This window comes from Halorubrum persicum (assembly GCF_002727125.1).
Taxonomy (GTDB): Archaea; Halobacteriota; Halobacteria; order Halobacteriales; family Haloferacaceae; genus Halorubrum; species Halorubrum persicum.
This window is the reverse complement of record NZ_NHOA01000020.1, coordinates 1-57108: the sequence shown is the minus strand read 5'-3', so window position 1 is coordinate 57108 and position 57108 is coordinate 1. Positions and strand designations below refer to the sequence as shown.

Here is a 57108-nt window from a genome sequence, read left to right as displayed (position 1 = left end):
CGGCGGCACCGGCGTCGCGCCGTTCTGTTGGAAGTACTCCGCGATCACCGACGCCGTCGCGCCGTAGTCGGTCCGCACGTCGGTGAACGCGTCGCCGGCGCCGTCGCCGGGATGGTGGTCGACGACGGCGAACGGGAGCACACCGTCGGCGCCGGCGAACCCCCGCGGCTCGTTGTGATCGACCAACACGACCGACTCGGCGGCGAGGTCGCTCACGTGCTCGATCGGCTTCAAGTCCAGATCGAGCACCGTGCGGAACGCCCGGTTCTCTTGGTGACGAATCTGTCCGGGGTACTGGACCGTCGCGTCGACGTCGAGCTGCTCCGCGAGCGACGCGACGCCGAGCGCCGCCGACATCGCGTCCGGGTCCGGGTTCGGGTGCATCAGCACCGCGACCTCGTCGCGATCGGCCAACAGCCGGCGGAACCTGACGCCGGGCGTCCTGCGAGCGCGGAACAGCACGTACGCACCGACGAGCGCGACGAGCGCGACGACCGCGGCGACGACGACGAGCTCCGGGTTCTCCCGCGCCAGCACTTCCGCCTGCGAGAGCCGGTCGTCGATCCCGCTCAGAGACCACATACGTGCCGGTCGACTCGCTCACGATACATCAAGGTTCGTTACCGTTTCGACCCACCGACAACGACGCGATGACCGGGGCGAAGCCGGCCGCGCCGGTCGGACGGATCACTCGTCCGCCGTTCGGAACGCCCGCACCGCGTCGCAGTACCCCTCTCTGAAGGTCGGATAGGCCAACTCGTAACCGAGCGCCCGCAGGCGGTCGTTCGAGCAGCGCTTGCTCGTCCGGATCCGCCGTTCGGCCGCTTCGGAGAGTTCCCCGGCGGCGATCCGTTCGCTCTTCGATCGCTTTTCGGGCCGCGCGACGCCGCACGCGTCGGCCAGCCAGTCGGCGAACGCGTGTTTGTCGGCCGGCTCGTCGTCGACGACCAGAACCGCGTCACCGCGTGCGCGGTCGGTTTCGAGGAGGTATCGGACCGCCCCGGCGGCGTCGTCGCGGTGGACCATGTTGAGGTAGCCGGCCGTGACCGGGCCGTCGAGGTAGCGGTCGAGCCGGTAGCGGTCGGGTCCGTACAGCCCCGCGAAGCGCGCGACCGTCCCGTCGATCCCGAACTCGGCCGCCGTCTCCAGCGCGGTCCGCTCCGCCTCGGCGAGGACGCGGGTCTTCTCGGTCGTGGGTTCGATCGGTGTCTCCTCGTCGACCCACGCGCCGCCGTGGTCGCCGTACACGCCCGTCGACGACGTGTAGACGAGTCTGTCCGGAGCAGACCCGCGCGAGCCGTACGCCTCGATCACGTTTCGGAGGCCGTCGACGTACACCTCGCGGGCGGCCGCGGCGCCACGCCCGCCGGAGCTGGCCGCGAACACGACCGCGTCGGCGTCGGGCAGCGCGTCGAGCGACGCCGCGTCCGTCGCGTCCGCGCGGACGGCGTCCACCCGCCCCTCGCCTTCCGCGTCCCCCTCGCCGTCTATGCGCTCCCCGACCGATCCGATCGCGTCTATCCCGGCGTCGGATCGCCGAACCCCCGTCACGGCGTGTCCCCGCTCCGCGAGCTGTCGGGCGAGTTCGAGGCCGACGTAGCCGCAGCCGACGACGACGACTCTCATGGCTTCCGCTGTTCGATGACCGCCATGATCTCCGCCAGCTGGCCGAGCGTCATCGCGGCGCGCCCCTCGAGCGCCTGCTGGACCTCCTGTCCCGTGAGATCCGCGTCGATCGCGGCGGCGATCGAGTCGACGTCGAGCACCGCGGTCGCCATCCCCATCAGCAGGTGGTCGCGGACCTCGGCGACGACTGCGTCGCCGTCGCGATCGGTCGGAAGGGCGACGATCGCGGCCGCGTCTTCGAACCGGATCTCCGCCACGTCACCGCCGAGGGCGGCGTCGAGGGTCGGTTCGTCGAGTCCCGTCTCCTCGGCGAGCGCTTCTCGTTCGGCCTCCGCGGCCGCCTCGCTCACCAGCGTCTCGAACGACGCGAGCAGGGCTGCCGCGGTCACCTCGTCCGCGCCGCTCTCGGCTCCCGTCGTGCCGTCGACGACGACCTCGTGAAACATGGTCGCACTCGGTCGTCGCGTCTCAAAACGGCTGCGGTCGGGTCACGGCTCCGCACAGCTCCCGCCCCCGTCGCCTTTCGGTGACGGCTCCCCCATCGCGCCGGGGCACGGCCACCCCTTGGATCGCTCGTCGCGAGTTCCGTCAACGTCGCCGACGCCGGGCGGACCGGCCGGGACCGCGACGGCCACCACCGTTTCGGTCTCGAACGCGACCGGGTCCGTCTCGCCGAGCTGCACAGTTTCGCCGCCGACCTCGACGGTCACGTCGCCCTCGCTCCGGACGTACGCGAAGCGCTCGCCGGGCGTTCCCACGTCGGCACGGAGCGCGAAGCGCGGATACTCTCCGCGGACCTGCACCCGCCAGGCGTTCACGGTCGTCACCCAGTACCCCGGAACGGGCGCGACCGGAAGCCCCGCGCCGACGGTCCGCGCAGGCTTCAGCGACCACTCCTCGCCCAGCTCCTCGACCGCCTTCTCGCTCACCGTTCCGGCCGCCGCCTCGCCCGCTCGCGCCGCCTCTCGCTCGATCGCCTTCTCCAGCCGGTCTCTGAGTAGCACTCGCGCGCCGCTCGTCGTGTCGTCGACGAACCGGGTCGGGACCCGAACCGCGTCTCTCCCGGCTGCGGTCCGAGTCGCGACGCGGAGGTTCGCGGCGAGCGCCTCCTCGGCCGCCGGCGACAGCGACCCGACGCTCGCGGCCTCGGCGGCGACCCGTTCCGGGTACGAGCCGTTGCCGACGGCGACGGCGCGTTCGCCCGTCGTCCCGTAGCTCGCTGCGGCCTCGTCGAGCGCCCTGCGCCGCTCGTCGCGCGACAGCGAGGTCCGGACCCGGATCGCCGCTTCGAGCTCCCTGTCCACCTCGGCCAGCGATCCGTCTATCTGTCGGGCGAGCGCGTCCCGATCCGCCCGCAGATCGGGGTCGTCGCCGACCGCCAGCGCCTCGTTCGCCAGGCGGAGCGACCGACCGGCGGTCCCGACCCGCACCGTGTTCTCGGTGCCGAGAATCCGGTCGACGACGCCGCTCGACACCTCCCCGTACGGCACCGTGACGTAGTTCACGTTGCGAACCGCGAGCGGACGCGTCGTCGTTCCGTTCACGCCGCTGACCGACTCTCCGTCGACCGTCGTCCGCGGAAGGTATCCCGGCGACCCGCGCGGCGCGAACGTCACTTCCCCACCCGGACCGTCCGCGCCGACTGCGTACGTTCCGGGGTCGCGGGCGGCCTCGCGGCTGGCGAGCGCGTCGCCCACGTCGGGGCCGTCGAACGCGCCGTTCACGCGGTCGAGAAACCCGTTCGTCGCGCGTTCGCGGTCGTCGGCAGCGTCCTCGAGCTCGTCGATCACGGCGTCGAGGTACGCGGCGCGGGCGGCGGTCCCCGCCCGATCAACGGCGCCGTCGTACGTCGCCGGCGCGTCGACGAGAGCACTGCGTCGGTCGCGGAGCGCGCGAGCGAGGTCGGCGTACGGCTCCGCCTCACCGAACGCCGCGTTCTCCATCGACGCCTCGGTCTCGATGTCGCGAACGTCGCTCGCGAGCGCGGCCACCTCGGCCGCGACGGCGTCCCGATCGCCGGCCGATCGGGAGCCGACGACGGTCGTCGAATCGCGGACCGCCCCGCGGCTGACCGCCTCTTCGGCGATCCGGTCGACGCCGCCGTCGGTGTCGACACCGAGATCGGCACGGGCGGCCGACGGCGCGTCGCGCAGGTCCGGTCCGTCGGTGGTGTCGCCCGCGCCGAACGTCGCGGCGGCCCGGTCGGGCGCCCCGTCGGTCGGAGCGTGTTCCCCCGACACCGACACTCGCACCCGGTAGCGGTCGGTCACCGCGTCGCGCGTGGTCGTCCGGTGGACCTGCTCGTCGACGACGGTTCCGTTTGGCCCACGCTGGATCGTCACACGCTCCCATTCAGCGATCGCGACGCGCTCGACGGTCGCCTCGCGGGTCGCGACGCCGAACGAGACGCGCTCGCCGGGGTCGACCGTCCCCGACGGAACGCCCTCCGGCACGCCGCTCCCGGAGACGACCGGCGACCGTTCCGTCCGTGTCAGGTCGACGCGGTCCCAGCCGCCGGTCGTCGTGGACTCCGGTGCAGCGGGTGACGGTGGCGTCGGACGCCCGCCGTCGACGACCAGCGCCGTCGACGTTTCGACGCTCGCTTCGACCCGGTAGGCGTCCTCGATGATCGCGTCCAGATCGTCGTAGACGCGGGTCGCCCCCTCGTCGGCCGCGCGGCCGACCGGGACCGACGTTCGCTCGTCTGTCGGATCGCCCGGCGGTTCGAACGCGGCGTCCTCGCTCGGTTGCGGCGCCAGATCGCCGCTCTCGGCTGAGCCGCGGCTCCTTCCCGCGCCGTCGCTCTCTCCCGGTGTCGGGGCGCTGAGCACGGCCTCCGTCCACGATCCCTCGTCGACGCCGGTCGGTTTGAGCAGGTCGGTGACTCCGGTTCGCGCCGTCGCCCGTGCCACCCCACCGCGTGCGTTCGGATCGCTCGCGCCGAACACGTCCCGCTGCGTCCGGACGATCCCCGCGTTCGTCGACAGCTCCACGTGGCGGTTCGCGAGGACGTTCTCGACCGGCGCCCCCGCGAACTGGCCGTATCCGCGCGCCCACGCCATCGGGTAGAGGCTTGCGGTGAGCTGACGCCCCAACCCCGGCCCCTCGGTCGGCCCCCGATCGAGCCGCCTCTCGAACTGCGCCGTCCGCTCGTGGGCCGCGAGCGTCGGTACGGCGACGACGACCGTCCGGTCTTCCGTTCGCTCGACGATCGTTCGCCCGCCCCGCGTCGCGGTCGTCTCCACGTCCTCGAACGTCACGCGCGTCGCGGTTCCGTTCGCTGCGGACTCGACGCGGATCCGGCCTCTCGCCGCCGCCAACTCCTCGGGATCGTCTACCGCCGGAAGCGACGCCGACGCCCTCACGCCGCCGACTTCGGCGTCGACGGCCGACAGCGCCTCGGCACCGGCGATCGCGAGCCGGATCCGGAACGCGTCTTCGAAGGGGGACTCGTTTCTGACCGCGGTCGTGGCGTGTCCGTCTCCCGGGCCAGCGGTCGTCTCGTCTGGCGCCCGCGTCACCGGCTCCGCGGCCGCGTCGTGAGCCGCCCGACGGGCCGCGGCCCTGAGCGCGGCGGTCGAATCGGCGTCGACGCGCTCGATGGCACGCTCCACGCTTCGGTCCTCGCTGATGAGCCCCTGATCGGCGATCCCCGCGGCGTACGTCGAACTCGTTACGAGGAGGAGCACGCCGATCAGCGCGAACGGGACCCGTGCGCGCTCGTCGACGGTGAAGGATCGGCATCGCGGACCGGATCCGGGGGCGTCTGTTTCGCCCGATCGCGTTCCCACGCTCACCACCTCCTGATCACGATCCTGACTGTTTCGGTCTCTCCCGAGCCGTTCGGTGCCGGATGCGCGATCACCGCGACCGTGACGTCAGCGCTCCGCGGCGGTTCGCTCCCGACGGCGATCGACGCCGACGATACGGACGCGGTCGACAGGTCCCCCGATTCGCTTTCGCTCGCGGCGCCGTCTGACGCTCCCGCACCTCCCTCCGCGTCGATCCGCGTTCGCGGACCGATGCCTCGCTTGACGGCCGCTAGCGCTTCGGATTCGAACGTCCCTCTCGGCGCGCGCTCTTCGCTTTCTCCTCCGCGTTCGGTCGCCACCAGCGCCACCAGCTCTGCGCGTGTCGCGTGAATCGTTCGCGTCCCGTTCGGCGCCTCGTCCGACGCGTACGTCACCGTCACCGTCTCCGTGGCGACCAGATCGGCGACTTCGGTGGCTCGAGGTCCCGCCGCCGCGGGGTCGTTCCCGACCGCACCGAGCGCGACGACGCTCGCGGAGACGCACAGGAGCAGCACCGTCATGTCGAGCACGGTGCTCGTCATCGGTACACCACCGCCCGAAGGGTTCCGCGGTCGTTCTGCCCCGGTCCGACGCCGACCGTTACCGTCCGCTCGGCGACCGCGACCGCGTCCGTGCGCCGGGTGGTTGTCGGCGCCGGGGCCCTGTCACCCGACCGGACCCGCCACGTCTTCCCGTCGGCCTCGATCGTGACGGTCGCGGCGTATCGGAACTCATCGACACCGCGCAGCCGTTCCGGCTCGACGATACCGCCCCTCGTCACCACCGGCTCGACCCGATCGAGCGTCGTTTCGGCCGTCGGGCGCTCCCGATCCGGCGCCGCGTCGTCGAGTGCGACAGTGTACACTCCCAGCGCCGCGCCCACCGCGAGCACGGCGACGAGCGCGGCGAGCGGTTCGACTGCGGCACGGTCCCCGCGCAGGAACCCCTCACCCGACGAGCGTGACACGTACTCCTCCGTAGTGAACGCGTCTCACCGTCAGCCGATCCGGTGCCGGACGCCACTCGTCGTCTCTCGCCCGGGCACGTTCGGCGGCGGCCGCGAAGGCCTCGGGATCGTCGAACGCGGCGTCGGGCGGGACGCCGCCGAGCACTCGCCGGAGCCCGTCGGCGTCCGAGGCTCCGTGTCGCTCCGTCGGAACCGGGGTTACCCGCGGTGCGCGCAGCGGCGCCCGCGCGGCCCCGCCTTCGCCGCCGAGCGCAACCGAACGGTCGGTGAGGCGAATGCGGTCCGCGGCGAGTCCGTGCTCCGCCGTCGCGGGGTGTTCGCCGGCGGCGACCGAATCGATCGTGTGCGCGACGCCGCTCGCGTCCGGCGGCGGAGAGGCAGGGAGCGCGGCGACGACGCCGACAGCCGCGACGCTCACTAGCGCCAGGCCGAGCCACGCGTACGTGGCGTCGAGATGGGTCTCGAACACGGGCCGGCTGGCCGCGGCTTCGCACTTAAACGCTCGTCCGCAGGCCTCGGCGCACTTTCCGTTTCGCTACAGCAGCACCCCGGCGCCGAGGAACGCGACGAGGTACGTCGCGGTCGCGGTCGGGAGCGCGATCCCGACCCGATAGGCGACGAGCGTCCGGTCGAACCCCCGTTCGAGACCGGTCGCCAGCCCGGTGAGGAGCGCCGCGAGGATCAACACGTACGCGCCGACGATCTGCCCGAGCACCGGTACCGAGAGCGCACCGCCGGTACCCGACTTCGACCCTGCACCGCCTCCGCCCGTGTCGGCGCCGAGGGCACCGGAGCCGTCGACGCCGCCCGTACTGAGAGCGTCCGCCCCGGCCGCCGCTCCGGCGCCCAGTCCCCCGGCGTCGACGGTGTCGATACCGGTGGCGAGCGCGACCGTCGCTCCGCCGACGAGCGGCGCGAACACCGCGGCGGTGTTCGTCAGAGTTCCCGTCACCGTCGCGAGCTGTCGCCGCGCGTCGCTCTCGAGTTCCCGGAGGTCCTCAAGCTGGTCGGCGAGTTCGAGCAACACGTCGCCCGCCGGACGCCCCTCTCGCGCCGCGACGGAAAGCAGCGCGACCGCGCCCTTCACTCGGGGCGACGGCACCGGAACCGCCGGGCCGCCGCGGCCGAGAAACGCCTCTCGGACGCCGACGCGGAGCGTCTCGCTCCGTCGCCCGGCGAGTTCGAACAGCTCGCCGGTCGCGCCGTCGAGCCGCTCGCCGGCGTGCGCAATCGCGGTCTCGACGGCGACGCCCTCGGCCACGTCGCCGCCGATCACCGTCATCGCGTCCGGAAGAGCGCGCTCAACGGCGCGGACGTTCGACAGCACCGCTCTGCGACGACGGACGGCGACGAACAGCGCCACGCCGGTGCCAACGCCGACCCCTGCGACCGGCGCGGCCCATCCGGCGGCGACCCGCGCCGCGACGGCGGCGGCGACGGCCCCGATTCCCGCCCCCGCGACCGCGGCGTGGATCCCCCTCTCCGGGACATCCGGGTGGTCTCCACCGATGCTCGGCGGCGCGAACGCGACCGGACGCCGGGAGAGGAGCCACGCCGAGGCCGCGAGCAGTCCCGCGGGTAACACGCCGAGGTACAGCGCCGCGACGATCCCGGGACCGATCGGGACGCCAGCCGCGGCGGCCGCCGGAAGGAGGGCAATGAGCACGAGGGGGAGCAACACTCCGAAGGCGTACAGCGCCGAGACGGGCCCCCGGACCTCGCCGACGAAGGCGGCGAGCCGATCGGTCGTTCCGGCGATCGTCGCGTCGAGCGCGCGGTCCAGACACCGACCTCGACGCTCTGGCGGCGCCGACGCCGCCGTCCGGACGAGCGCCGCCGCCCGATCGATCGCCGGAAACCATGGCTGCCACTCGCGGGCGAACTCCCGGAGTCCACTGGTCGGCCCGTCGGCGTTCGATCGCTCGCGTCGAGCGAGCCCCTCGGCGAGCGGCCCGTCGCCGGTCCGCGCGGCGAACCGAACGGCGCGCTCGGTCGACGGATCCAACCGCATCCGCAACACGAGGCGCCCGACGAGCCCGGGCGCCGCCCCCAAGGCTCTGGTCCGGCGGAGCGAGGCGAGCCACACCGGTCCGCGATGGACGGCGTGCACGGTACCCAGACCGCCCGCCAGCCCGAACAGCAGTCCCGGAACGGGTCCGGAGACGAACGCGACGACGACGGCGCAGGCGAGGCCGACTCCCACTCCCGCCCGGTATCCCGCTTCGATCACCCGGGAGCTCGTCGCCTCCCACCCGAGGAACGCCACGGCCCGACGGAGCTCCGCCGATCCCTCCTCGCGGTCCCCCGGACTGCGTCGCGGCACCCGATCACGATCGCCGTCTGGCCCGGTCATCGGTCGCCACCGGCGACATCGCCGCCCCTCGGCCGACCGGTCCCGTCGCGGCCGACGTAGCGTTCCGGCGCGATCCGGCTGGTTCTCGCTGCCTCCCCGATGCTGTTCGCTCGTCGATCGATGGCTTCGCGGACGGCTGCGTACGACTCGCCGGTCTCGGCGACCGATTCGACGAGCCGGCTCTCTCCGCGATCGATCCGCCCGGTGGGAGTCAGTCCCGCTCCGGTTCGCTCGAACAGCGGCTCGAACGAGGTGTCTCCGTCGTGTCCGACGACCTCTGCGACCGTCTGGACGCGGTGGTCGTCGAGCACGACGATCAGGTCGGTCGCGGCGAACGAGGAGGGAGAGACGCCGAGGTCGCTGACGACACGCTCTCGGACCGCGCCGGGATCCTCGCCGTGGATCGTCCCGAGGACCGCCTCGCCGGCGGCGCCGACGCGCATCGCTTCGTACAACGCCGCCGCCTCCTCGCCGCGGACCTCGCCGACGACGATTGCGCCGCCGCCGAGCCGGAGCGCGGTCCGAACCGCCTCGCTCGGCGACGGTTCGGCGCCGTCGCCCACGCGGAGTCGCTGGACGTCGCGTCCGGCCGCGGCCACCGCTTCGGCGGGCAGCTCCGGGGTGTCCTCGATCAGTATCGATCTCGCCTCGGTGGGCAGCTCCCAGAGCAGCGACCCGAGCGCGGTCGTCTTCCCCGCGCCCCGGCCGCCGGCGACGAGACCGGTTACGCCCCGCTCGACCGCCACCGAAAGGAGCCCGGCGGCCGCCGGGGTGATCGTCTCGACGTCCACGAGCCGCGCGAGGGTCCACGCGTCCGGGTCGCCGCGACGGAACGTGAATGAGAGGCCGTCGCTGGCGGGGCCCGTCGTCGCCGCGACCCGCACGCGACCGGCTTCGGTCTCGATCGTCGCGTCGAGCGTCGGACTCGCGCGGGAGAACCCCCGCCCGCTCGTCCGTCGAAGTCGCGACGCCAGCGTCGCGGCGCCCTCGGGCGGCAGCCTGACGTTGGTGCGACAGCGCTCTCCGTCGACGACGACCCGAAGCGGGTTCTCCTCGACGGGGGCCGAGAGCGTCGCGTCGCTCACGCGGTCGTCGGCGAACACGTGCTCGAACGCGCCGTATCCACGGGTGTGCCGCCGGAGCACGTCGACCAGCGTCGAGACCGGATCGCCCGCCGCCGCGACCGACCGTACCGCCCGACCTGGCGCCCTGTCGCCGCCGGTCGGGTCGTCGAGGAGTCGGTCCTTGGCCGCGGCGAGGCGCTCGACCGCCTCGTCGTCAAGCCGCGTCGACGGCGGGGTGAGGTGGTACGTCCGCAGCGGCCCCGCACCCTCGTACAGCCGCACGGTCGCGCCGGTGTCGATCTCCCACCGGTCCACGAGCGCCGCGTCCGACGGCGGCGCCGACGCGACGCGCGTCGCCGCGATCGTCGGCCCGGAGTGTGCGCGGAGCACGTCGTCGACCTCCCCTGCGTTCGCGACGGTCTCGATCAACCCGGTCTCCGCGGCGATTCGCTTCGGCGACCCCTCACGGCCGCTCGCCTCCCGCGCCGCCGCTACCGGCTCGCGAGTCACCCGCTCCGCGAGCCGCGTCTCGTGGAACTCGACCTGTTCTCGGAACCGCCCGGCGGCGATCAGACACGCCGCGGCCCGGCCGGCGTAGGTTCGCTCCCGACCGGCGTGACGCGTCCGGACCACGTCGGCGTCGCGTTCGGTCAGCGCCTCCACGACGGTCGCGAGGCAGTCGGGGCTCGCGGCGAGGTCGCCGCGTCCGGGGCAGTCGTCGGAGTCGACCGCGAGAACCACGCGCCCCTCGACGCCGGTCCCCGCCGGCTCTCTGAACGACGGATCGCAGTGACAGTCGTCACCGTCGCCGCCGCCCCACGGAAGCGATCGGAGCGGCGCGGCGTCGCCGTCGAGCGGAGACAGCGACTGAAGATCGAAGCTCATGGCGGGCGTGCCCTCGGTATCACGTATAAACCCTCACTCGAGTCGCGCGATCTCGACAGTCGGGCCGTCCTCGTCGACGAGTCGGAGCTCCAGACGGCTCTCGCCGCGCGTCCGGAGCGCGATCGGCCCGTCGACGACGTCGACACTCGCGGCCGCCGCCTCGGGAGCGATCCGGACCGTCCGGTCGCGTCCGCCGCCGATCCGATACCGAAGCGCGGCGCCGGACTCGTCCCCCGGCCGTTCCGGTTCGACCAGCGCGAGCCGGTCGATCCGCGCGGCAGCGACGCCGCTCGGCGCACGGACCGTCACCGTCGTCCGGGCGGCCAGCGACGGGTCAGAGACGCTCATCGACCCGGATGCGAGCCCCCCGATCGCCCGCTCGACGCGGTCCGACTCGGCCTCGAGCCGTTCGTCGGTCGTCACGGCGCGGGCGTCTTCCAGCGCCGGCATCGAGACCGCGAGGAGCGCGACGGCGACGAGGACCGTGAGAACGACGCGAATCACCGGCTCGCCTCCGCGACACGGAGTCGGTTACAGCGAGTCACGGAGCCGATCCAGCGCGCCGGAGCCCCACGAGTCGTCCGCGCTCTCCTCGTCCGTCTCGAGCCGATCGGCTCCCGGTTCTGCCGGCGCTCCCGCCCCCGCTCCTCGGCGCCGGTCCGCTGGAACGGCGGTATCGAGATCGGTCTCGCTGGGGACGCCGCCGTCGAGCCCGCCGCTGCCGGTCGTGTCTCCGACCTCGTTCGCGTTCGCGACCTCGCCGTCGCTCGCGGTCGCTCCGTCGTCCGCGGCCACGCCGCCGTTCTCGCTCGCCTTCGCGAGCGCCAGATCGGCGCGGCGCTCGACCGCCTGGTTGACCGCCCGGACCGATCCGACGTAGCCTCTGATCGCCTGCGTCGCCGCCTCCAACTCCTCGACGCGGCCCTCGAGGTCGTCGAGTCGCTTCGACAGCTCCGCTCGCTCAGCGGTCGCGGTCGCCTCGTCGGTCACGTCGGCGACCGCGTCGTCGGTTTCGGTGAGCGCGCGCTCGACCGCGCGGAGGCGCTCTTCGACGCGGTCGTCGCCCCGTTCGGCCGTCTCGACCGGCGTGCGGTCGGATCGGTGGGAAGCCCGTGGCTGTTCCGAACGCCCGTCGCTCGCCGTCTCGGACGGTTCGTCGGCGTCGACGATCGGTCGGTCATGGTCGCTCGTGTCGTCGGTCACGCGGCCGATTGGCCGCAGTTCTCTACTTAAACATCGGGGGAAAAGGTATTACCACGTGATCGGTTATCTTACGATCATGAAAGCGGTCCTCCTCGGCGTCGGACAGGCGGGCGGGAAGCTCACGACCGCGCTCGCTGAGTTTGACGCCGACGCCGGCTACGGTGCGGTGCTCGACGCGCTCGCAGTAAACACCGCGTCGGCGGACCTGAATCCCCTCCCGCTCGACACGGTCCTCGTCGGTCAGTCTCGGGTAAACGGGCACGGCGTCGGCGGCGACAACGAGCTCGGCGCCGAAGTGATGACGGAAGACGCCGTCGAGGTGCTCGACGCGCTCGCGCCGAAGGTGAACGCCGCCGCGGAGGCGCTGTTCGTGGTCGCGGGACTCGGCGGCGGCACCGGTTCCGGCGGCGCGCCGGTGCTCGTCCGCGAGCTGAGCCGCGTGTACGACATCCCGGTGTACGCGGTCGGGATCCTCCCGGGCCGCGACGAGGGGGCGATGTACCAGGTGAACGCCGGACGGTCGCTGAAGACGCTGGTCCGTGAGGCCGACGCGACACTCCTGCTTGACAACGACGCGTGGCGCTCTTCGGGAGAGTCGGTCGAGGGCGGCTACGCCGCGATCAACGCCTCGATGGCGAAGCGGGTCGGGCTCCTCCTCGCGGCCGGCGAGTCGGTGGAGGGGGTCGCCGAGTCGGTCGTCGACACGAGCGAGGTGATCAACACGCTGCGCGCCGGCGGCATGGCCGCGGCCGGGTTCGCGTCCGCGCCCGCCGCCGCGGACCCCGAGGAGAACGTGACGACCGTGATGAGCACGGTCCGGAGCGCGGTGATGACGGGGATGTCGCTCCCCAACGCGACCGAGGCGGACGCCGCCCTGGTCGCCATCGCGGGCGACCCCGAGCGGATCTCCCGGAAGGGCGCGGAGAAGGCGCGCAAGTGGCTCCAAGAGGAGACCGGCTCGATGCAGGTGCGCGGCGGGGACTTCCCGCTCGACTCCGATCAGGTGGCCGCCTTGGTCCTCCTCGGCGGCGTCGAGCGCTCGCGCCGCGTCGAGGAGTTCCTCGAACGCGCACGGCAGGCCGTCCGCGACGAGCCCGAGGGACAGCCCGACCCCGCCGAAGCGTTCCAGAACGACGAGCTCGACGACTTGCTCTGAGCCCTCGTCGCGCGGACCGGCGGCGTCGACCGCGCCGGCGAGACAGGTTCCGCACCTTTTTGGTTCCGCCCGCTGGAGTCGTTTCCGATGAACAACCCGTGGGACGACTGGGACCACGTGCTGAAGGTCGACCCGGACAAGGAGCTGTACGGGAACGACACCTTCGAGGACGTCTGCCGGACCGGGACCGACGCGATCGAGATCGGCGGGACCCTCGACGTCACCGCGGAGAAGATGACCCGCGTCGTCGACGCCGCCGCCGAGTACGACGTGCCGCTGTATCAGGAGCCGTCGAACCCGGGCGTCGTTATCGACTCGCCCGCGCTCGAGGGGTACCTGATCCCGACGGTGTTCAACGCCGGCGGCCCGTTCTGGATCACCGGCGCGCACAAGGAGTGGGTGCGGATCGACGACCTCGACTGGAGCCGGACGCACACCGAGGCGTACATCGTGATGAACCCCGAGGCGTCGGTCGCCCAGCTGACCGAGGCCGACTGCGACCTCAGCGCCGACGACGTGGCGGCCTACGCGAAGGTAGCGGAGCGCATGTTCGGCCAGGAGATCGTCTACGTCGAGTACTCGGGCATGTTCGGCGACACGGAGAAGGTCGCCGCCGCCCACGACGCGCTCGACGAGGCCACGCTCTTCTACGGCGGCGGCATCCACGGCTACGAGTCGGCCAACGAGATGGCCGCCCACAGCGACGTGATCGTCGTCGGCGACCTCCTCCACGACGAGGGCGTCGACGCGGTCCGCGAGACGGTGAAGGGCGCGAAGGACGCGTAGCTCGGGCAGACGCGTCGGACGCGTCGGGACCGGCGTGCGCTGCCGGCTGGATCAGTATCCGTCGACCATACTCTCGACGTACTTCGCGATCACGTCCACTTCGAGGTGGACCGGGTCGCCCACCGACTTCTCGGAGAGCGTCGTCAGCTCGTAGGTCGTCGGGATGATCGCGACGTCGAACTCCCCGGCCCGCTTCTCCGCGACCGTCAGCGAGATGCCGTCGAGCGTCACCGACCCCTTGTCGACGAGGTAGTCGCCGTGGCCCGCCGGGATCGAGAAGGTGAACCGCCAGTCCTCGCCGACGCGCTCGATCGCTCTCACCTCGGCGACGGTGTCGACGTGCCCCTGCACGACGTGGCCGTCGAACCGCCCGTCGGCGGGCATCGCGCGCTCGACGTTGACCGCGTCGCCCTCCTCCACGTCGCCGAGGTACGTCTTTTCGACCGTCTCGCTCGCGAGGAACACGTCGAACCAGTCGTCGTCTCCGGTGTCAGCGGCGCCGTACGCCTCGACGGTCAGACAGACCCCGCTGACGCTGATCGACTGGCCGTGGTGGAGGTCGTCGAACCCGTCGACGGCGATCCGGAGGCGGAGCCCGTCATCGGTCTCGGTCCGCGCGCGGACGGTTCCGGTGTCCTCGACGATCCCGGTAAACATACCGGAACTGGGCGCGGGCGACGGTTATCGGTTCTGGCTTCGCGCCGCCGTTCCGGGCTGCGCGGTCGCCCGTTTACCGACGCGTGGCCCGCCGCTCGCCGCGTCCCGCGCCCCTTTTGACCCCCGAGAGCCAACGGGACATCGATGCGACTCGGACTGCTGGACATGATCGGGTTGGCGGCCTCGTTGGTCTTCGCCATCCCGCTCGGGAACTACGCCGTCTTCCGGCTGATCGCCGGCGAGGTCGCGCTCGGCGCCGGCCTGCTCGTTGTCGCGATCGCGATGGTCGTCCTCCCGCAGTACTTCCTCGACCCCACCGAGATCCTCCGGCGGCTGCTCTCCGGGCTCTTACCGCAACGGCTCCGGGGCGACGAGCGCGGCGACGAGCAGCGCCGATAGCTCGAAGATCGACCGTAGTTACCCGCCGCGCTCCCGCGGCACGATCCCGAGCGGATACTCGGCCAGCAGTTCGCAGCCGTCTTCGGTGACGGCGACGAGGTCTCCCAGTCGGACGCCGCCGATGCCCGGGTCGTACACTCCCGGTCCGACCGCGACGACCTGACCCGGCCGCAGTTCGGCCGCCCCCGACAGCGACGGCGGCTCGCGGCGACTCACGCCGACGCCGTGGCCGGCGTCGTGTGTGAACCCCGCCTCGCCCTCCCCCGCGTTCGGGTCGAACCCGTACGCGCCCAGTTCGGCGGCCGCCTCGCCGTGGACGGTCTTCGCGGGAACGCCCGGTTCGATCCCGTCGAGCGCGACGTCCCGGGCCGACTCGACCGCGAGGTACGCCCGCCGGCCCCAGCCGCCGTCCCCGTCGACCACGAACGTCCTGGTCAGTTCGCCGCGGTATCCGTCGGGCCCGCGCGGCGAGATGGCGATCAGGACCGTCCTGCCGGGGCGAATCGGGTCGTCGCCGACGTAGTGGCGGTCCGCCGCTGACGGGCCGACGCCGATCGCGGTGTCGCCGGCGTCCCGGACGCCGTGAGCGGCGAGCGTCGCGTTCACGACCCGTCGCAGGCGCTCCGTCGTCAGGGGGGTGCCGTCCCAGCGAAGTGGGTGTCTGTGGTCCGCGTCCCCGGTTTCGGCCGGTCCCGCCTCGACGACCTCGCTCTCGGCCAACACGGTCTCTGCGCGCGCCATCCCCGCGACCGCCGCCCGCTGGACGCGGCGCAGTCGATCGATCTCTGCGTCGGTCTTCCGCGCCCGCGCCGTCGCGACCGCGTCGGTCGACGCCAGCTCGTTGCCGGCGCGTTCGAGGTACACCGCCGCGTCGTGCGGGATCGACGCGGGGACGAGGAGTGTCTGGTCGTCGGCGCCCCCGAGCAGGTCGCGCACGACCGCCGCGGCGCGCTCGCCCGCGTGGTCGTCGGCGCCCTCGATCCGCACCTCGCGAGCGACGCCGTCGTGGAACTCGCCGTCACCGTCACGTCGGCTCCGAGCACCGGCGACGAACTCCCGTTCGGCCTGCTCGCGGAACGGCGGGGGGACACAGAGGACGGCCCGGTCGGCGTCGCTTCCGCCGTCGCCCGGGACGACCACCAGCGCGTACTCCCGTTCTGGGCCGACGACGCGCGTGAGGTACCGCAGGTCGTCGTCGAAGCGGTCGCCGACCGCGACGAAAGCGTCGGCGTCCGCGGCCCTGACCGCCTCGACGATCGGCGTGAGATCGGTGCGGAGCGGGCGGCGCTGCTCGGGGTCGACTGGGGAGCCGAAACCGGCCTCACGGTCGCCGTCCACCCCGTCGTCCCCCTTTCCCTCCCCGTCGCTCACGGCTCGGGTTCGGGAACGGCCAGCTCGGCCTGCACCTCTTCGACGAGCTCCTGTGGGGGCTCGTCGCGGAGCTCGTTGAACAGGAGCACGCTGATCGGGAGCGTCGGCGCCCCGCTGATGAGGCTCTCCATGATCACGAGCCGCTCGCGGGCGCGGGACATCCCGACGTAGAACACCCGGCGCTCGTTGTCGGTGAGGACGGGGACCGGGCTCGTGGTTTTCGTGAACTCCTCGACGCCGTCCACGTCGGTCGGGTCGTCGATGGAGGCGGCCATCTGCTCGACGACCTTCTCCGTGAGGTCGGTCGCGACGAACACGTGGTCGGCTTCGCGGCCCTTCGCGGAGTGGATGGTGCCGACGCGGACGCGGGTCGGATCCATCCCCTCGTACTCGCCATCGAAGTAGGCGCCCATCGACTTCCGCTGGAAGCTCGTCACCTTCCGGACCATGTCGTCGGCGCTCGCGGCGTCCGGCATGAAGGGTATGAACTCGTCGAGCTCGTCCGTCGTCACGTCGATCTGGGCGATGTCGTCGGCGTCGGCCGCCTCCTCGCGGTCGTCGAGGAAGTCGTAGAACTCGTCGCGCTCGTGGGTACCGAACGCCGAGTCCTGCAGCATGTCGGCGAGCCGCCGGGCCTCTAAGCCGTTCACGGGATCGCCCGCGTCGGCCTTCTCGATGGCGCTGACGTAGTCCCGAACCCGATCCGTCCACATCCGACCGTCGGTCAGCATCGTGAACGGGATCCCGTGGTCGATGAACTCGTCGATGAAGTCGAACATCTGATAGCGGGCGCGGAACAGACACATCACGCTCCCCTCGTCGTCCTCGACGGTGTACCGGACGTTCCGGACGAGTTCGAGCATCGACGGCGACTCGATCGCCTCGACGGTGCCGCCCTCCTTGCGGGGGTGCAGGTCCTTCTCCTGCCGCTTGTCGATGTGGCGGATCTCCGCGTTGACGACGTTCAGGATCTCGGAGGGGAGCCGGTAGGAGTTCGGGAGGACCACGTCCTCGTCGACGTCGGTGTCGAGGAGCAGGTCGGGGTCGGCGCCCTGCCACGCGTAGACGACCTGGTCGTCGTCGCCGGCGATGAGCACCTTCTCCATGTGGGGTTTCCACTCCTCGAACACGTTGTACTGCAGCGTCGTGATGTCCTGGAACTCGTCGATGATCAGGTAGTCGACGTTCGGCACCAGCGAGCGCTGCGCGACGCGTTCGAGCATGTCCGCGAACCCCACAAGGTCGTGGTCGCCCTTGTAGCCGCGCCACGCGCGGATCGTCTCGGGAATGTCGATCCGGTCGTCGTCGGAGGGCCACGTCGGGGTGTACTTGTTCCCCTGCTGGGCGTTGGGGTCCTCCTCGGGCGGGAGCCGAACCTCTTCGACGTTCCACTGGAAGGGCACGTCGTACCAGTCGGAGACGTCGCGCTCGGTGCGCTGGAGCCACTGCGAGGTGGCGATGATCTTGTTGCCGATCGTCGTCGACCGCGCGGTCCGGCGCCCGGCGCCGCCGTTCTGGTCCTCGAACTCGACGCCGTACTCCTCGCAGAACGACTCCTTGTCGTCTTCGCCGACCACGTCACCGCGAGAGAGATCGAGCAGCTCGTACGCCTTCGCGTGCATGGTACAGACGTTCCCCTGGAGGCTCCGCGGGGAGATGTCGAGCCGCTCGGCGAGTCGCTCGCGGATCTCTGCGGCGGCCGCGCGCGTGTACGAGACGACGAGCACGTCGCGAACGTCGGCGTCCTCGTCGTCGAGGATCCCCTCGACGCGATCCAGGAGCGCCGTGGTCTTCCCGCTGCCCGGACCGCCGAACAGTCGCGTCACCGTGGGATCGGTCATTATCTACTCCAGATCCCGACTCTCCTTAAACGCCGTGGCTCGGGTCGTACCGGAGCACACGCGGGATCGGGGCGTTTCTGCGCTCGTTGGCGGGGATGTCGACGTACTTTCTGCGGACGGCGCGTTCAGTTGCTTCGCGTCGCACGCGCCTCGCGCACGTCGGCGCCGTCGCGAACGAGATCCTCGCAAGCGGGGCAGACTCGGGGCCGATCGACCTCGTTCGGTGTGAACACCCGAACGTAGTCGGTCGTGACGAACGAACCGCAGTTCTGGCAGGTCGGCATACTCGCCACTATCGATTGATACCACATAATGCTGCCGCCTATTTACCTCGAAAGAAAAGCGCTAACCGGCCGTGAGACGCCGTTGGCGTCAGGTCGGACGCCAGTCGCACACGTCACACTGCGCGGTTCCTTCCGGGTGTAGCGCACCGCACTCCGGACACTGGAGTTTGTTATAGGATCGCTCCCAGCGTGCGATCTCCGTCTCGTGGCCGCGGTCGGACAGGAACTCGTCGAACACGTCGTCGTCCGCGCTGGGTGCACTACTAGACATGCATGCTAAAGAATGCCACGCGAGTATAAATATCTTGTTGCGGCTTTATCGTTCTGCGAAAACGGCAACGAACGATCGGCGTTCGGCGGCAGAACTGCTCGATGTTTCGACCAGAGACGAGGTCGTCCGATCGGGGCCTCGCCTCGGTCGATCAGTCGGCCGCCGTCGGCGCGGCTTCCGGTTCCGTGCGCCCGGCCCCGCGTTCCCCGCCCTCGCTCGTCTCCTCGGAGCCGTCTCCGCCTCCGACTGAGCCCGCTCCGACTCGTCGGTCCGCTCGGAGGTCGCACGGGCGTCGAACTCGCCCCGCCCGACCGCCTCGGCCGTCTCCGTCAGCCGACGGAGCTCGACCGCGACGTTGCCGACCAGCACGATACCCAGCAGGCCGAGGTTCAGCGTGACGACGACCGCCGTCGACGTCAGCGCAGCCGTCGCGGCCGTCGCCGTCCCGACCGTGGCGACGTGGCCCGCGAAGAGGGCGATAAATCCGAGGGTCACGGCGAGCGTCAGGCGGACCGCCGCCCCGACCCGCCCCCGTACCGTGTGGTGATCGATTTCAGCATTGCTTACGCACCCCGAGAAAGCTCCCCTACTTCGGATTAAAGGCGAAATCACACGTTCCGATAACGCCGTGGATGAAGCCGCGAGCGGCGGCGGATCGATGGTTCGGTCCGGTTCGGGGGCGGGTTAGGGACAGGTTCGGTGCTGGTCTGGTGTCGGTCTGGAGTCCGTCAGGAGTCGGTCAGGAGCCGATCTTGGGGCGGGCTTTTCCCGCAGGCGCGCCACCAACGGGCATGCCGAGCGTCAGCGACACGTACATCGAGAACCGACAGCGCGTCCAGCCGACCCACACCAACAACTACGAGTCGGCCCACGGGGGCAACGTCGTCAAGTGGATGGACGAGATCGGCGCGATGTCGGCGATGCGCGCCGCCGGCGAGACGTGCGTCACGGCCAAGATCAACGGGCTCGACTTCAAGCGACCGGTGCCGCAGGGCGACACCTGCATCGTCGAGTCGTACGTGTACGCGGTCGGGCGAACGAGCCTCCGCACGCGGATCCGGGCGTTCCGCGAGTCTCCTCGGACCGGCAAGCGCGAGCTGACGACGGAGTCGTACTTCGTCTTCGTCTCAATCGACGCCGACGGGGACCCGACGCCGGTCCCGGAGTTGACGGTGGCGGGCGACCGGTGCCGAGAGCTGCGCGACGCCGCGCTCGCCGCCGAACCGGGCGAGGGTCGGTGACGCGGGGGTCAGTAGTCGCCCAGGACCCCGAGCCGCCGCGCCCGTCGCGTCGCGTAGTGGAAGACGACGTACCCTCCGAGGAGGTAGCCGGCGGCCACGCCGACGAGGAGCCCGAGGTCGGCGACGCCGAACTCCCACAGCCGGACGCCATCGACCATCGCGCGCTGGAGCATCGCGCTCCCGTGGGCCAACGGGAGGACTCGGGTCCACGGCGCGTCGAGGACGGGCGCCGAGATCAGCGCGACGAACCCGAACTGCAGCAGGTTCAGCCAGTTCCCGATCCGCTTGTACAGCACCGTCACGCCGCCGGCGGCGAACCCCAGTCCCAGCACCGACGTGACCGCGAGCCCCGCGACGGGGATGACCGTGAAGGGGTCGAGGCTGAGTCGGGTCCCCGTCAACACCAGCATGACGGCGAGCACGACCGCCGAGGTGAGGAACGTCCGGACCACCTTCGCGACCCCCTTCAGCAGGGCGACCGGCGCGAAGCCGAACGGCGTGGTGATGTGCCGCTCTAACGTCCCCCACTGCACCTCGCTGCCGATGTCGTTCGACACCGACGAGTACGCGCCGACCGACAGCGTCCACAGGAAGTAGCCGACGATGATCCCAGACAGCGAGTCCGTCAGCGCCTGTCCGGCCAGCAGCCGCCCGCCGTAGAAGAGGACGCCGAAGAAGAACAGCGCGACGACGATCCCCCCGATCGCGTTCGCCGGATACCGGACGAAGATCAGGTACTCGCGGTAGAGCACGGCCCGCGCGAGGTGGTAGTACGTGGCGGGTCGGGGCTCGTCGTCTGTGGCCGGTCGGGGCTCGTCGTCTGGGTCGGCGACGGTCCGCGCCGCGGGGTCTTCGCCGCCCGTCACGGCGCCTTCCCTCGCCCGTCCGGTTCCATCCCGGTGAGGTCGACGAACACGTCCTCCAGCTCTGGACGGACGGTCCGAACGTCCTCCACCGTGACGCCCGCCTCGCGGAGCGCGTCCATGAGGTCGTACAGTGCGTCGCCCGCGGCGGCGACCTCGACGCTGGCGGCGTCAGCGCCGGGCCCGGTTTCGACCGCCCGCACGTCGAAGCGGTCCCGGAGGGTCGCGACGACGGCGTCGTCGATGTCCGCGCTGACGACCCGGATGACGTCGCGGTCGGTGCCGGAGAGGAGCGCCGCGACGGTGTCGTCGGCGACGATCCGCCCGTTCGCCATCATCACCACGCGGTCGCAGACGTCCTCGATGACGCCCATATCGTGGCTGCTGAGGACGATCGTGAGCCCCTCCTCGCGGGCGAGCCGCCGGAGCTCCCGGCGGAGCGTCCGGGAGCTCTCGACGTCGAGTCCGAGCGTCGGCTCGTCGAGGAAGACGAGCTCCGCGCCGCCCGCCAGCACGCTCGCCAGCGACACCTTCTGTTTCATCCCCCGCGAGAGCTCTCGGACCGGCGTATCCGCCTTCTCGGTCAGTTCGAGGCGGTCGAGCAGTCGGTCGTGTCGGGCCCGAACCGAGTCCGGATCGACGCCGGCGATCGTCGCGAAGTAGCGCAGGTTCTCGCGGACGGTGAGCCGCCAGTAGTCGTTGCGCGCACCCTCCAGCATCGCGTCGACGTCGGCGTAGGCGGCCCGTCGCCCGTCGCCGACGTCGGTGCCGAACACCCGAACCGACCCCGCGTCGGGGAGGACGATCCCGAGCGCGCACTTGATCAGCGTCGTCTTGCCGGCCCCGTTCGGGCCGAGCAGGCCGACGATCGAGCCGCGCTCGACGGCGAGGCTGACGTCGTCGACCGCGAGCACCGAGTCGTCGCCGTCGCCGAACCGCTTCGAGACGCCCTCGATCGCGAGTGCCGGCGGGGAGGCGTCCGCCGGGTCTCCGCCGGACGGGGCGTCGCCGGACCGGGCGCCGTCGCGCTCGCGGGGTCCCCCGCGGTCGCTCGCCGCGCTGCGTGCCATTGCGGATCGATACGTGCCGAGCGGGGATATATCCGCGCCGTCGTGACGTGCCCGCTGACGTGCCTGCTGACCTCTCGAACTGGGAATGTCCACCGCGAGCGAACCGATCTCGGTGCCACTCGCTCCCGGACGAAATAGTTGCGAAGCAAGAGAGTCCGAAAAGTTACCTTTTATAATTAATGAACGTGATGTATTCCGCGTCGTATGTGGATGGTAGCCTGTCACATGTGTTGTCGACCGAACCGAGCGATTGAGAGTAACCGCGGAGGGGATCCATGACGACCGGTATCGACGTTGCGGTGGCCGCGATTCCGCTGCTTCTCGCTGGGGTCCTGTTGATCGGATTCCTCTGGCCGGCGACCCGCGCGATGCCGGTGGCGTGGGTCGCGGCGCTGGTGATCGGCTATACCGCGTGGAGCATGCCGGTGAACTGGTTGGCGGCGGCGTCGGCCGTCGGGGTCATGACTGCGATCGAGATCCTCTGGATCGTCTTCGGCGCGCTGGTGCTGTTGTACACGCTGATGGAGGCCGGCGCGTTCGACCGGATCAATCGGGGATTCGCGACGGTCAGCGACGACCGACGCGTCCAGATCGTCCTGATCGCCTTCTTCATGGCGACGTTCATCGAGGGCGCCGCCGGCTTCGGGACGCCGGCCGCGGTCGTCGCGCCGCTGCTCTTGGGCCTCGGCTTCCCGGCGCTCGCGGCGGTCGTCGCCGGGATCATCGGACACATCATTGCGGTCACGTACGGCGCGGTGGGGACGCCGATCGTGGTCGGCATCCAGAGTCCGATGGAGAGCGTCGAGTTCACCCGCACCGCGATCCAAGACGGCGGGATGACCGTTCAGGAGTTCTCGGTCAACGTGGCGGCGTGGGCGGCGACGTATCACGCGCTGGTCGGATTCGTCATGCCGCTGTTCGCGGTCGGCATGGTCGTCTACTTCTTCGGGGATCCGGACGACCGCTCGCTGGAGCCGGCCTGGGAGGTCGCGCCGCTCTGTCTGGCGTCGGGGATCGCCTTCGCGGTCCCGTACTGGGTCTCGGCGTGGTTCCTCACGGCCGAGTTCCCGGCGCTTATCGGATCGATGGTCGGCGGCGCCATCATCCTGAGCATCCTGCGCGCGGGGTACCTCCTGCCCGACGAGGAGTGGGAGTTCCCGGAGCGGGAGAAGTGGGCCGACCACTGGGTCGGATCGATCGAACCCGGCCAGTCGAACGGGTCGAACGGCGGGGGCGCCGACACTCGCGGCGGCGTCTCGCCCGAGGCGAAGGCGGCCGACCTCGGCGGCGGCGAAGAGATGTCGCTGCTGAAGGCGTGGTCGCCGTACGTCCTGCTCGTGATCTTGCTGGTCGTGACCCGTGCGGTCGGTCCGATCTCGAACTTCATCAACCGCGACATCTTCATCGTCAGTTGGAGCGATATCCTCGGCACCAGCCTCGACGGCGCCGTCGCGTGGATGAACGTGCCGGGCTTCTGGCTGCTCGTGAGCGCCGTGCTCGCGATCCCGATCTTCAGCATGTCCGGTGAGGAGGTCACTGACGCGTGGAAGGAGGCCGCTCGGAAGATCGTGTCGCCGTTCATCGCGCTCGTCTTCGTCATCGCCATGGTGCAGGTGATGCTCCAGTCCGGCGCGCATCCCGGCGCTCCGGCGGTCGGCAGCATGATCGTCCTGCTCGCACAGACGACCGCCGACCTTCTCGGCGTCGTGTACCCGGCCGTCGCCGCGCTGATCGGGGCGCTCGGCGCCGCGATGGCCGGGTCGAACACCGTCTCGAACATCACCTTCGGCGCGTTCCAGTTCGAGGCCGCGACCCAGCTCGGGCTCCCGCGAACGGTCATCGTCGGCGCGCAGGCCGTCGGCGGTGCCATCGGGAACCTGGTCGCGATCCACAACCTCGTCGCCGCGCTCGCGACGGTCGGCCTCCTCGGACAGGAGGGGCGGGTGATGCGGCTGAACATGATCCCGCTGCTGTACTACGCGACCGGCGTCGGACTGCTGTGTCTGCTGTTCAGCTACGTGGTGTTCCCCGGCGTCTTCTGAACGCGGACTCGGCAGGACGGCCCCGCACTTTTTTTCGCGTCGACCCCGCAAGTGGCGCGGCCGCCGGTCGGACGAAACGTAGCCGGACGAAACGCCGGTCGGAACGCGCGCCCCGCTCAGTCGTCGGCAGCCGCCGGGCTCGCCGGCTCGCCGGCAGCGATGTCGGCGTCGGACGCGGGCCCGGTCACCGCCTCGGCGACCTTCTCGATCGGGTGCGGCGGGCTCTCGGCCCGGTCGCGATCGCCCAGCTGGGACCGACAGGAGGCGCCGGGCGCGGTGACCGTCTCGCCGCCGCTCTCCTCGACCTGATCGAAGAGGATCCGGCCGATCGCCTTCGAGATGTCGTAGTGCTCGGCCTCGTAGCCGAACGAGCCCGCCATCCCGCAACACGAGGAGTCGAGCGGGTCCACGTCGTAGCCGGCCCGCCGCAACACGCCGACCGCGTGGTGGTCCTTGTTCGTCGCCTTCTGGTTGCAGTGGCCGTGGTACGTGAGCGACTCCGCGGGCGCGTCGAACGCCACCCGCTCGTCGACCCGCCCCGCGTCGAGGTACTCTAACACCCCGTACGCGGCCGCCGACACCGCCTCGACCGCCTCGCCGTCCAGCAGGTCCAGGTACTCGTCCTGGAACATCACCGCGTCCGAGGGCTCGACGAAGACGACCGACTGCCCCGCTCGAACGCGCGGCGCGAGCGCCGCGACGTTCGCCTCCGCGCGCTCGCGGGCGTCGTCGAGGAACCCGGTCGAGAACGCCGCGCGCCCCGAGGGCGCCAGATCGTCCGGCACCTCCACGCGGACGCCCGCCGCCTCCAGCACCTCGACCGCCGCCTTCCCGGCCGCCGGGTAGCTGTAGTTCGTGTACGTGTCCGGGAACAGCACGACCGTGTCGGTCGCGTCCGCCGGGTCGACCGTCGACCCGCCGCGGGACGCGAACCACTCTTCGAAGCTCTCGGATCGGAACGTCGGCAGCTCGCGGTCCGCGGCGATCCCCGCGACGGCCTCCATCACCGCGCGGGCGCCGGGGATCTTCGTCGCCGCGTTCGACACCGGCGCGAGCGCGCTCCCGAGCGCCGAAAAGCGGTCGATGTCGCGGAAGATCCGCTCGCGGAGCCCCGACCCCTCCTTCTCGTGGTGTTCGTGTTTCACCTCGGCTTTGAGCTTCGCGAGGTCGACGCCGGTCGGACAGTCGCTCTGACACCCCTTACAGCCGACGCAGAGCCCGAGCACCTCCTCCTGGAACCGGTCGGAGTGGATCTCGTCGTCGTCGAGCTCGCCGCTGATGGCGGCTCGGAGCATGTTCGCTCGCCCGCGCGTCGCCTGGATCTCCTCCTCGGAGGCGCGGTACGTCGGGCACATCACGCCCGACTCCGTCTCCCGGCAGGTGCCGCAGCCGTTGCACAGCTCGACCAGATGGGAGAACCCGCCCTCGTCGGAGAAGTCCAGCTCGGTCTGCGGCTCGATCGATTGGTACTGCGGGCCGTATCGGAGGTTCTCGCGCATGTCCGTGTCGGCGGCGGTGTCGGGGTAGCCGCGCTCGGTCGCGGTGTCGTCGTCGACGTAGACGACCTTCCCCGGGTTCATCCGCCACTCGGGGTCGAACGTCGACTTGAGCTCCTGAAACGCGCGCCAGAGCGCCTCGCCGTACATCTTGGGGTTGAACTCGGTGCGCGCGAGCCCGTCGCCGTGCTCGCCGGAGAAGGCGCCGTGGTGCTCCAAGACGAGGTCGGTGACGTCCTCGGAGATGGAGTGCATCTTCTCGACGCCCTCCTCCTCTTTCAGCGAGAGGATGGGGCGGATGTGGAGCGTGCCGCTCCCGGCGTGTGCGAAGTAGGCGGCCGAGGTGTCGTGGTCGGTGAGGACCTCTTCGAACTGCCCGACGTACTCCGCGAGCTCCTCGGGCGGCACGGTGGCGTCCTCGATGAACGGGTACGGTTTCGGGTCGCCCTGCATGCTCATCAGCAGGGGGATCGCCGCCTTCCGGAGGTTCCAGAGGTCGGCCTGGGCCTCGGGGGAGTACGCCTCCAGCACGTCGAAGGCGTCGCCGTCGTCGACGAAGTGGGCGTTCGTGTCGGCGATCGCCGCTTCGAAGTCGTCGACGAGCTCAGAGTCCCACTCCAACATAAGCGCGGCGGTGGCGCGGTCCGGGATCGGCTCGGCGTACTGCGCGAACTCCTGTGAGCCGGCGGCCAGCGAGAACACCTCGTCGTCCATCAGCTCGACCGCACTCACCGGGAACTCCAGCGCCTCGGGGACGGCTTTCATCGCGTCGACCAGCGAGTCGAAGGTGTACAGCGCGAGCGCGGTCTCTTCGGGGCGGGTGACGAGCGACACCTCGGCCTCGACGATCGTGCCGAGCGTCCCCTCGGCGCCCACGAACAGCTTCGAGAGGTTGATCACCTCCTCGCCGTCGTCGTTCTCGTAGATCACCTTGTGGAGGTTGTACCCGGAGACGGAGCGCTTGAGGTTCGGGTACTTCTCGTCGATCGCGGCCTGGTTCTCCTCGACGAGCGCGCGCGTGGTCTCGTACAGCGCGGCCTCTCGGTCGTTTTGCGCGACGATCTCCTCGTACTCGGGAGAGTCGAGCACGACCTCGCGGGTGTGAATCAGCGAGCCGTCGGCGAGGACGACTTTCAGCTCCTCCGTGTACGCGTCGGTGATGCCGTAGCGCACCGAGTGCGCGCCCGTGGAGTTGTTGCCGATGCCGCCGACGACGGTCGCTCGCGCGGAGGAGGCGGGGTCGGGCGCGAACTTGAGCCCGTCTTCGGCGAGCCGGTCGTCGAGGTGGTCCTGCACGACGCCGGGCTGGACCACGGCGCGGCGGTCGTCGGGCCGGACGTCGACGATCTCGTCCATGTACGTTGAGAAGTCGAGGACGACACAGCCCGGGCCGACGGTCTGGCCGCCCAGCGAGGAGCCGGCGCCGCGCGGGATGACGGGCACCTCGTGCTCCGCGGCGACCTCCATCGTCGCCTGTACGTCCGCGACCGAGCGCGGGATCACGACGCCGGCCGGTCGCGCCTGATAGATGCTGCCGTCGGTGGCGTACAGAACCTGCGCGTACTCGTCGAACTGGACGTCGCCGGCGACGCGCTCGCGGAGATCCGCCGCGAGCGATCGGTACGCCGGCACGTCGGGTCGGTCGTGACCGAGCGCCGCCGCTGACGTGTCCAGGTCGGGCACGTTCCCTCCTCGCGTGGGCTCGCTTGCCATGATACTAAGCGGGGGAGAAGCGCGAATAAAACCTTTGTTCATGACACTCCATGGGGTAATCGCGAGTCGGCCGCTCGCCGGGATTTATTACGGTGCCGCGACACCCCCGGCCATGGAGATTCTCCACACGTGTCTGAACGTGGCGGACGCCGACCGCACCGCGGACTGGTACGTCGAGCAGCTCGGGTTCGAGCGCTCCTGGGAGTTCACGACCGCCGACGGCGACACGCGCAACGTGTACGTCGCCGACGACGCCGGCGTCGAGTTCCAGCTGTCGGACACCGACGGCGAGGAGCCGAGCGCCGACGGCGACCGCTACGACCACGTCGCCGTCGGCGTCGACGATGTCGACGCGACGTTCGATGAGATCGACCACCACGGCGTCGTGAAGGAGCCGGGCGACCAGCCGGAGGCCGGCGCGCGCACCGCGTTCGTGAAAGACCCCGACGGCCACGCGGTCGAGCTGATCGAGCCGCTCTGAGACGCCCGGCCCGACCGCGCGACGGTGTCACGCCCCAAGCGTCCCGAGTCGCCGTCGACGCGACCCGCTTAGATTCCGACGAACAGTATCGACGCCGCGACCGCGGTCCCCGCCCAGCCGGCGCCGACCCAAGTCAACACGGCGAACGCCTGGCGCGCCCCCTCGCGGCTCCACTCCGACTCGCCGCCGAGGTGGTCCTGTACCGCCGACATGGAGTCGCCGAAGCCGACCGCGCCACCCCACGTCGCGACGCCGAAGCCGAACAGGAGCGCGCCGAGCGCGAACGAGGTGTCAGTCGCCTGCTTCGCCCCGGCGATCGGGAAGAGCACGCCCGCGACGACGACCCCGAGAAGGCCGCCGACGCCGACCCACCGGCCGATCGTTCGCCCGGACGGGCGGGTGTCGCGGTCAGTCAACGGTCTCCCGCATCCGCGGGTCGAGCGCGTCGCGCATCCCGTCGCCGAGGAGGTTGAACCCGAGCACCGTCAGCGCGAGCAGCAGACCGGGGAAGAAGGACCACCACCACGCCCCGGAGAACAGCCCGAACTCGACGCCGTTCGAGAGCATCATCCCCCAGGTCGGCTCTCCCGGACTGGCTCCGAAGCCGAGGAACGACAGCGCGGCGATGTCGATGATCGCGAGCCCGTAGTTGAGCGTCGACTGGACCGTGATTGGCGCGAGACAGTTCGGCAGGACGTGCCGAATGAGCAGCCGCGGGTCGGTCGCGCCGAGCGCCTTCGTGGCGTCGGTGTACTCGTCTTCGAGCACCTTCAGCGCGGCGCCCCGGACGACCCGGGCGAATCGCGGGGTGTAGACGAGCGTCAGCGCCCCGACGGCCCGCCACAGGCCAAGCTCTTCCGGGAAGATGGTGACGAGCGCCAGCGCCAACAGCAGCGACGGGAACGACAGCAGCACGTCCATCGTCCGCATGATGACGTTGTCGGTCAGGTCGCCGTAGTACGCGGCGACGATCCCCAGACTCACTCCGAGGAACGTCGACGCGACGACGGTGACCGTGCCGTAGAGGACCGCGTACCAGGCCCCGTACATCACGCGCGGGAAGATGTCCCGAGCCTGGCCGTCCGTGCCGAAGGGGTACGCCGCGCTGGGCGCGGCCTCGGACGGGTTCGTCCCGAACTGGGTCGCCATGAGGTCGCTGAGGTCGTACGTGATCCGCGCGTAGATCGCGAGCAGAATGACGCCCACGATGATGACGATCCCGGTGATCGCGAGTCGGTTCGAGAGGAGCTGCGAGAGGAACGGGCTCGCGCGCAGCCGCTCGACGATGCCTCGGTCGATGGTTTCGGTCTGTGTCTCTGTGCTCATTGTTCGATGCGTGGGTCGAGGACCGAGTACGTGAGGTCGACGCCGAGGTTAACTAGCGTGTACAACACGGCGAAGACGAGGACTGTTCCCTGCACGACGGGGTAGTCGCTGCGGTTGATCGCGTCGACGAGCAGCGTGCCGATGCCGTTGATCTCGAAGACGGTCTCCGTGAGCACCGCGCCGCCGAGCAGCGATCCGAACTGGATGCCGATCACGGTGATGACGGGAATGAACGCGTTGCGGAGCCCGTGTTTCATCACGGTGATCTTCGAGCCCTGCCCCTTCGCCCGGGCGGTCCGCATGTAGTCTTGGCGGATCACCTCGACCATGGACGAGCGCATCATCCGCGAGAGCAGCGCCATCTGGTAGATCCCGAGCACGACCACCGGCAAGAGCAGGTGAATGACCGCGGACTGGAACGCCGCGAGGTTCCCCGCCCACAGCGTGTCGACGAGGATGAGCCCCGTGACCGGCTCGACGAAGTACTCGGAGCCGATTCGACCGCTGGTCGGGAGGAGCCCGAGGAACTGCGCGAAAAGCAGGATGAGAAGCGGGCCGCTCCAGTAGATCGGGATGCTGATGCCGCTCAGTGCGCCGATGCGGGTGAGGTGGTCGGTCCACGTGTCCTGTTTGACCGCGCTGAGGATCCCCAGCGGGAGGCCGAACAGGAGCCCGGCGAACTGGCCGAGCAGCGCGAGTTCGATCGTGATCGGAAGCCGATCCACGAGGATCTGGCTCACCGCCGCGCCCCGGTTCACCTGGTAGGACTGACCGAAGTCGAACGTCGCGACCTCGCCGAGGAAGCGAACGTACTGCTGCCAGAGCGGGTCGTCGAGTCCGAGGTCGGCGCGGACCTGATTGACGAACTCCTGGCTCGCTCGCTCACCGGCGATCACCACGGCGGGATCGCCGGGCGAGAGGTGGAGAATGGCGAACACCACCGTCGCGACCCCGAACAGAACGGGGAACAACATGAGCAGTCGTTTCAATACGAAACGTTTGGAGACCATTCAGGAAAAGGAGCGCATGGGACGGTCAAAAAATCTGTGTTCGGCGTCGACTACTCGAGCTCGACCGCTTCGAGGTACGGTCCCCCGATCGCGGCGACGCTGTAGTTGCTTACGCTGTTAGACACGCCGCGGACCTCGTCGGCGTAGTTGAGGAACACCCACGGCGCCTCGTCGTGCGCGACCTGAGCGGCCTCTCGGTACAGCTCCGCGCGGTCCTCCTGATTCGTGGTCCGTTGGGCATCCTCGACGAGACTCATGTACTCGCTGTTGGCCCACGCGGCGTTGTTCGAGGTGTTGAACCCCTCGGTGTCCCAGGAGACCCAGTCCTGCCCCTCCGGAACGTCGGTCTGGGGGTGGAGGAGGACGTAACAGAAGTTGTCGGCGTCGGCGTTGTCGGTGTACCAGCCGGCGAGCGTCGCGTCGTGGTTCCCCTGGTTGGTGTACGTGAGGTAGTCGGAGAACTGTCGGTCGTCGATCGACACCTCGATGCCGACCTCGGAGAGGTTCGACCGGATCGTCTCCGCGGTCGGGAGCGGCGCCGGGTTGTATCCGCGGGGGTTCTGGAACGTGGTCAGCGAGAACGAGAACCCGTCGCCGTAGCCAGCCTCCTCGAGCAGACTCTGCGCCTGTTCGGGGTCGTACTCGTAAGGGCTGATGTCGTCGTTGTGGCCGGACAGCGCGGGCGGGATCGGCTGGTCGGCCTGCGTGGCGATCCCCGAGTAGATGTTCTCGACGATCGCTTGGGTGTCGATGGCGTAGCTGATCGCGCGGCGGACGCGGCGGTCCCGGAACGGCTCGACGCGCGAGAGGTTAAACGCCATGTATCCGATGTTGATCCCCGTCGCCGTCCGGGCCTCGGCGGTGTCGGACCCTTCGATGATCTGCATGCTGTCGGGGTCGAGCCCGTCGATGATGTCGAGCTCTTCCTCGACGAGCGCCTGGGCGCGCGTGGAGTTCTGCCCGCGAGTGAGGAACAGCACCTCGTCGACGTTCGGGGCGTCTCCCCAGTAGTCGTCGAAGGTCGTGAGCCGGATGCGGTTGTTCGCGTTGTCGAGCGTCTCGAGCTGGAACGGACCGGTCCCGACCATCTCCTCGTCGAGGTTCGTGTCGCCCTCGATCGCGTCCTTCGAGATGGCGACGGAGACGAACATCGCGAGGTTTCGGAGGAACGGCGCGTACGTTTGGGTGAGCGTGATCGAGAGCTCGTAGTCGCTCGGCGCCTCGATGCTGTCGACCCAGTTGCCGAGGGTGAACGGCCCGTACCCGGAGGCGTCCTCGAAGTGGTACTCGTAGTCCTCGTCGACGAACCGCCGATACGTCGCGATGAAGTCGTCGGCGGTGAACTCCGAGCCGTCGTGGAAGCTCACGCCCTCCCGCAGCGTGAGCGTCACCGAATCGCCGTCGAGCGACCAGTCGGTGGCGAGCGACTCGGTGAGCGAGGCCTCTCCGGGCTGGAACGCGATCAGCCCCTCGTACGCCTGGTTCGTGACCTTCGCGACCTCGCCGCTGGTCGTGTTCTGCGGGTCGAGGGTGCTGGAGTGGGCGCCGCGACCGTAGCGGAGGGACGTCGTGTCCCCGCCGTCGCTGCCGTCCTCGCCGTCGCTCCCGTCGCTCCCGTCGCTGCCGTCGCTTCCGTCGCTGCCGTCGCCGCCGTCGCCGCCGTTTCCGCCGCAACCGGCGAGTGAGGCGACTGACGCCGTCGCGACCGTCGCGCCGCCCGCTCGTTGCAAGAAGCTACGCCGTGATGTTTCCGTGGTGTCGTGGGACATACACCGGTGGTAAATAGGCTACCTAAATAATTCTGGTGGAGCGATAGGACAACTCACCGAATAAACTCCGCTTGAGTGTCCGCGCGTTTGATTGCCCCTCAGATCACTCGTCGTAGAGGTGACACGCGGCGGGGTGGCCGCTCTCGTCGAGGGCGGGGTTCGATCGTTCGCAGACGCTCTCGAACGTCTCGCGCAGCGTGGCCTCGGCCTCCTCCCACCGCTCGTTTTTCAGGTGTTCGAAGGATTCGGCGACGACCTCACGCGCCTCCCCCGAGAGCGGACCGTCGAAGAAGTACTCGAAGAGCGTCGCGTGGGGGCCGCCGTCGGCGACGGCTGTCGACGCCGACTCGTCCTCGATTCGGACCTCGGACTCGATGGCGTCGAGGTCGATGTCCCCGGACTCCAGGCGCTGTCGGTAGAACATCACCTCTCGGTATCGGTCCTGGTCGATGTCCAGGTCGTCCGGCGGGATGATCGACGGGCACCGGGTGCGGAACCGACAGCCGGATGGCGGGTCGATCGGTGACGGAACGTCCCCCTTGAGGATCGTTCGGTCGTCCGTGTCGGCGAGGGGGTCCGGCTCCGGGATCGCGGACAGGAGCGCCCTGGTGTAGGGGTGTTTCGGCGTCTCGAACAGCTCGTCCGTCTCGGCGACCTCGACGATCTCGCCGAGGTACATCACGGCCACCCGATCGGAGATGTGCCGGACGACGCTCAGGTCGTGCGCGATGAACAGGAAGGTGAGACCGAACTCCTCTTGGAGGTCCTCTAGGAGGTTGATGATCTGCGCCTGAACGGACACGTCGAGTGCGGACACGGGTTCGTCGGCGACGATGAAGTCCGGGTCCACGGCCAGCGCTCGCGCGATGCCGACCCGCTGACGCTGCCCCCCGGAGAGCTCGTGGGGGTAGCGGCCGAACTGCCCGCGCTCCAGCCCGACCGCGTCCATCAGCTCGAAGACGCGCTCGCGTCGACGCCCCTCGGCGAGCCCGTGGATCTTCAGCGGCTCCATGATCGTCTGGCCGGCGGTCATCCGCGGGTCGAGGCTCGACATCGGATCTTGGAACACCATCTGCATGTCCTTCCGCCGCTTGCGGAGGTCCGACTTCGAGAGCGATCCGAGGTCCTCGCCGGCGAACACCACCTTCCCGTCGGTCGGCGGGTCCAGGTGGAGGATCGCTCGCCCCGCCGTGGACTTCCCGCAGCCGGACTCGCCGACGAGCCCCAGCGTCTCCCGCTCGCGGACGTCGAGATCGATCCCGTCGACGGCCTTCACGCTCGGGTCGCCGCCGCCGAACACCCGATCGAGCGCGCCGTCCTCCTGTTGGTAGTACTTCCGCATCTCGCTGACCTCGACGATCGGGTCGCCGATGGCGGACCTCGCGCCGACCTCGACGCCGTCGGTGCCGTACGCCGCCTTGTCGAACTCCTCGTGTACGCATTTCGACCGGTGGTCGACGTCGTCCGCACCGTGCTGGAGATACGGGATCTCTCCCTCGCGACACTGCGGTTCGGCCCACGGACAGCGCGGCGCGAAGTGGCACCCGTCGGGCATATCGATCAGGTCGGGAACGTTCCCCTCGATCGGAGTTAGCCGCTCTTTCTCCTCGGTGGGGATCGACTCCAACAGGGTGTACGTGTAGGGGTGGCTGGGGTTGGAGAAGATCTCCTCGACCGGCCCCTCCTCGACGATCTCGCCGGCGTACATCACGGCCACGCGGTCGCAGGTCTCGGCCACGACGCCGAGGTCGTGGGTGATCATCAGGACGGACATCCCGAACTCCGTCTGCAGATCGTCGATCAGGTCGAGGATCTGCGCCTGGATCGTCACGTCGAGCGCGGTGGTCGGCTCGTCGGCGATGAGGAGGTTCGGCTGGCAGGCGAGCGCGATGGCGACGAGCACGCGCTGGCGCATCCCGCCGGAGAACTCGTGCGGATAGTCGTCCACGCGCTGTTTCGCCTCCGGGATACCGACCGCTTGGAGCATTCTGACGACCTCGTCCATCACCTCCTCGTCGCCCTCGCGACCCCCGATCTTCGGGAGTATCTCGCGGATCCCGTTGGCCCACGAGTCGCTCTTCTGACCGCCGTACCGGTGGAGCCGCAGCGACTCGGCGATCTGTTCCCCGACGGTGACCGCCGGGTTGAGCGAGGTCATCGGGTCCTGGAATATCATCCCCATCTCGCCCCCGCGGACCCGACGGACGGCCGCCTCGGGGGCGGCCGTCACGTCGACGATCCCCTCGCCGATCTCGACGTCGGTCGGCGTCGCCCCGTCGCGGATCCGCTCGCGCGCGCCGGCGTCGAGGAAGACGAAGCCGTCGACGGCGTCGGCGAGCGACGCCTCGAGGTCGTCTCCGACGGCCTCCGGATCGACGCCGTTCGCGAGGCGCTCGGCGGCGGTCTCGAGGGCGCCCGCGAGGTCGTCGGGGTCCGCCTCGTCCGCGAGGTCGTCGGCCATTCCGCGGAGCTCCGCCGGCGTGTCGGAGACGCGTCGGCCGGCGCGGAGGTCGCTGCTCACGGCCGATATTGCGTCGATCAGTCCGGACGGGTACGGGACGTACGCGCCGTCGAACTCCTCGAGGAGGGAGGCGGCGAGCGCCGGATCCGCGAGGGTGATCCGCCCGCCGGCGATCTCGCCGGGATCGTCGACGAGGTCCATCGCCGAGAGGGCAGTGACGCTCTTGCCCGATCCGGACTCGCCAACGAGACCGACGGTCTCGCCGTGTTCTATCGAGAGGTCGATGCCGTCGACGGCCTTGACTGCGCCCCGTTCGGTTCTGAATTGGGTTCGGAGCGCCGACAGCGAGAGTAGGTCAGTCACTATCGGCGGTAGAGCGCCTTACGGAAAAATATCTTTGGGGCTAGTGGAACCTTTTATACTACTACCCGAGCGTCTCTCCGTATGGGCGAACCTGCAGGCAACGACGCACCTGCGAACGTACAGGCCGGAAACGGGTGGTCAGCGGTCATCGAAGACATGGAAGCGACCGCGGCGGAGTACCGGGAGCGCGGCTGGACGACGCTCGAACTCCACCCGGGCGATTCCGTCCTCGTGGACTCGGACCGCCGGACCGGCCTCGATGTTGTCCTCCCCGGTCCGGAGTTCGAAGAGCTCGAATCGCTCGTCGAGGATCGCCAGTTCCGGGACGTCGAGGTGTTCCGGGCGGAGGGTGACGAGCTGGTGTACGTGCTCGTCGTCGAGCTCGCCCCCGAGAGCGAGACCGCCGTGTTCGTCCCCGCGTACTACGATCCGAGCCAGTCGGCGGAGGCGATCGAACTGATCAGGGAGACGGGAGCCGTCCGACTCTTCTGTCGGCGACTGAACGACGACACCGTGCAGTTCGTCCACGACGATCCGACGCCGTTCCTCCCGAGATCCGTCGACTGAGTGTATCCTACGAGTCGAAGAGGCGGCGAGCAAACGAGCGCCGCGGACGGCGCGTTCCGAGGCCGGCTCCACGAATAACAGCGATATCGGAGATCGCCCCCGGGCGTTACAGGATCCCGGCGGCTTCGGCGGTCTCGACGATGTCCTGGGCCATCTTGTTGGTGGCCTCGTCGACCATCTGACCGTCGACGCTCACGGCGCCCTGGCCTTTCTCCATCGCCTCGGCGTAGGCGTCGACGATGCGCTTGGCGCGCTCGGCCGTTTCCGGGTCGGGCGCGAACACTTCGTTACCGATCTCGATCTGTGAGGGGTGGATCGCCCACTTCCCGTCGCAGCCGATCATGTTGGCGTTCTCGGCGGACTCGCGGAACCCGTCGGCGTCCTCGATGTCGGCGTACGGCCCGTCGAGACACGGCAGTCCCGCCGACTTCGCCGCGGAGTTGCACTCGGAGAGGGCGTGATGCCAGTAGTGACCGGGGTACTCGGGGAACTGCCCGATGTCGAGTCCGGGCGTCCCCATCGCCGCGGAGTAGTCGCCCGGCCCGAAGATGATAGAGGAGAGCCGGTCGGAGGCGTGAGCGATGTCGTGGACGTTGTGGATCCCCTCGCCGTCTTCGATCTGGGGCTCGAGGCCGATCCCGCCGACCTCCAGCCCGTTGTTCTCCTCGACCTGCGCGAGCAGATTCTCGACGGTGTGAATGTCGCTGGCGGCCTTGACCTTCGGCACGATGATGTCGTCGATGAACTCACCGGCCTCGCTGACGACGGTGATCAGGTCGTCGTACCACCACTTGGTGTCGATTCCGTTCATTCGGAAGCTGAGGACCTTATCGCTCCAGTCCTCCTCGCGAGCCGCCTCGATCAGCGGCTCACGTGCGTCGGGCTTCGCGTTGGGCGCCACGGAGTCTTCGAGATCGAGGAACACCTCGTCGGCGTCGCTGTCGGCCGCCGAGTGCATCATCTTCTCGTCGCTCGCGGGCGTTGCAAGCTGCGTTCGTCGAAGAGTAACGTCCGTCATGTCTAGCAGGTCTATCACACTTTTCCATGAAAATAAAGATACCTTACGCGGGGGTATTTTCTCTGAGTCGGAACTGAATGAATTCGCGTCGCGGACGTTCGCCCCCCGCGACGACGCGGCCCACGCGACGGGGCAGTGGCGCTGCTCTCAGCGGTCCAGCCGCCGGACTACGGCCACGATCAGCAGCGCGATAAGAAACGCCCCGACCACCGCACCGAGCGTCGTCAGCGAAAACAGATCGGTCTCCTCGATCGGCGTGGTCCCGGTCGCCTCCGTTGCGATGACTGTAGGCAGGGTCACGACCGTGGCAACGGAGATGACACGGAACCGCGCTCGTCTCATCTCTCGGCCACCGTTCGTCGCCTCATCGTCAGCGGAGCGTCGGTGGTCGTATGCATACTGCGGCGCTCGGTGGTAGAGATATCTCACCGAGGTCCGGCATCGACGTAGTATTTCGCCGCCAGAACCGTCGTCTCCGGAACGCTACAGATCTTCTGGGAGAGACTGAAACGGCTTCTGAGACGCTCTCCGCCCGAGTCGTGCAGCACCTCTCATCGCGATGTCCGTCCGTAAAATAGTCGGGGTTCGAGGCGGGATCGTACCCGGCCGCGTCAGTCGTCGGCCGGGGCGCGCGGCTCTGCCGGGGGCTCGGTCTCCTCCGCTTCGTCCGCCGGCTCGTCTCCCGCGTCGACGTCGGGGACCGCATCGAGCCGTTCCTCCGCCTCCTCGGACCGGTGACGCTCTCGGAGTTCCTCGATCGAGCGCGCCTCGATATGATGATGGCACATGACAACTATTGCCAAGGACTACTGGCTGATAAGGATTGTGTCGAGAACGAGCCCGAGGAGAGCCGACGCGAGGGTTCAGGGCTTCACGACCACCTTGATCGCCTCGCGCTCGTCCATCAGGCGGTACCCCTCGGCGACCTCGTCGAGGCCGACCGTCTCCGTGAAGATCGGGGCGGGGTCGAGGGTGCCCTGTAGCACGTCGTCCATCAGCTCCTCGGCGTACGCGCGCACCGGCGCGACGCCGCCGGCGAGCGTCACGTTGTCGCCGAACAGCCCGAACACGTCGAGCCCCTCGTCGTCGACGCCGTAGGGAACGCCGACGTACCCGACGGTGCCGCCGGGGCGCACGGCGTCGATCGCGGTGTTCATCGCGCTCGCGGCGCCGACGCACTCCATCACGTGGTTCGGCCCGCCGTGGGTGAGCTCGCGGATCCGCTCGACCGCTTCCTCGCCGCGCTCCGAGACGGTCTCCGTGGCGCCGAACTCCGCGGCGAGGTCGAGTCGGTCCTCGTGGTGGCCGACGGCGATGATCCGCTCGGCGCCGAGTCGCCGGGCCGCGAGCACGCCGCAGAGGCCGACCGCGCCGTCGCCGATGACGGCCACCGTCGAGCCGGCCTCGACGCCCGCGCTGACGGCGGCGTGGTGGCCGGTGCCCATCACGTCCGTCAGCGGGAGCAGCGACCGGAGGGTGTCCTCGTCGTCGGCGTGGCGGTCGGGGACGCGCACGAGCGTCCCGTCGGCGTGGGTCGACCGGACGTACTCGCCCTGTCCGCCGCCGTTGTCGCCGCCCCACGAGTCGCGGTTCTCGCAGGAGGTGTGGAGCCCCTTCCGGCAGAACTCGCACTCGCCGCAGGAGATGGCGAAGGGGGCGAGCACGCGGTCGCCCGGGTCGACCGAGGTCACGTCGTCGCCGACCGATTCGACGATCCCCATCGGCTCGTGGCCGACCGGGGAGCCGGCGTCGCGGTCGCTGTCGCCGCGGTAGAACCACAGATCGGAGCCGCAGATCGCGGTGTGTGTCACGCGGACGACCGCGTCCGTCGGGGCCTCGATCTCGGGACGCGGTCGCTCCTCGACGTCGATCTCTCCGGGACCGTTGAAAATGGCGGCGCGCATGCGATTCGCTACCGGCGCCCGAGACAAAAGCGCGCGGGTCGGTCCCGGCTGCTCAGTCCGCGCCGACCGCCGACTCGTACTCGGCGATCGGTTCGTCGTCGAGACGGGTGAACAACGTCGCCAGCGCCGGCCCCGAGACGTTGTGCCAGACGCTGAACAGCGCGGGGATCAGCGCCGCGATGGGGTCGAAGAAGGCCGTGGCGAGCGCGACGGCCAGCCCGCTGTTCTGGAGCCCGACCTCGAACGCGCACGCCCGGGCGCGGTCTTCCGCCATCCCCGTCAGCTTCCCGACCCCGTACCCGGCGCCGAGGCCGAGGCCGTTGTGGAGGACGACGGCCGCGACGACCAGCGCGCCGGCGGTGAGGATGTTCTCGACGTTGAGGCCGACGACGGCGGCCACGATGCCGACGATGGCGACGACACTGATCGCGGGGAACACCGAGAGCCCGACCTTCGCCGCGGTCGGCGCGTAGCGATCGAGGAGGAGCCGGAGCGCGAGCCCCGCGACGACCGGGACGAGCACGACCCAGATGATGGTCTCCGAGAGCTGCGCGAAGGTGACGGAGATCTGCTCGCCGGCGAGCGCGACGATCCACGCCGGCATCACGAGCGGGGCGGTGATCGTCGTCACCGTCGTGATCGTCACCGACAGCGCCACGTCGCCGCGCCCGAGGTACGTCATCACGTTCGAGGCGGTGCCGCCCGGCGCCGCGCCGACGAGGACCAGCCCGATGCCGACCTCCCAGGGGAGGCCGAGGACGACGACGAGCGCGTACGCGAGCGTCGGCATCACCAGCCACTGCGCCGCCGCGCCGATCAGCACGTCGCGCGGTCGTTCCACGATGCGCTTGAAGTCGTCGGGCGTCAGCGTCAGCCCCATCCCGAGCATGATCACCCCGAGCAGCGGGGTGATGTAGTCGGCGATCGGCGTGAACGCCGACGGTTCGTACAGCGCGGCCCCGGAGGCGACGAGGACCCAGAGGACGAAGTACTTGCTCGTGAGCTCACCCACCCGCTCGATCCGGTCCAGTGCGGTCATCTCGTCGGCGTAATCACGACCGACTGAAAGGGGCTACAGTTCGGGCAAGGCTCTCCGTCTGCCCCCGGCCGTCGCCCTCGTGGGTCGCCGCTGTGGCCTCGACCGCTTCAGACGCGAGGGCCTCGACCGCCGGGCGTACCGCGCTCGGGGCGCTTCCGGCCGCGGGCGTCACACTCGGTGCCGGGGTGTCCGGCTCCGCCGCCGACCCGACCGACTCACAGGCCGCCGCCGGCCATCGCGAACAGCGCCACCGCGATGATCGCGAACAGCCCGCCCACGCCCGCCTTGATCGTCTCGGTGTTCAGCGCCGTCGAGACGTACGGCGCGATCTGGCCGCCGAGCGTCGTCGCCGGAACGGTCCAGACGACCATGTTCCACGGCGTCGTCGTCAGGTCCATCGCGTGGCCGCCGACGAGCCCGCCGCCGAACACGTGGACGACGGACGCCAACACGGCGGTCGTCGCGACCACGATGTGGTTCGTCCCGATCGCGACGCGAACCGGGACCTCCGTGCGGAGCATCGAGATGATCCCGAGCTCGCCGATCCCGAAGCCGGCGAGCCCCTGAAACACGCCGCCGACGCTGTAGTTGGCGAACCGCTCGAGGTAGCCGCCGCGCGAGTAGACGTAGTCGTCGCCGTCGCGGTCGACCCGAGTGACCGTCCCGGAATCGTCCGTCTCGACGCCCGCGGGACCGAGCTTGTTCGCGTCGTTCGGGAGGTCACGCGACGCCCCGCCGTCCGTCGCGACCTCTTCGCCCTCCGTGCTCCCGGTCGGCTCACCGTGACCCAGATCGGCCCGAAAGAGGAGGTATGACGCCGCGATCAGGGCGATACCCAACAGCGCGTGGAACAGGGGCTCCGGGATGACGAACGAGAGGAGCGCCCCGCCGACGACGAAGGGGACGCCGCCGAGCACGAGCGACAGCGAGAGCCGCCGATCGACCAGCCCGTACTGGATGAACGCGAGCGACGAGCTCGACAGCCCGAACGACTCGCTGATGAGCCCGATCTTCACCAGCGTCGTCGGCTCCAACGGATACGCGACGAGCGGGAAGACGAAGATGAGGAACGGGACGAACAGCGCCGACCCGCTGATCCCGACGGTGTTGACGATGGTCGCGCCGACGACGAACGCGATGAACAGCCACCAGTACTCGGTCCAGTACCCGACGCCGGCGTCGGCCGGCGCCGGGGCGAAGCCGTACACCCCCGCGACGAACACGAGCGGGGCGAGGAACACGAGGACGTGCTGATACCGCAGAAAGGTACGCTGCACGCCGCTCGACAGTGAATTGCTCATTGAGGCGTGGAACGCGAATTACGGAGATCCGTATAAATGCGTTTTCATATGTGAGAACTCGGACGAACGATCATTCACCTTCTCGAGGCGCCGGCGGCCGCGCCGCCGCCGCCGGAACCGATCGTTTACACGGACGTTTTCGAACGCTGAAATAAAACGATGCTGACAGAAAATAACGCTTAAATCGGTCCGCCGGCCACCCGCCGATCGAACCATGATCCGGAGACTGGGCGCCCGCGCTGCGACGAACCGAGCGACGCGGGGTGCCGAGCCGTGAGCGACGGGCCGACCCTCCGGATCGTCGACGACGCGGACGACGATCCGAGCGGTGCGGTCCCGGCACCGGTGCCGCCGGACGACCCCGAGGCGTGGTACGCGCCCGCGGTTCGCGCGCAGTACGAATCGGAGCCCGGGGTCGTCGCGACCGTTCGCGAGCGGGACGGCGGTCGGTTCGGCTACGACGTTCGGGAGCCGCCGCTGTCCGCGGCCGACGAGCGCGCGCTCGACCGCGTCCGCGACCACTTCTCTGGGGTGCGCCACCGCCGCCCGCTCACGCGGGTCGGCGTGAACGAGCGGGCCGAGTCGGGGTTCGAGCCGAAGTACGAGCGCGCCCTCGACCGGCTGGTCGACGCGAGCGCGGCGGCGCGCCGCCGGATCGACTACCACGCGCTGCGCGACCTCCGACTGCTCGGCGACGTGACGCCGCTCGCCCTCGACGACCGGATCGAGGTGGCCGACGTGGGCGACGAGCGCGAGCTGGTCGTCCACACCGAAACGTTCGCGCCGCTGGAGACGGGGATCGACGCCGACGCGGAGTACGTCGAGCGCGTCGCCGCCGAGCGGCTCGCCCGGTACGCGGTCGACTTCGCTGGGCTCTCCGTCGAGGTGGTCGTCGCCCGCGAGCGGCTGCTCGGCTCGGACGCGTTCGAGACGAAGTACGCCGTCCGCGAACCCGACCTCCTGCCCGGCGACGAGGCGCTGATCGAGGAGTGTAAAGAGCGGATCTGGGAGACGACCGTCAACGGCGTCGTCGACGACCGCGAGGCGTTCGTCGCCGAGCACGCCCGCCGGTTCCTCTCGCGGCGGCTCACCGCGCGCAACACCCGCGCGTGGCTCGGCGCGGCGACCCATCGCGTCCGGTCCGCGCTGGCCGACCGCGGGCTCGCGGTCCCGCCGGTCGACTCGCGGTACGCCCGCGACCGGCTCGACGACCTCGCGTACTACGTGCTCCGCGACTTCGTCGGCGAGGGCATCCTGACGGTCCCGATCCGAGACCCGAACCTGGAGGACGTGGAGGCGAACCGCGTCGGCGAGCGCGTGAAGGTCGTCCCCCGGACCTCGATCCTGCGGGGGTCCGCGGACGACGCCCTCGGCGACGCTGGCGGCGCGGGGCGGCGCGTCCCGACCAACCTCGCGTTCGACGACGAGACCGCCTTCGTCAACGTCGTCACCGGCCTGGCCGCCCGCGACGGCACCGAGCTCAACGCCTCCACGCCGTCGGCGAAGGTGAACCTCGACGTCGACGGGGTCGACGAGACGATCCGGTGTGCGGTGGCGCTCCCCGTCATCTCGGAGGGCGGCCCGCACGTCTCGATCCGGAAGCAGAGCGCGGACGCCCTGACCCCCGTCGATCTGGTCGAGCGCGGGACGCTCTCCCCCGATCTGGTCACCCTGTTGTGGCTCCTGTACGAGCACCGCGGCGTCGTCCTCTTCGCTGGGCCAACCGGGGTGGGGAAGACGACCCTGCTCAACGCGCACACGCCCTTCATCCCGTTCGACGACCGGCCGGTGTCGATCGACGAGGGGTCCCGCGAGGTCAGGCTCCCGCACGAGACCGGGGTGTCGCTCACGACCCGCGACCACGAGGACGCGTACAAGGCCGTGAGCATGTCGGAGCTGATGGCCGAAGCGAACTACCTGAACCCCGACGTGGAGGTGATCGCCGAGATCAACACGCCCGCGAGCTTCGAGACGTTCGCCGAGACGCTCAACACCGGCCACGGCGTGATCGGAACCACGCACGCCGAGGACGTGGAGGCCCTCGTCAACCGCGTGATCGAGCACGGGCTCCCGGCGTATCTCCTCCGCGAGGTCGACCTGGTCGTCTTCCCGCGGCAGGCCGACGGCGAGCGCTACGTCTCTCGGGCGGTCGAGCTCCTCTCCGAGGCTGAGTACGAGGCGCTCGATCCGGCGGCGGCGCACAGCCCGACGGGGAACCCCAAACACGGCGGTGCCGGCGTCGTCGACAAGGGGTCGGAGGCGGTGTACTACAACACGATCGCGTGGCGCGACGCCGACGGTGACTTCCGGTTCCCGGGCGCGCCGGGTGGGTCGCCGTCCGCGGACGGTGACGGGTCTCACTCCGACGCCGCTGAGACCCCCACCGCGCCCGGCGACGGGCGCCGCCTCCACGCGCTCGCCCGCATCGCCGACCACACCGACCGCGACGTCGGCGCCGTCGAGGCGGAGTTCGCGTCCAAGCGACGGTACGTCGAGTACCTCGTCCGCGACGGGGTCGACGACGTCGACGCGCTGTTCGAGTTCCTCGCGGACCTCCGGACCGACGAGGCGGCGACCGTCGAGCGCGCCGCCCGCACGACGGGCGGGGAGGGGAGGCCGTGAGCGGCGAGCCTCCGACGGGGACCGACGCTTCGGGAGGTCGCCGCGCCCTCGACGCCGCCGAGGCCGACGGGTTCACCCGCGCCGGCGGCTCCTCGGTGATCGACCGCGTGCTGTACGCCCTCTTCGCGCGCCACGCGAGCGACCGCCGGCACGACGCCGACCGGAAGCGGTACCGCGGCACCGCGCTCGACACGGGGTTCGAGACGTACCTGTCCAGGGTGTACGGGCTCTCGTGGGTCGCCTGCGTCGCCGTCATCGTCCCGGCGCTGCTCGTCGCCGCGTCGACCGCCCCCGGCCTGCTCGCGGCGGTCGACGCCCGGATCGGCGCGCGTGCGCCGGTCCCGGTCGGGTCGCTGTCGGCCGACCGCGTCGCCGTCGTCGCCGCGGGCCTCGCCGGGCTCCTCGCCAAGCGCGCGACGGTGCGGCTCGGCGGGCTCCACCTCCGCTGGCTCACGGCGGCGCGCCGGACCGACATCGAGCGGACGCTCCCGCCCGCCGTCCGCTACCTCGAACTGCTCTCCGCCGGGAGCGACGGTCCCCGAGAGATGGTCGAGAAGGCGGCCGCGAACGACGCGTACGGCGGGACCGCGGCCTCGCTCCGGAAGGCGCTCAACGCCGCGCGCCTCGCCGGGAGCCTCGACGAGGGACTCCGTCGGGTCGCCCGCGACACGCCCTCGCGGGAGCTGCTCGCGCCGTTCCTCCTGAAGTTCCGCAAGCACGCGGCGACCGGCGACGCGGCGCTCGCGGAGTACCTCCGGACCGAGCGCCGGATGCTCGCGCACCGGCAGGATCGCGCGCGGAAGCGCGCCCGGCGATTCCTCGAACTGCTCACGGAGCTGTTCGTCGTCGTGCTGGTGTTGCCGGCGCTGCTCGTCATCGCGGCGACCGCGCTCACCGTCGTCGTTCCGGAGCTGCTTCCGCCGGTCGACACCCCGGTCGGCGTGGTGCCGACGCGGGCGGTCGTCCTCTACGGCGCCGTCGCCTTCCTCGTCGCCATCGGCCTCGTCGGCGCGGTCGCGGTCGGGACGCTGCGCCCGCCGAACCAGCGCGCGAGCTACGACCTCCCGGCGACTCCCCGCGGCATCCTCGCCTCGGTCGGGCGAAATCCCGCGAGCGCCGCGGTCGTCTGCGCGCCGCCCGCGGTCCTGATCGCGCTCGCGCTCGCGTTCTCGGGGTACACCCTCGTCAACGTGGGACTGCTCTCGTACGCGGCGTTCGCGGTCCCCGTCGGCGTCGTCGCGGGGCGACGCACCCGGATCGACGACGCGAAGGACCGCGAGCTGACGGACTTCGTCCACGCCGTCTCGGGTCACGTCGCGCAGGGGCGGCCCTTCCCGGCGGCCGTCGAGGCGGTCGCGCGCGACGCGGACCTCGGCGTGCTCGACGACGACGTGGCCGACCTCGCGTTCGCGCTCCGGTCGACGACGGCGACGGGCGGCACAGCGGGGGCCGACGCGTCGGACCAGTCATCCGACGTCCGGGAGGCCGCGATCGACCGGTTCGTCGACCGCGTCGGAACGCCGCTCGCCGAGGGGACGCTCGGGGTCGTCACCGACGCCCTGAACGCCGGGAGCGACGCCGACGCCGTCTTCGAGACGCTCCGGATCGAGGTCGGGCGGCTCTACAGCGAACAGCGCGCGCTCCGCTCCTCGATGCACCCCTACGTCGCGGTCGGGTGGGCGGCGGCCGCGCTTGTCGCGGCGGTCGTCGCCGTCGTCAACACGCAGGTGATCGACGCCGCGCGGCTCGCCGACCTCGCCGGCGCCACCGACCTCGTGACCGAGCCGGAGACGGTGCTCCCCGACCTCGAACGCTTCCGGCTGTACGTCGTCACGCAGGCGACGATGCTCGCGTCGGGGTGGTTCGCCGGCACCGCCTCTCGCGGGCGGTACGCGGCGCTGTTCCACTCCGGGCTGCTCGTGGCGATCTGCTACGCGGCGTTCACCGCGGGCGGGTTGGTGTGAGCGCCGGGTCGCGCCACCGGGTCGACGCAGGCGCGACACTCACCAGAGAGCAACACTTATGCGATTCTCTCGGCAAGCCACGGCCATGGCTGGACGGTACGGCAACCTGGACTACCCGACGATCACCAAACGCGGCGTCGCGATCGGGCTCGGACTGTTCCTGATCGGGGCCGTCGGCGAGGCGTACATCCACATGACGGGCGCGCAGGTACCGGGGTGGGAGGAGCAGCTCCTCCTCGATCTGGAGTTCCTCGGCACCGCGATCGCGCTCGCCACCCCGTTCATCTTCGGGATCTTCCTCCCGCTCACCGAGTAGCTCTCACCCTCCGAGTCGTTCCCGCTCACCGAGTCGTTCCCGCTCACCGCACAGCGGCGGGTCGGGCTCTCCGTCGCGCATCGAGCGCGAGACGGACGGGACCGACCGACTCGGACCGCGGACCGAGGCGGCGACCGTCGAGCCAAATACTGATTACCGTGACGCGTTCACTTCCACGGAAAGCATGCCCGAGAAACAGCCGCGTCCCGACTGGAACCTCTCCGAGCGGGACACGATCATCCTTCAGGAGCTCGCTCGGGACCCCCAGCTCACCTCGCGGGGGCTCCGCGACCTCCTCGCCGAGGAACACGACATCGACGTCTCTCACGTCACGGTCAACGAGTCGATCCGGCGGATGCGCGCCGACGGCGTGTTCCGAGAGGCGTTGGTCCCCAACGAGGAGCATCTCTTCTTTTCGCTCTTCGAGTTCCAGTTCAATCCGAAGGGGTTCGACGAGCACTGGGAGGACGCCCTCGAGCATATCCGGTCGAGCCGGCACACGTTCATGTACTTCCTCTCCGACGGCGACTACCAGTGGAAGACGATCATGATGTTCGAGGACCGCGAGCAGGAGTCGAAGTGGATACACGAGTTCTACAAGGAGTACGGCGAGCTCGTCAACAACCTCCGCAACTCCGTCGTGACGAACGTCCTCAAGTTCGGGACCGACCCCGAGCTGTTCGAGGTGTTTCAGGAGGACGAGGAGTGACCGGCGCGGGCTCCCGGCTCAGTCGAACTCGCCGAACCGCGTGACGGTTTCGAGCTCCTCGGTGGGCGGGTCCTCGAAGGCGTCTCGGGCGATCGACCGGCGGTGGACCTCGTCGGCGCCGTCGACGAGGCGGAACTGCCGGACGTTCTCGTGGAAGCGCGCGATCGGCAGGTCGTACGCGATGCCGTTGCCGCCGCAGAACTGGAGCGCGTCGTCGATCGCTTCTTGGGTCACGTTCGCCGCGAACGTCTTCGCCATCGCTACCTCGATGCGCCCCTCGTGACCGTCGGCGATCCGTCCGGCGGCGTGTCGCACCATCGTGCGGGCGGCGTGGAGTTCGGTGCGGCGGTCGGCGATCCGGAACCGCGGCCCCTGCTTCTCCGAGAGCGGCTCGCCGAACCCCTCCCGCTCGGAGAGGTAGGCGGTCGCGATGTCGAGCGCGCGGTCGGCCATTCCGGCGTACCGCATGCAGTGCGTGAGCCGGGCCGGCCCGAGCCGCTGCTGGACGAGCGTGAACCCCTCGTTCTCCTCGCCGAGCGTGTTCTCGACCGGCACGCGCACGTCGTCGAACCGGATCTCGGCGTGCGTCGTCCCGACCAACCCCTCGCCGAGGTGCGGGATGTTCCGAACGACCTCGACGCCGTCGGCGTCGGCGGGCACGAGGATGACCGAACAGCCGGCGTACGGGTGGGCCTCCTGGTCCGTGCGGGCGAAGGTTAACAGCACCTCCGCGTCGACTCCGCCGGTCGTCCACCACTTGTGGCCGTTGATGACCCACTCGTCACCCTCCTTCTCGGCGGTCGTCGACAGCATCTTCGGATCGGAGCCTCCGCCCTGCATGGGCTCGGTCATCGCGAAGCCCGAATCGATCTCCCCGGCCGCCAGCGGGCGGAGCCAGCGCTCCTTCTGCGCGTCGGTGGCCGCGATTTCGAGGGTGTGCATGTTCCCCTCGTCGGGCGCCGCACACCGGAGCGCCGTCGGCCCGAGCAGGCTGCGGCCCGCTTCCTCGAACACCGGCAGCATCTCGCGGAAGCCGAGTCCGAGCCCGCCGTACTCCTCGTCGACCTGCGGCGCGTAGATCCCCCTGTCGCGCGCTGCGTCGCGTAGCGCCTCGATCTCCGCCTCCGGGATCGGCCCGCGACCGAGCCACTCGCGTTCGACCGGCAGCACCGTCTCGTCGACGAACTGCCTGACGGCGTCGGCGATCTCCGGCCCGCGACCGATATCGTCGTATTCCATAGCGTTGGTAGTTTATCAATGTAAATAGTAGTTCCGGCGAGATGCCCAAAAAAGCTATAAATACCGAGTCTAACCACTTCGATATCACAAACAGATTTACAATGTTAGTCATATCACCCATAATCGGCGAACTCCGTTCGGTACGGAACTGGCCGGGAAGCGGCGCGTCGGCGGCGAGCCGATCGGAAACAGAGTGGGCGGAGGCGGCCCGATCGAGGGGGGGCCGTCCAGGAGCAGATCGGCCGTGAGCGACCCCGACTACCTCGACCGGTTGGTCGACGACGACGCGCTCGGGGCGTACCTGACCGCCGAGCTCGGACCGGCGGACACGTTCGCGGTCGAGCGACACGCCGAGGGCCACTCCAACGAGACGCTGTTCGTCACGTGGGGCGACCGCGAGCTGGTGGTTCGCCGACCGCCCCCAGGCGAGACGGCCGACACGGCCCACGACGTGCTCCGAGAGCACCGCGTCGTCGACGCGCTCGGCGACACGACCGTTCCCGTTCCCGAGACCCTGCGCGCCTGCGACGACCACGCGATCCTCGGCAGCGACTTCTACCTCATGGAGCGAACGGAGGGGGACGTGCTCCGGGAGGCCGAGCCGGACCGCTTCGCCAATCCGACCGCCCGCGAACGGGTCGGCACCCGACTCGTCGACACGCTGGCGGCGATTCACGGGGTCGACTACGAGGCTGTCGGACTCGACGACTTCGGCCGTCCCACGGGGTACACGGCGCGACAGGTCGAACGCTGGACCGGGCAGCTCGAGTGGGCGTTCGAGACGACCGAGGCGGTCAGGGCGGTCCCCGACCTGGTCGCCGTCGGCGAGTGGCTCGCCGACAACGTCCCCGACGACCACCCCGAGACGCTCGTCCACGGCGACTTCAAGCTCGACAACGTGATGTACGGCCCCGGAACGCCGCCGGCGGTCGTCGCCGTCTTCGACTGGGAGCTGTCGACGCTCGGTGACCCGCTCGCCGACCTCGGCTGGCTGCTCCTGTTCTGGTACGACGAGGGCGATCCGGTCCCGGCGATGCCCGAGCTGATGTCGACGTTCACCGCGCGCGAGGGGTATCCGACCCGCGCCGAGCTGATCGAGCGCTACGAGAGCACGACGGGCCGCGAGTTCGCCCACGAGCGGTTCTACCGAGCGCTCGCGGCGTACAAGATGGCCGCGCTGGGCGAGATGTTCCTCGCGCGGCACCTGAACGACGACAGCGACGACCCGCTGTACCCCAAGATGGAGACGCAGGTTCCCACGCTCGCGGCGCGCACGCTGGCGTACGTCGAGGGTGAGACCGACCGGTTGTGACCGGCTCCGGGCTCACCGCGCCGTCCAGCCGCCGTCGGCGGCGAGCGTCTCGCCGGTAACGAAGCTCGCCGCGTCGCTCGCGAGGAAGGCGACCGGGCCCGCGATCTCTATCGGGTCGGCGAAGCGGTCGAGCGGGGTCCGGTCGAGAATCGACTGCCGGAGGCGCTCGCTCTCCTGTAGCGTCTCCGTGAGGTCGGTCGCGACGTAGCCCGGGGCGACGGCGTTCACCCGCACGTCCGGCGCCCAGTCCATCGCCGCGCTCTTCGTGACCCCGACGAGCCCGTGTTTCGAGGCGACGTACGGATGCTGCTTCGGCAGACCGACGACCCCCGCCACGCTGGCGACGTTGACGACGCTCCCGCCGGACGCTTTCAGGTGTGGGCCGGCTGCCCGAAGGGTTCGAAACGCCCCTCGCAGGTTCACGTCCAAGACCGACTCGACGGCGTCGCTCTCGACATCCGCCGGGTCGCCGAGCGCGTCGCCGGGATTGAATCCGGCGTTGTTGACCACGACGTCCAGCGAGCCGAACGCCTCGACGGTCTCGTCGACCAGCGCGGCCACGTCGTCGTCGTCTGTCACGTCGGCGGTGATTCCCCGCGCCTCGACGCCGAGCTCGCGGGCCTCGCCCGCGACCGCCTCGACTTCCGCCGCGGTCCGCGCCGAGGGGACGACCGTCGCCCCCGCGGCGGCCATCCCGAGGGTTATCGCTCGCCCGATCCCCCGTCCCCCGCCGGTGACGACGGCGACACGCCCCGAGAGGTCCGGAAGGGCGTCGTCCGGCCTCAGGGAGGCGTCGTCCGGCGTCCGGGAGGCGTCGTCGGTCATTCGCTTCCCCCCTCGCCCGGCGCGTACGGCAGGGGCGGATCGTCGACGGTCTCTCGGAGCGTCTTCTTGTCGAACTTCCCCGTCGCGGTCTTCGGGATCTCCTCGCGGAACCGCACGTCGTCCGGGAGCCACCACCGGGGGAACTCGTCCGCGAGGAACGCCCGGACGCCCTCGACGTCGAGTTCGCGGTCCGCCTTCGGCACGACGAACGCCAGCGGGCGCTCCTGCCAGCGCTCGTGGGCGGCCGCGATCACCACCGCCTCGGCGACGTCTCCGTGAGCCATCAGGGCGTTCTCCAGCTCGATGCTGGAGATCCACTCGCCGCCCGACTTGATCACGTCCTTGACGCGATCGACGACCTCGATGAAACCGTCCTCGTCGACGGTGGCGATGTCGCCGGTGCGGAGCCATCGGGCCCCGCCGTCGTCGGCCGCGAGGAAGTCCGTCGCGTCGGCTTCGGGGCGGTCGTAGTACTCCTCGACGACCGACGGGCCCCGGACGAGCAGCTCGCCGAACGCCTCGCCGTCCCAGGCGACCGGCTCGCCGTCGTCGTCGACGACCCGCATCTCCAGCCCGGGTGAGAGCAGCCCCTGCTTCGCCCGCTTGTCGAGCTTCGACTCCCGATCGGCGTCGGCCATCTCCGAGGTCGGCCGCGAGACCGACCCGATGCTCATCGTCTCGGTCATCCCCCACGCGTGTTCGATCGTCACGTCGTGTTCGTCCTCGTACCGGCGCATCACCTCGCGGGGCGCCGCGCTCCCGCCGACGACGATCCGCTTGAGCGAGGAGAGGTCGCCGCCGTGTTCGTCGAGGTGGTCGAGCACGTCGATCCACACCGTGGGGACGCCCGCCGTGAGCGTCACGCCCTCGGACTCGATCAGCTCGACGAGGTCGGCCGGGTCCGGAGAGGGCCCCGGATACACCTGTTTCGCCCCCGCCATCGTCACGGCGTAGGGGAACTCCCACGAGTTCACGTGGAACATGGGCACGACGGGCATCACCACGTCGTCCTCGGCGATGTCGAGCGCGGCGGGCGTCATCACCATCATCGCGTGGGCGTAGATCATCTTGTGCGTGTACTCGACGCCCTTCGGCTTCCCCGTGGTGCCGGAGGTGTAACACATCCCGGCCGGGTCATCCTCCGAGAGCGGCGGCCACGACTCCATCGGGTCGGCGTCGGCGATCAGCTCCTCGACCGCCGAGAGCGGGAGATCGGACTCCGTCTCCGGCACCGACTCGCCCATGACGACGACCTCGCGGACCCCGTCGATCCGGTCCCACAGCTCGTCGAGCGTCGAGACGGCGTCGCGGTCGACGATGAGCACGTCGTCCGCGGCGTCGTTGATAATGTACTCGACGTGGTCGTCCTGTAACAGGAGGTTCACGGTGTGGAGCTGTGCGCCGGACAGCGGGACCGCGTAGTACGCCTCGAAGTGTCGGTGGGTGTTCCACCCGAGCGTTCCGACCCGGTCCCCGGGCTCGACGCCCAGCTCCGCGAGCGCGCCGGCGAGCCGCCGGACCCGGTCGCCGAAGTCGGCGTACGTGTACCTGTCGACCCCGTCGTGGGTGCGCGAGACGACCTCCGTCTCCGGGAACAGCCTGGTCGCCCGCCAGAAGAAGGGGCGGAGCGTGAGCTCCTCAGGCATCCGCGGTCCCCACGGAGAGGTACGTTTCGAGGAGGTCCTCGCGGTCGCGGATCTCCTCGACGGTGCCGTCGAACACGATCTGTCCGGTGTCCATGATATACCCTCGTTCGGCTAGATCGAACGCGAAGTCAACGTTCTGTTCGGTCAACAGGACTGTCACGTTCTCGTCGACGACCGTCTGAACGATCTCTCGGAGGTCGTCGACGATCACGGGCGCGAGGCCCTCGGTGGGCTCGTCGAGGAGCAGCACGTCGGGCGCCTGCACCAGTGCGCGGGCGACCGACACCATCTGCTGCTCGCCGCCGCTGAGGTTCTGCCCGTCGTTCTTCCGCAGCGGTTCGAGCGCCGGGAACAGCTCGTACATCTCCGCGACCGGTCGCGGGTCGCTCGCGAGGTTGTGCGCGAGCCGGAGATTCTCGTGCACGGTCAGCGTGGGGAACACCCGCCGGTCCTCCGGGACGAGCGAGATCCCCCGCTCGTTGATCTCGTCCGAGGAGAGGCCGGCGATCTCCTCGCCGCGGTAGGTGATCGAGCCGGTCCGCGGCGGCGACGCCCCGACGATGGAGCGCATCGTCGTCGTCTTTCCGGCGCCGTTTCTCCCGAGCAGCGTCACCACTTCGCCCTCGTCTATCTCCAGTGAGATCCCGTGGAGGACGTGGCTGTTCCCGTAGTACGTGTTAATCTCGTCAACGTCGAGTATCGTCATACGCTATCACTCCCCAAGTACGCCTCCGTCACGCGTTCGTCGTTCAACACGTCCTCCGGCGTCCCGTCGGCGAGGATCGCTCCCTCGGCGAGCACGACGATCCGGTCTGAGATGTCGGTGACGACGTCCATGTTGTGTTCGGTCACGACGAACGTCGCATCTAGGTCGGCGTCGAGCTCGCGGATCAGCGAGACGATCTCGGTCACCTCCGTCGGGTTCATCCCCGCGGTCGGCTCGTCCATCAAGAACACGTCCGGCTCGATGGCGAGCGCTAAGGCGATCTCGACGGTTCGCTTCTCGCCGTGGCTCAGCGTGTCGCACGACGTGTCCGCGATGTCGGTGAGCCCGGTCAGCTCCAACAGCTCCTCGATGTCGGCTTCGAGCGCCGCGTCGCCGCTCGCTCGCGACCGGAAGTCGAGGCGCGTCTTCTCGTGGCTGATCCGGGCGACCCGGACGTTCTCGCGGACGGTGAGCCCCTCGAAGACGTTCGTGATCTGGTAGGAGCGCGAGAGGCCGGCCTGCGCGACCTCGTGCGGCTCCGCGTCGGTGATGTCGGCGAGGCCGCCCTCGCCGTCGTCTCGGAGCCAGATCGAGCCGGAGGTCGGTTGGAGCACGCCCGTCAACAAGTTGTAGAACGTGGTCTTTCCGGCCCCGTTCGGCCCGATGATGCTGGTGATTTCGCTGTCATCGATCTCGATCGACACGCCGTCGACAGCGGTCAGTTCGCCGAACTGCTTGCGGAGGTCTTCGGTCTTGAGAACGGTCGTCACGAGTCATCACCGCGGTCGGTCCGTGTTTCGTCGTCCGGTACAGTCGCTCCCGCGCCGCCGGAGTCCCCGTCGCCGTCGGGGGCTTCTCCGTCTCCGCCGGCGTCCGTTTCGCCTCCGTCGCCGTCGTCCCCGAGCAGCCGATCCCGGAGCAGCAGGAGCCCACCGACGGTCCCCTGCTTGAAGTACAGCACGACGGCGATGAGCAGCGCGCCGAAGAACAGCTCCCAGTACGCTTCGAGCGTCGGGAAGCGGCTGATCGCCCAGCGGATGTAGAGGAAGACGAACGCGCCCACGATCGGGCCGGAGAAGTACGTTGCGCCGCCGATAACGGTGGCGATGACGGCGATCGCGCTCGTCGACCAGTGCGTCAGTCCCGGGGACGCGACGCCCGCGAGCCCCGCGCGCAAGACGCCGGCGATCCCCACGATCGCCGCCGAGAGGATGAACGTCATCCAGCGGTGGTGCCTGACGTCGATCCCGAGCGCCGACGCCCGGTCCGGGCTCTCGCGGATCGCCTTACAGACGGTCCCGAACGGGGAGTTGACGACGCGCCACGCTCCGTACGTCGCGGCCAGTACGACGACCACGGAGAGCGCGTAGTACGTCCGGCGAGCACCGATCCGGAAGCTCGAGCCGCCAATATCGACGCTGCCGAGCAGCACGATGATCCCGTCTGTGCCGTTCGTCAGTCCCGCCGGATCCTGGATGATCAGGGAGTACCCCAACATCCCGAACGCGAGGGTGATCAGCGCGAAGTAGATCTCCTCGAGCCGCACGCTGAGCCACCCGACCGGCACCGCGACGCCGACGACGAGCGCGAGGCCGACGACGCCGCCGACCACGAACGTGAGGAGCGGGGAGATCCCGGATCCGACGATGTCGGCGAACACCGGACCGAGGTCCCGCAGCACGATGGCGACGCCGTACGCGCCGCCCGCGTAGAACAGGCCGTGACCGAACGACAGCAGTCCGGTGTAGCCGTACAGCAGGTTGAAGCCGAGCGCGAACAGCGCGACGACGAGGAAGTCGGTGAACAGGTAGACCTGGAAGGACGGCCCGAACGCTAACAGGATCAGGCCGAGCGCGCCGAGGACCCCGAACCGCTCGCGGGTCCAGCCGTCGGCGGCGGCCGAGACGAACTCGCGGACCCGGCCGCCGGCAGTCGTCGTCGCGCTCATTCGCCGATCCCTCCGAAGAGCCCTTCGGGACGGAACAGCAGCACGATCACCATCGCGAGGAACGGGATCGCGATGCTGCCGGCGCTGATGAACTGCGGCCCCAGACTCTGCATCATGCCGATGAGCATCGCGCCGACGAACGCCCCGCTCATCGAGCCGAGCCCGCCGATGACGACGACGATGAACGCGTCGATGATCACCTGGTCCCCGAGCGCCGGGCTGGTCGACTGCAGCGGCGCGGACAGCGCGCCGCCGAGCCCGGCGAGCACGCTCCCGAGGAAGAAGACGCCGGTGTACAGCCGCGGCACGTCGACGCCGAGCATCGACGCCATCTCGCGGTCAGAGGAGGTCCCTCGCACCAGCGAGCCGAAGTACGTCCGCGTGATGAACAGCCAGAGCCCCGCCAACACGGCGATCGCGAGACCGATGACCACCAGCCGGTACGCGCTGAAGGTGCTCCCGCCGAGCGACACGGAGAAGTTGAACACGTCGGGCGGATCGATCGAGTACGATCCCGACCCCCAGATGAATCGAACCGCCTCGTGGATCACGAGGACGAATCCGAACGTGACGATGAGCTGATCGAGATCGGCGTCGACCCGGTCGTACAACGGTCGGATCGCCGCGAACTCGATGGTTGCGCCGACGACGCCCACTGCGAGGGCCCCGGCGACGGCGGCGATCCAGAAGTTGTCGATGAGGCCCGTCACGACGGCGAGCGTCACGTACGCGCCGAGCATGTAGAACCCCCCGTGTGCGAAATTAAGAACGCCGAGCACCCCGAATATGAGACTCAACCCGACGGCGATCAGGAAGAGCCGACTCCCGAGGCTCAGCCCGATGACAACGTCGGCAACCCCGATCAGCGGAACGAGAGATGGTAGGCTCATGGAGTCGACGCCAGATTAGATACCCGCCGGCAGATCGGAGTCACCGAGCGCCTCGGACAGCACGTCCGGGCCGGCGTCGTACACGTTCACGGGGTCGAGCACGTTGCTCTCCCACTCGTCGTCGTACGTGACGGTGCCCCAGATGGACGACACCGTCGCCTGATTCGTCTCGCTGAACCGGTAGTCGCCGACCGGGCCGGAGTGCTCCATTCCGGTGAACTCGTCGACGAGCGCGCTGGTCTCGGTGCTCCCGCTCGACTCGATCGCCTCCTTGTACAGGTAGACGGCGCGGTACGCGCCCTCGGCGTTGTACGTCGGGAGCGCGTCGTACTCCTCGTAGTACGCGTCGCGAAACGCGTTGTTCGCCTCGGTGTCGGGGGCGAACGGGTCGTACCGCGTCGAGGCGTACTCGCCCTCCGGGAGCGGGTTCCCGTCGCTCGCGAGGTCGGTACCCATGCCGACGCTGAACAGCGTGTGATCGATCTGATCGAACCAGCCGGCGTCCTCGGCCTGTCCGATGAACGTGGTGAGGTCGGCGCCCCACAGCGGCGTGAGCACCGCGTCCGGTTCGGCGTCGAGGATCGAACTGATGTACGGCGTGTAATCGCCCGTCTCCAGCGGCGGGAACTGCTCGGCGGTGAACTCGGCATCGACACCGAGGCCCGCACAGAAGTCCTGGAAGTAGTCCCACGTCTCGTACCCGAACGCGTAGTCGGGACCGATCGTCGCCCACTCCGTGGCGTCGAGTTCGGCGGCGGTCCGCGCGGCCCCGTAGATGTCCTGCGTGAGGTTGTTGGAGTCGCGGAACACGTAGTCGTTGCCGACGGAGTCCTCGTGTTCGCCCTCCGGCGAGGTGACGAACGGGGTCGCCGCGTGCGTGATCATGAACGGCATCTCGAGCTGTGCCGCCTGCGGCGCCACGGCTTGGGCGACCCCGCTGGAGTCCAGCCCGAACAGCCCGTGGACGTTATCCTCCTCGACGAGGCTCCGCATCTGCTGAATCGCCGTGTCGGCGCTCGCTTCGGTGTCTCGGACGATCACTTCCACGTCGCGCCCGTCGATGCCGCCGTTGTCGTTGATCTCCGCCTGGGCCATCTCGATCCCCCGCTCGGCGGCCTCGCCGTACAGCGAGGCGAACCCGGAGAGGATGTACGTCGCGCCCAGCCGAACCACGTCGTCGCCACCCCCGCCCGAACAGCCGGCCAGCGCGACGGTCGCGCCGGCGCCGGCGGCCTGCAGGAATCGACGCCGCCCGACCGGCGAACGGCTTTCCGAACCCGCATCGATATCTCTGTTCCGGTTTCGCTTGTTTTCGTTATCCGGGCTTCCAGCTACCATTGTTAACGATTGTCCGTGGGTGTCCGCCCATATAAATGTGCAGGTCAATCACACGGATAACCCCGTCCCCACCGGCCGACCGGCGATCGATCGCCGCGATGCCGGGCGTCGTCGACCGATCAGCCGGAGTCCCGATCGATTAAAGTCCGCTTGTGCTAATCAACCGCTAGTGGTTGTCATCGACCGGGCGGGCGACGGACGCGATCGACCGGCCCCCGCCCCCGACAGATCGGGGCGACGAGCCGGGGGTGCGGCGTGACCGACGTGACGCTCGCGGTCGTCGCGGGAACGACCCGGACCGCCGCCATCGACGGGATCAGCGCCGCGGGCGCGGATCCCGACCTGCGGACTCACACCCCGAGCGCCGACCTCGAGATCGTCGCCGACGGGCGGCCCGCACCCGACTCGGCCGTCCCGGTCAGCCCCTCGGGCTGTCCGACGCCGGCGGTCGTCACCCGCGCCGTGCGCGAGCTCGTCGGGTTCGGGTTCGTCGGGGTCGACGCCGGCCTCGCGGTCCCGACCGCGACGGGGGCGCCGGTCCTCGACGCGGGCGCCGCGCCCGGCGGCGACGTGCGAGACTCGGACCCCGTCCCGGACGCGGCGACGATCTTCGAGTCGGCGCGCGCACTGGCGCCGCGGGCAGCGCGGGGCGGGGAAGCGACCGCGTCCGGCGACGACGGCGACAGCGAACTCCTCGTCGCCGAGACGATCCCCGGCGGCACGACGACCGCGCTCGGCGTGCTCACCGCGCTCGGCGAGCGACCGGCGGTCTCCTCGTCGCTGCCGGCGAACCCCCTCGCGACCAAGCGCGCGGTCGTCGAGGAGGGGTTGGACGCGAGCGGCCTCGCCGCCGGCGACGCGGCCGGCGACCCGCTCGCCGCGCTCCGGCTGATGGGTGACCCCGTGCTCGCCGCGGCCGCCGGCCTCGTCGTCGGCGCGGTCGAGCGCGGGGTGCCGGTCACGCTCGCGGGCGGGACCCAACTGGCGGCGGTCGCCGCGCTCGCGCGCCACGCGGGCGTCGAGCGACGGCTCCCGCTCGCGACCACCTCGTTCGTCGCCGACGACCCCTCCGCCGACGTGGGCGCGCTCGCGGACGACCTCGAGTTGACGCTCGCCGCGACCGACCCGGCGTTCGGCGAGAGCGACCACCCGGCGATGGCGGCGTACGCCCGCGGCGAGGCGAAGGAGGGCGTCGGGATGGGCGGGGCGTTGGCGCTCTCCGAGCGCGCCGGCGTCCCCGCCGGCGACGTGCGCGACCGCGTGGCCGACCTCACC

Annotated in this window: 51 protein-coding genes and 1 pseudogene (1 of these 52 only partly in view); 13 read left to right on the top strand and 39 right to left on the bottom strand. The window is 70.0% G+C overall.

Annotation, left to right across the window (positions count from 1 at the left end; genetic code table 11):
• The 11 genes from DJ69_RS03285 to DJ69_RS03235 form a co-directional block, all read right to left on the bottom strand.
• Window positions 1–582, bottom strand: partial view of a DHH family phosphoesterase gene (locus tag DJ69_RS03285; RefSeq protein WP_099254284.1) — the beginning only. Its footprint begins 594 nt before the window's first position; the window shows 582 of its 1176 coding nt (coding positions 1–582); it begins with the start codon at window positions 580–582; the stop codon falls past the left edge of the window.
• Between the two features lie 105 nt (window positions 583–687).
• Window positions 688–1626 carry an NAD-dependent epimerase/dehydratase family protein gene (locus DJ69_RS03280; protein ID WP_099254283.1) on the bottom strand — a complete coding sequence of 313 codons (939 nt, stop codon included), beginning with the start codon at window positions 1624–1626 and terminating at the stop codon, window positions 688–690.
• On the bottom strand, window positions 1623–2072 hold the full coding sequence (locus tag DJ69_RS03275) for a DUF5791 family protein (RefSeq protein WP_099254282.1): 450 nt from the start codon (window positions 2070–2072) through the stop codon (window positions 1623–1625). The genes DJ69_RS03280 and DJ69_RS03275 overlap by 4 nt, the downstream gene beginning before the upstream one ends.
• Before the next feature lie 42 nt (window positions 2073–2114).
• On the bottom strand, window positions 2115–5426 hold the full coding sequence (locus tag DJ69_RS03270; protein WP_099254281.1) for a DUF7286 family protein: 3312 nt from the start codon (window positions 5424–5426) through the stop codon (window positions 2115–2117).
• The gene (locus tag DJ69_RS03265) at window positions 5420–5959 is read right to left on the bottom strand and encodes a DUF7284 family protein (RefSeq protein ID WP_099254280.1); all 540 of its coding nucleotides are present in this window, start codon (window positions 5957–5959) and stop codon (window positions 5420–5422) included. Before DJ69_RS03265 ends, DJ69_RS03270 begins: the two co-directional genes overlap by 7 nt.
• Window positions 5956–6384 (bottom strand): DUF7285 family protein, encoded by a 429-nt coding sequence (locus DJ69_RS03260; protein ID WP_099254279.1) that lies wholly within the window; start codon window positions 6382–6384, stop codon window positions 5956–5958. The genes DJ69_RS03265 and DJ69_RS03260 overlap by 4 nt, the downstream gene beginning before the upstream one ends.
• Complete coding sequence (locus DJ69_RS03255) at window positions 6365–6853, bottom strand: DUF7283 family protein (RefSeq protein ID WP_099254278.1); 489 nt, start codon at window positions 6851–6853, stop codon at window positions 6365–6367. Before DJ69_RS03255 ends, DJ69_RS03260 begins: the two co-directional genes overlap by 20 nt.
• A gap of 66 nt (window positions 6854–6919) precedes the next feature.
• A complete protein-coding gene (locus DJ69_RS03250) occupies window positions 6920–8737 on the bottom strand; it encodes a type II secretion system protein (RefSeq protein ID WP_099254277.1) in 1818 nt (605 codons plus the stop codon).
• Window positions 8734–10686, bottom strand: coding sequence for an ATPase, T2SS/T4P/T4SS family (locus DJ69_RS03245; protein WP_099254276.1), 1953 nt, complete (start codon window positions 10684–10686; stop codon window positions 8734–8736). Before DJ69_RS03245 ends, DJ69_RS03250 begins: the two co-directional genes overlap by 4 nt.
• A 33-nt stretch (window positions 10687–10719) precedes the next feature.
• Window positions 10720–11190 carry a DUF7311 family protein gene (locus tag DJ69_RS03240; RefSeq protein ID WP_099254275.1) on the bottom strand — a complete coding sequence of 157 codons (471 nt, stop codon included), beginning with the start codon at window positions 11188–11190 and terminating at the stop codon, window positions 10720–10722.
• Between the two features lie 27 nt (window positions 11191–11217).
• Window positions 11218–11889 (bottom strand): DUF7310 family coiled-coil domain-containing protein, encoded by a 672-nt coding sequence (locus tag DJ69_RS03235; protein ID WP_099254274.1) that lies wholly within the window; start codon window positions 11887–11889, stop codon window positions 11218–11220.
• A gap of 76 nt (window positions 11890–11965) precedes the next feature.
• On the opposite strand from DJ69_RS03235, the gene DJ69_RS03230 reads away from it, so the two are divergent.
• Together DJ69_RS03230 and DJ69_RS03225 are read left to right on the top strand one after the other, a co-directional pair.
• Window positions 11966–13045, top strand: a complete 1080-nt coding sequence (locus tag DJ69_RS03230) for a tubulin/FtsZ family protein (RefSeq protein ID WP_099254273.1) — start codon at window positions 11966–11968, stop codon at window positions 13043–13045.
• 87 nt (window positions 13046–13132) lie between these two features.
• On the top strand, window positions 13133–13831 hold the full coding sequence (locus tag DJ69_RS03225; RefSeq protein ID WP_099254272.1) for a phosphoglycerol geranylgeranyltransferase: 699 nt from the start codon (window positions 13133–13135) through the stop codon (window positions 13829–13831).
• 51 nt (window positions 13832–13882) lie between these two features.
• Here DJ69_RS03225 and DJ69_RS03220 read toward each other — a convergent pair whose 3' ends face one another.
• Window positions 13883–14488, bottom strand: coding sequence for a riboflavin synthase (locus tag DJ69_RS03220; protein ID WP_099254271.1), 606 nt, complete (start codon window positions 14486–14488; stop codon window positions 13883–13885).
• A 144-nt stretch (window positions 14489–14632) separates the two neighbouring features.
• On the opposite strand from DJ69_RS03220, the gene DJ69_RS03215 reads away from it, so the two are divergent.
• Entirely contained in the window at window positions 14633–14887 is a 255-nt protein-coding gene (locus DJ69_RS03215; RefSeq protein ID WP_099254270.1) for a DUF7533 family protein, read from the top strand.
• An 18-nt stretch (window positions 14888–14905) separates the two neighbouring features.
• Here the strand turns inward: DJ69_RS03215 and DJ69_RS03210 are convergent, their stop codons facing one another.
• From DJ69_RS03210 to DJ69_RS03195, 5 genes and pseudogenes are all read right to left on the bottom strand, one after another.
• Window positions 14906–16225 (bottom strand): M24 family metallopeptidase, encoded by a 1320-nt coding sequence (locus DJ69_RS03210; protein WP_099254320.1) that lies wholly within the window; start codon window positions 16223–16225, stop codon window positions 14906–14908.
• Between the two features lie 29 nt (window positions 16226–16254).
• Entirely contained in the window at window positions 16255–18099 is a 1845-nt protein-coding gene (locus DJ69_RS03205) for a UvrD-helicase domain-containing protein (protein WP_099254269.1), read from the bottom strand.
• Between the two features lie 125 nt (window positions 18100–18224).
• A complete protein-coding gene (locus DJ69_RS18195) occupies window positions 18225–18383 on the bottom strand; it encodes a DUF7563 family protein (protein ID WP_008002314.1) in 159 nt (52 codons plus the stop codon).
• 88 nt (window positions 18384–18471) lie between these two features.
• A complete protein-coding gene (locus DJ69_RS03200; protein ID WP_099254268.1) occupies window positions 18472–18654 on the bottom strand; it encodes an HVO_0416 family zinc finger protein in 183 nt (60 codons plus the stop codon).
• 228 nt (window positions 18655–18882) lie between these two features.
• Window positions 18883–19214, bottom strand: a pseudogene (locus DJ69_RS03195) (HAMP domain-containing protein); the annotation flags it as partial.
• A gap of 231 nt (window positions 19215–19445) precedes the next feature.
• Here DJ69_RS03195 and DJ69_RS03190 point away from each other — a divergent pair.
• Window positions 19446–19895, top strand: coding sequence for an acyl-CoA thioesterase (locus DJ69_RS03190; protein WP_099254267.1), 450 nt, complete (start codon window positions 19446–19448; stop codon window positions 19893–19895).
• A gap of 8 nt (window positions 19896–19903) precedes the next feature.
• Here the strand turns inward: DJ69_RS03190 and DJ69_RS03185 are convergent, their stop codons facing one another.
• The gene (locus DJ69_RS03185; protein WP_099254266.1) at window positions 19904–20761 is read right to left on the bottom strand and encodes an ABC transporter permease; all 858 of its coding nucleotides are present in this window, start codon (window positions 20759–20761) and stop codon (window positions 19904–19906) included.
• On the bottom strand, window positions 20758–21828 hold the full coding sequence (locus DJ69_RS03180) for an ABC transporter ATP-binding protein (RefSeq protein ID WP_099254265.1): 1071 nt from the start codon (window positions 21826–21828) through the stop codon (window positions 20758–20760). Before DJ69_RS03180 ends, DJ69_RS03185 begins: the two co-directional genes overlap by 4 nt.
• A 275-nt stretch (window positions 21829–22103) precedes the next feature.
• Here DJ69_RS03180 and DJ69_RS03175 point away from each other — a divergent pair, with 275 nt between their 5' ends.
• Window positions 22104–23870, top strand: coding sequence for an L-lactate permease (locus tag DJ69_RS03175; protein WP_099254264.1), 1767 nt, complete (start codon window positions 22104–22106; stop codon window positions 23868–23870).
• A 116-nt stretch (window positions 23871–23986) separates the two neighbouring features.
• On the opposite strand, the gene DJ69_RS03170 is transcribed toward DJ69_RS03175, so the two are convergent.
• Window positions 23987–27079, bottom strand: a complete 3093-nt coding sequence (locus tag DJ69_RS03170) for an FAD-binding and (Fe-S)-binding domain-containing protein (RefSeq protein WP_099254263.1) — start codon at window positions 27077–27079, stop codon at window positions 23987–23989.
• 112 nt (window positions 27080–27191) lie between these two features.
• Here DJ69_RS03170 and DJ69_RS03165 point away from each other — a divergent pair, with 112 nt between their 5' ends.
• Entirely contained in the window at window positions 27192–27560 is a 369-nt protein-coding gene (locus tag DJ69_RS03165; protein ID WP_099254262.1) for a VOC family protein, read from the top strand.
• Between the two features lie 68 nt (window positions 27561–27628).
• Here DJ69_RS03165 and DJ69_RS03160 read toward each other — a convergent pair whose 3' ends face one another.
• From DJ69_RS03160 to DJ69_RS03140, 5 genes are all read right to left on the bottom strand, one after another.
• Entirely contained in the window at window positions 27629–27976 is a 348-nt protein-coding gene (locus DJ69_RS03160; protein ID WP_099254261.1) for a DUF7268 family protein, read from the bottom strand.
• A complete protein-coding gene (locus DJ69_RS03155; RefSeq protein ID WP_099254260.1) occupies window positions 27969–28886 on the bottom strand; it encodes an ABC transporter permease in 918 nt (305 codons plus the stop codon). Before DJ69_RS03155 ends, DJ69_RS03160 begins: the two co-directional genes overlap by 8 nt.
• On the bottom strand, window positions 28883–29896 hold the full coding sequence (locus DJ69_RS03150; protein WP_099254259.1) for an ABC transporter permease: 1014 nt from the start codon (window positions 29894–29896) through the stop codon (window positions 28883–28885). The genes DJ69_RS03155 and DJ69_RS03150 overlap by 4 nt, the downstream gene beginning before the upstream one ends.
• 50 nt (window positions 29897–29946) lie before the next feature.
• Window positions 29947–31665, bottom strand: coding sequence for an ABC transporter substrate-binding protein (locus tag DJ69_RS03145; protein ID WP_099254258.1), 1719 nt, complete (start codon window positions 31663–31665; stop codon window positions 29947–29949).
• Between the two features lie 103 nt (window positions 31666–31768).
• Complete coding sequence (locus tag DJ69_RS03140; RefSeq protein WP_099254257.1) at window positions 31769–34489, bottom strand: ABC transporter ATP-binding protein; 2721 nt, start codon at window positions 34487–34489, stop codon at window positions 31769–31771.
• Between the two features lie 81 nt (window positions 34490–34570).
• Between DJ69_RS03140 and DJ69_RS03135 the strand changes: the two genes are divergently transcribed.
• Complete coding sequence (locus tag DJ69_RS03135) at window positions 34571–35056, top strand: DUF7529 family protein (RefSeq protein ID WP_099254256.1); 486 nt, start codon at window positions 34571–34573, stop codon at window positions 35054–35056.
• A gap of 106 nt (window positions 35057–35162) precedes the next feature.
• Here the strand turns inward: DJ69_RS03135 and DJ69_RS03130 are convergent, their stop codons facing one another.
• The 6 genes from DJ69_RS03130 to DJ69_RS03110 all read right to left on the bottom strand — a co-directional run bounded on the left by DJ69_RS03130 (window position 35163) and on the right by DJ69_RS03110 (window position 40318).
• Window positions 35163–36074 (bottom strand): HpcH/HpaI aldolase/citrate lyase family protein, encoded by a 912-nt coding sequence (locus tag DJ69_RS03130; protein ID WP_099254255.1) that lies wholly within the window; start codon window positions 36072–36074, stop codon window positions 35163–35165.
• 147 nt (window positions 36075–36221) lie between these two features.
• Complete coding sequence (locus DJ69_RS03125) at window positions 36222–36416, bottom strand: hypothetical protein (RefSeq protein ID WP_099254254.1); 195 nt, start codon at window positions 36414–36416, stop codon at window positions 36222–36224.
• Window positions 36417–36685: 269 nt separating this feature from the next.
• The gene (locus DJ69_RS18190) at window positions 36686–36862 is read right to left on the bottom strand and encodes a hypothetical protein (RefSeq protein ID WP_180271704.1); all 177 of its coding nucleotides are present in this window, start codon (window positions 36860–36862) and stop codon (window positions 36686–36688) included.
• A 75-nt stretch (window positions 36863–36937) separates the two neighbouring features.
• Entirely contained in the window at window positions 36938–37978 is a 1041-nt protein-coding gene (locus DJ69_RS03120; RefSeq protein ID WP_099254253.1) for a zinc-dependent alcohol dehydrogenase family protein, read from the bottom strand.
• Window positions 37979–38030: 52 nt separating this feature from the next.
• Window positions 38031–39017, bottom strand: a complete 987-nt coding sequence (locus tag DJ69_RS03115) for a bile acid:sodium symporter family protein (protein ID WP_099254252.1) — start codon at window positions 39015–39017, stop codon at window positions 38031–38033.
• 215 nt (window positions 39018–39232) lie between these two features.
• Window positions 39233–40318: a sulfite exporter TauE/SafE family protein gene (locus DJ69_RS03110; protein WP_099254251.1), complete on the bottom strand. Its 1086-nt coding sequence runs from the start codon at window positions 40316–40318 to the stop codon at window positions 39233–39235.
• Window positions 40319–40591: 273 nt separating this feature from the next.
• Here DJ69_RS03110 and DJ69_RS03105 point away from each other — a divergent pair, with 273 nt between their 5' ends.
• The 4 genes from DJ69_RS03105 to DJ69_RS03090 all read left to right on the top strand — a co-directional run bounded on the left by DJ69_RS03105 (window position 40592) and on the right by DJ69_RS03090 (window position 45929).
• Window positions 40592–42940, top strand: a complete 2349-nt coding sequence (locus tag DJ69_RS03105) for a type II/IV secretion system ATPase subunit (RefSeq protein WP_099254250.1) — start codon at window positions 40592–40594, stop codon at window positions 42938–42940.
• The gene (locus DJ69_RS03100; RefSeq protein WP_099254249.1) at window positions 42937–44904 is read left to right on the top strand and encodes a type II secretion system F family protein; all 1968 of its coding nucleotides are present in this window, start codon (window positions 42937–42939) and stop codon (window positions 44902–44904) included. Before DJ69_RS03105 ends, DJ69_RS03100 begins: the two co-directional genes overlap by 4 nt.
• Before the next feature lie 85 nt (window positions 44905–44989).
• Entirely contained in the window at window positions 44990–45220 is a 231-nt protein-coding gene (locus DJ69_RS03095) for a DUF7860 family protein (protein ID WP_099254248.1), read from the top strand.
• A 184-nt stretch (window positions 45221–45404) separates the two neighbouring features.
• Entirely contained in the window at window positions 45405–45929 is a 525-nt protein-coding gene (locus DJ69_RS03090) for a winged helix-turn-helix domain-containing protein (protein WP_099254247.1), read from the top strand.
• A gap of 18 nt (window positions 45930–45947) precedes the next feature.
• Here DJ69_RS03090 and DJ69_RS03085 read toward each other — a convergent pair whose 3' ends face one another.
• Complete coding sequence (locus DJ69_RS03085; RefSeq protein WP_099254246.1) at window positions 45948–47168, bottom strand: acyl-CoA dehydrogenase family protein; 1221 nt, start codon at window positions 47166–47168, stop codon at window positions 45948–45950.
• Window positions 47169–47412: 244 nt separating this feature from the next.
• Here DJ69_RS03085 and DJ69_RS03080 point away from each other — a divergent pair, with 244 nt between their 5' ends.
• A complete protein-coding gene (locus tag DJ69_RS03080) occupies window positions 47413–48480 on the top strand; it encodes a phosphotransferase family protein (protein WP_099254245.1) in 1068 nt (355 codons plus the stop codon).
• A gap of 12 nt (window positions 48481–48492) precedes the next feature.
• Here the strand turns inward: DJ69_RS03080 and DJ69_RS03075 are convergent, their stop codons facing one another.
• Genes DJ69_RS03075 through DJ69_RS03045 form a run of 7 tightly spaced genes read right to left on the bottom strand, consistent with a single transcriptional unit; the run spans window position 48493 to window position 55833 of the window.
• Window positions 48493–49305, bottom strand: coding sequence for an SDR family NAD(P)-dependent oxidoreductase (locus DJ69_RS03075; protein WP_099254244.1), 813 nt, complete (start codon window positions 49303–49305; stop codon window positions 48493–48495).
• Window positions 49302–50951 carry a long-chain fatty acid--CoA ligase gene (locus DJ69_RS03070; protein WP_099254243.1) on the bottom strand — a complete coding sequence of 550 codons (1650 nt, stop codon included), beginning with the start codon at window positions 50949–50951 and terminating at the stop codon, window positions 49302–49304. The genes DJ69_RS03075 and DJ69_RS03070 overlap by 4 nt, the downstream gene beginning before the upstream one ends.
• On the bottom strand, window positions 50944–51657 hold the full coding sequence (locus DJ69_RS03065; RefSeq protein WP_099254242.1) for an ABC transporter ATP-binding protein: 714 nt from the start codon (window positions 51655–51657) through the stop codon (window positions 50944–50946). The genes DJ69_RS03070 and DJ69_RS03065 overlap by 8 nt, the downstream gene beginning before the upstream one ends.
• Window positions 51654–52427 carry an ABC transporter ATP-binding protein gene (locus tag DJ69_RS03060; RefSeq protein WP_099254241.1) on the bottom strand — a complete coding sequence of 258 codons (774 nt, stop codon included), beginning with the start codon at window positions 52425–52427 and terminating at the stop codon, window positions 51654–51656. The genes DJ69_RS03065 and DJ69_RS03060 overlap by 4 nt, the downstream gene beginning before the upstream one ends.
• The gene (locus DJ69_RS03055; protein WP_099254240.1) at window positions 52424–53605 is read right to left on the bottom strand and encodes a branched-chain amino acid ABC transporter permease; all 1182 of its coding nucleotides are present in this window, start codon (window positions 53603–53605) and stop codon (window positions 52424–52426) included. Before DJ69_RS03055 ends, DJ69_RS03060 begins: the two co-directional genes overlap by 4 nt.
• On the bottom strand, window positions 53602–54495 hold the full coding sequence (locus DJ69_RS03050; RefSeq protein ID WP_099254239.1) for a branched-chain amino acid ABC transporter permease: 894 nt from the start codon (window positions 54493–54495) through the stop codon (window positions 53602–53604). Before DJ69_RS03050 ends, DJ69_RS03055 begins: the two co-directional genes overlap by 4 nt.
• Before the next feature lie 15 nt (window positions 54496–54510).
• The gene (locus DJ69_RS03045; RefSeq protein ID WP_099254238.1) at window positions 54511–55833 is read right to left on the bottom strand and encodes an ABC transporter substrate-binding protein; all 1323 of its coding nucleotides are present in this window, start codon (window positions 55831–55833) and stop codon (window positions 54511–54513) included.
• 255 nt (window positions 55834–56088) lie between these two features.
• Between DJ69_RS03045 and DJ69_RS03040 the strand changes: the two genes are divergently transcribed.
• The coding region (locus DJ69_RS03040; protein WP_099254237.1) for a nicotinate-nucleotide--dimethylbenzimidazole phosphoribosyltransferase at window positions 56089–57108 on the top strand (1020 nt) is incomplete at its 3' end.

Excerpts from the sequence above, each read along its gene's own strand:
- DJ69_RS03275 (WP_099254282.1), bottom strand. The coding sequence starts at position 2,072 with ATGTTTCACGAGGTCGTCGTCGACGGCACGACGGGAGCCGAGAGCGGC.
- DJ69_RS03245 (WP_099254276.1), bottom strand. The coding sequence starts at position 10,686 with ATGAGCTTCGATCTTCAGTCGCTGTCTCCGCTCGACGGCGACGCCGCG.
- DJ69_RS03280 (WP_099254283.1), bottom strand. The coding sequence starts at position 1,626 with ATGAGAGTCGTCGTCGTCGGCTGCGGCTACGTCGGCCTCGAACTCGCC.
- DJ69_RS03050 (WP_099254239.1), bottom strand. The coding sequence starts at position 54,495 with ATGAGCCTACCATCTCTCGTTCCGCTGATCGGGGTTGCCGACGTTGTC.
- DJ69_RS18195 (WP_008002314.1), bottom strand. The coding sequence starts at position 18,383 with ATGCCGACCTGCCAGAACTGCGGTTCGTTCGTCACGACCGACTACGTT.
- DJ69_RS03130 (WP_099254255.1), bottom strand. The coding sequence starts at position 36,074 with ATGACGGACGTTACTCTTCGACGAACGCAGCTTGCAACGCCCGCGAGC.
- DJ69_RS03190 (WP_099254267.1), top strand. The coding sequence starts at position 19,446 with ATGCCGAGCGTCAGCGACACGTACATCGAGAACCGACAGCGCGTCCAG.
- DJ69_RS03095 (WP_099254248.1), top strand. The coding sequence starts at position 44,990 with ATGGCTGGACGGTACGGCAACCTGGACTACCCGACGATCACCAAACGC.
- DJ69_RS03075 (WP_099254244.1), bottom strand. The coding sequence starts at position 49,305 with ATGACCGACGACGCCTCCCGGACGCCGGACGACGCCTCCCTGAGGCCG.
- DJ69_RS03135 (WP_099254256.1), top strand. The coding sequence starts at position 34,571 with ATGGGCGAACCTGCAGGCAACGACGCACCTGCGAACGTACAGGCCGGA.
- DJ69_RS03165 (WP_099254262.1), top strand. The coding sequence starts at position 27,192 with ATGGAGATTCTCCACACGTGTCTGAACGTGGCGGACGCCGACCGCACC.
- DJ69_RS03250 (WP_099254277.1), bottom strand. The coding sequence starts at position 8,737 with ATGACCGGGCCAGACGGCGATCGTGATCGGGTGCCGCGACGCAGTCCG.
- DJ69_RS03110 (WP_099254251.1), bottom strand. The coding sequence starts at position 40,318 with ATGAGCAATTCACTGTCGAGCGGCGTGCAGCGTACCTTTCTGCGGTAT.
- DJ69_RS03225 (WP_099254272.1), top strand. The coding sequence starts at position 13,133 with ATGAACAACCCGTGGGACGACTGGGACCACGTGCTGAAGGTCGACCCG.
- DJ69_RS03205 (WP_099254269.1), bottom strand. The coding sequence starts at position 18,099 with ATGACCGATCCCACGGTGACGCGACTGTTCGGCGGTCCGGGCAGCGGG.
- DJ69_RS03170 (WP_099254263.1), bottom strand. The coding sequence starts at position 27,079 with ATGGCAAGCGAGCCCACGCGAGGAGGGAACGTGCCCGACCTGGACACG.
- DJ69_RS03200 (WP_099254268.1), bottom strand. The coding sequence starts at position 18,654 with ATGTCTAGTAGTGCACCCAGCGCGGACGACGACGTGTTCGACGAGTTC.
- DJ69_RS03115 (WP_099254252.1), bottom strand. The coding sequence starts at position 39,017 with ATGACCGCACTGGACCGGATCGAGCGGGTGGGTGAGCTCACGAGCAAG.
- DJ69_RS03150 (WP_099254259.1), bottom strand. The coding sequence starts at position 29,896 with ATGGTCTCCAAACGTTTCGTATTGAAACGACTGCTCATGTTGTTCCCC.
- DJ69_RS03230 (WP_099254273.1), top strand. The coding sequence starts at position 11,966 with ATGAAAGCGGTCCTCCTCGGCGTCGGACAGGCGGGCGGGAAGCTCACG.
- DJ69_RS03180 (WP_099254265.1), bottom strand. The coding sequence starts at position 21,828 with ATGGCACGCAGCGCGGCGAGCGACCGCGGGGGACCCCGCGAGCGCGAC.
- DJ69_RS03045 (WP_099254238.1), bottom strand. The coding sequence starts at position 55,833 with ATGGTAGCTGGAAGCCCGGATAACGAAAACAAGCGAAACCGGAACAGA.
- DJ69_RS03175 (WP_099254264.1), top strand. The coding sequence starts at position 22,104 with ATGACGACCGGTATCGACGTTGCGGTGGCCGCGATTCCGCTGCTTCTC.
- DJ69_RS03145 (WP_099254258.1), bottom strand. The coding sequence starts at position 31,665 with ATGTCCCACGACACCACGGAAACATCACGGCGTAGCTTCTTGCAACGA.
- DJ69_RS03120 (WP_099254253.1), bottom strand. The coding sequence starts at position 37,978 with ATGCGCGCCGCCATTTTCAACGGTCCCGGAGAGATCGACGTCGAGGAG.
- DJ69_RS03070 (WP_099254243.1), bottom strand. The coding sequence starts at position 50,951 with ATGCCTGAGGAGCTCACGCTCCGCCCCTTCTTCTGGCGGGCGACCAGG.
- DJ69_RS03265 (WP_099254280.1), bottom strand. The coding sequence starts at position 5,959 with ATGACGAGCACCGTGCTCGACATGACGGTGCTGCTCCTGTGCGTCTCC.
- DJ69_RS03220 (WP_099254271.1), bottom strand. The coding sequence starts at position 14,488 with ATGTTTACCGGGATCGTCGAGGACACCGGAACCGTCCGCGCGCGGACC.
- DJ69_RS03155 (WP_099254260.1), bottom strand. The coding sequence starts at position 28,886 with ATGAGCACAGAGACACAGACCGAAACCATCGACCGAGGCATCGTCGAG.
- DJ69_RS03125 (WP_099254254.1), bottom strand. The coding sequence starts at position 36,416 with ATGAGACGAGCGCGGTTCCGTGTCATCTCCGTTGCCACGGTCGTGACC.
- DJ69_RS03215 (WP_099254270.1), top strand. The coding sequence starts at position 14,633 with ATGCGACTCGGACTGCTGGACATGATCGGGTTGGCGGCCTCGTTGGTC.
- DJ69_RS03090 (WP_099254247.1), top strand. The coding sequence starts at position 45,405 with ATGCCCGAGAAACAGCCGCGTCCCGACTGGAACCTCTCCGAGCGGGAC.
- DJ69_RS03065 (WP_099254242.1), bottom strand. The coding sequence starts at position 51,657 with ATGACGATACTCGACGTTGACGAGATTAACACGTACTACGGGAACAGC.
- DJ69_RS03055 (WP_099254240.1), bottom strand. The coding sequence starts at position 53,605 with ATGAGCGCGACGACGACTGCCGGCGGCCGGGTCCGCGAGTTCGTCTCG.
- DJ69_RS03085 (WP_099254246.1), bottom strand. The coding sequence starts at position 47,168 with ATGGAATACGACGATATCGGTCGCGGGCCGGAGATCGCCGACGCCGTC.
- DJ69_RS18190 (WP_180271704.1), bottom strand. The coding sequence starts at position 36,862 with ATGTGCCATCATCATATCGAGGCGCGCTCGATCGAGGAACTCCGAGAG.